Genomic DNA, 56,283 nt, shown 5'->3' with positions numbered 1-56,283 from the left:
GACCTTGCCGAGCGATGTGGGCCGGGTGCGCATCACGTCGACGACCGGGGCGGCACCGTCCGCCGCCGCGGCCGCACCGGCGCCCGCGCCGAGCGCGACCCCCGCGGTCGTGACGGCCAGCAACGCGCGCCGGGCGGTGGGGTTCTGGGAAGCCGAGAGTCGAGCCATCAGGGGTGCCACCTTCTGCTGAACGTTTCCCTTGCGGAAAGTAATCATAGAGACACGTACGGTAGTTGAGGTGTGATGTGCGCTCCAAGGGCGACCCGCCGTCTCGGCGGGAGCCGCGCGATGCCTCACACTGGACTCTCGTGAGTTCGCATCTCCCGAATCCTTCGATACCGACCCGAGTGGTCCTGCTGTCCGGTCCGTCCGGCTCGGGCAAGTCCCTCCTCGCCGCCCGCTCCGGCCTACCCGTGCTGCGGCTCGACGACTTCTACAAGGAGGGCGAGGACCCGACGCTGCCGCTGGTGGAGGGCAGCACGGACATCGACTGGGACCACCCGCTGTCGTGGGACGCGGACACCGCCGTCGCGGCGATCGAGGAGTTGTGCCGCACGAGTGGGACGACGGTCCCGACGTACGACATCTCCCTCAGCGCGCGGACCGGCGCGGAGGCCCTGCACATCGGGCGGACGCCGGTGTTCATCGCCGAGGGCATCTTCGCCGCCGAGATCGTCGGGCGCTGCCGTGAACTCGGGCTGCTGGCGGACGCGCTGTGTCTGACCCGTGGTCCCGTGAAGACCTTCCGTCGCCGCTTCCTGCGCGACCTCAAGGAAGGCCGCAAGTCGGTGCCGTTCCTGCTGCGGCGCGGCTGGCGGCTGATGCGGCTGGAGCGTTCGATCGTGGCCCGTCAGACGGAGTTGGGCGCCCACCCGTGCGACCGCGACGAGGCCCTGGGCCGACTGGCGTCGGCCGCCGCGGGCAGCGTCGCGAAGGCGCCGGCCTGAGCCCGTACATGAACACGGAGACGGCCCGCGGGCGGACGTGAGGCAGACATGAAAGCGGGACTGGACGGACCCCCCGGCCCTCCAGTCCCGCTTCCCCCGTGATCCCCCCACTCGTCACACCGGCGCTCCCCCGCGCCACCGTGACGTTCCCCGTTCCCCCCGTGCTCCCCCGTACCCCCCGCTTTCCCCCGTTACTTACTCCCCCCACAGACCTTCAGGCGACAAGCTCCCCGAAGGACTCCTCCTCGTCACGGCCGAAGCTGAGGACCTCGTCCTCGCGCAGCCGGCGGAGGGACCGCCAGATGCTGGACTTCACCGTGCCGACACTGATGTCGAGGATCTCCGCGATCTCCGGGTCGGTGCGGCCCTCGTAGTAACGAAGGACCAACATCGTCCGCTGGAGTTCGGGGAGCCGGGCGAGCGCCTGCCACAGGACGGCGCGCAGTTCGGTGCCGCGCATCGCGTCCGTGTCGCCGGCGGTCTCCGGCAGTTCCTCGGTCGGGTACTCGTTCAGCTTGCGGCGGCGCCACGCGCTGATGTGCAGATTGGTCATGGTGCGGCGGAGGTAGCCCCCGACCGCGGCCTTGTCACTGATCCGGTCCCAGGCCCGGTAGGTCGAGAACAGCGCGCTCTGCAGCAGGTCCTCGGCCTCGAAGCGGTCTCCGGTCAGGTGGTAGGCGGTTGCGTACAGGGAGGCACGACGCTCCTGGACGTAGGCGGTGAACTCCGCCTCCGACACAGACCGGCGTTCCCCCGTGCCCTCCCCGTACGCGGTCCCCGTTCCCCCGTGGGCGACCCCCGTTGCCCCCGTGGTGCTTCCCCCCACGTGTGCGTCAACCACCGACATGAACGTGGTGTGCTGACGCCCGGTGCCGCGAGCGCACCCCCGCCCGCTCACGGCACCGGACTTCTCCGTGCTCCGGACGACGTCGTGGAGCCGCGTGACAACTGCGCTAGTGCTGGTGCTGTGCAGCGTGTTCATCTCGCGCCCCCCGTCGTGGAGTTCCGGTCTTCGGCTGCTTGCTTGCCTGTGCCGAAAAGATTGCCGGTTCACCTTCATGGCTCTGTCCGCCGACTGTCACAGACCTGTCACAGGGGTCGGACCCCTGGGTGCGGCCCAGACGGGGCACAGGTCGATCACAGAGAAGAGTCGTACGGCTACGCGAACGGCACGATCGTGTGCGGGTGTCGGGTGGGAGCGCTCCAACGGTCGATTCGGCGCCATGCCATGGGCCAGAATGAGCCCGTGCCTTCCCTGTTGCTGATCGAGGACGACGACGCCATCCGCACGGCCCTGGAGCTCTCACTGACGCGCCAGGGGCACCGTGTCGCCACCGCCGCCACCGGCGAGGATGGTCTCAAGCTGCTGCGCGAACAGCGGCCGGATCTGATCGTTTTGGACGTGATGCTGCCCGGCATCGACGGCTTCGAGGTGTGTCGGCGGATCCGGCGCACCGACCAGCTGCCGATCATCCTGCTCACCGCGCGCAGCGACGACATCGACGTCGTGGTGGGCCTGGAGTCGGGCGCGGACGACTATGTGGTCAAGCCCGTGCAGGGGCGGGTGCTGGACGCCCGGATCCGCGCGGTGCTGCGGCGCGGTGAGCGCGAGGCCAACGACGCGGCGACCTTCGGTTCCCTCGTGATCGACCGTGCGGCGATGACGGTGACGAAGAACGGCGAGGACCTCCAGCTGACGCCCACCGAGCTGCGGCTGCTCCTGGAGCTGAGCCGTCGGCCCGGACAGGCCCTGTCCCGGCAGCAGTTGCTGCGCCTGGTGTGGGAGCACGACTACCTGGGCGACTCCCGCCTGGTGGACGCGTGTGTGCAGCGGCTGCGCGCCAAGGTCGAGGACGTACCGTCGTCGCCGACCCTGATCCGTACCGTGCGCGGCGTGGGCTACCGGTTGGACACGCCTCAGTGACGAAGGCTTCAGGGGGGATCCGCGGCTGGGCCGCGGCTCGCAGGACAGTGCAGTCCCGGATCCGTTTCACCAGTCTGCGGCTGCGTCTGGTGGTCGTCTTCGGTCTGGTGGCGCTCACGGCCGCCGTGTCGGCGTCCGGTATCGCCTACTGGCTCAACCGCGAGGCCGTGCAGACACGCGCGCAGGACGCGGCGCTCAACGACTTCGAGCGTGAGATGCAGAGCCATGTGAGCACCCTGCGCCCGAACCCGACGCAGGACCAACTGCGCGTCGCGGCGCGGAAGATGGCGGACGGCGGCGAGCGTTCCAGCGTGCTGCTGATCGCCGAGGGCGCGGACGGCGAGGCGGTCTCCGGGTCCTCGACCGACAACGCGCTCACCGGTTTCTCGCTGGAGGACGTGCCCGCGTCGCTGCAGAAGGCCGTCAACAAGCGGCAGAAGCTCACGTCGGGCAACAAGCACGCGTACCACGTGTACTGGCAGCGGGTCATCGACGGCGACACCCCCTATCTGGTGGGCGGCGCGAAGATGATCGGCGGCGGGCCGACCGGCTATATGCGCAAGTCCCTCGCGGAGGAGGCGAAGGACCTCAACTCCCTCGCCTGGTCCCTCGGTATCGCGACGGGCCTGTCGCTGATCGGCTCGGCGCTGCTCGCCCAGGCCGCCGCGACCACGGTCCTGAAGCCGGTGCAGCGCCTCGGGGTTGCCGCCCGGCGCCTCGGCGAGGGCAAGCTCGACACCCGACTGCGCGTCTCCGGCACGGACGAACTGGCCGACCTCTCCCGGACGTTCAACCTCGCGGCGGAGTCCCTGGAGAAGAAGGTCGACGACATGAGCGCCCGCGAGGAGGCCTCCCGCCGCTTCGTCGCCGACATGTCCCACGAACTCCGTACGCCGCTGACGGCGATCACCGCGGTCACGGAGGTGCTGGAGGAGGAACTGGACGCCGACACCGGCAGCCTCGACCCCATGATCGAACCGGCGGTACGGCTCGTCGTCAGCGAGACCCGGCGCCTCAACGACCTGGTCGAGAACCTGATGGAGGTCACCCGCTTCGACGCGGGCACCGCCCGGCTCGTCCTCGACGACGTGGACATCGCCGACCAGATCACCGCCTGCATCGACGCCCGCGCCTGGCTGGACGCGGTGGACCTGGACGCCGAGCGCGGCATCATCATCAACCTCGACCCGCGCCGCCTGGACGTGATCCTGGCGAACCTGATCGGCAACGCGCTCAAGCACGGCGGCTCCCCGGTGCGCGTCTCGGTGCGCACGGAGGGCGAGAACCTGTTCATCGAGGTGCAGGACCACGGCCCCGGCATCCCCGAGGACGTCCTCCCGCACGTCTTCGACCGCTTCTACAAGGCGAGCGCCTCCCGCCCCCGCTCCGAGGGCAGCGGCCTCGGCCTGTCCATCGCCCTGGAGAACGCCCACATCCACGGCGGCGAGATCACCGCCGCCAACTCCCCCAAGGGCGGCGCGGTCTTCACCCTCCGCCTGCCCCGCGACGCGGCCTCCCTGGTCGCGAAGGAACGGGACGAACGGGACGGCGAGCAGGGCGACGGCGGCCCGGCGGGCAGCGAAGGGGACGGCCAGTGACGATACGAGACGCCCGAGCCGTACGCGTCCTGGTCGCGACCGGGGCACTCACCGGCCTCCTCGCCGGCTGCGGCATCCGGGCCACCCAGGTGCCGACGGACTTCGGCCCGGCGCCCTCGATGGTGCCGTGCGAGCTGTCGGCGTCGGACCTGTCGACCCAGCCGACCCCCTCGGGCATGCCGGTCGAGGTCTTCCTGCTCTGCTCCGGGGCGCTCGTCCGCGTCAACCGCTCGGTGCAGGTCGCCGAGGGCACCGAGGAGTCCCAGCGACGGATCGCCGTCGCCCAGGGCCTGCTGGACGCCCTGGCCGACGACCCCAGCGAGGTCGAGGACGAGGCCGGCTACAGCACGGCCGTCCCGCCCGGCCTGACGGTGACGGGCCCCACCCCCGGCGACCCGGAGGACACGCTCCGCCTGTCCACGGCCCCCGACTCCCTCCCCAAGTACGCCCTGGCCCAGATCGTCTGCACCTTCGCCGACTCCGCCGCAGCCGGCGACAACGGCTCGGTGGTCCTCGGCAGCACGAGCGCCGAGTCGCTACGCCGCTACGAGTGCACCCAGGAGACCGAGTCGTCCCCGGGCGAGGGCAACCCACCTTCCGAGGAGATCAACGGCTCCTGAGGGACGCCCACTGTCCCGGCTTCACGCGCCGGGCGCCCCTCCGACAACAGCGCCCTGGCAGGGCCACTACAACGGGGGTCGGCGAGTGAGCCGAAGGGGCGCGCCTGTGTCGAGAGGGCGAACGCGCGCAGGCCCCGACGAAGGAGGGGCCGAGCACGATCGCCCTCTCGACACAGGCTTCTGCGCCCCGGAGGCGAACCGAGCCTCAAAAAGTTCCTGCAACCGATCGTGCCGGGGGCCGCGTCTTGGGGGGCGTGCAGCCTCAAGGTACGAACGGCGGTAGCGCCGGGGTCCGTGTCCGTGCGGCGGGGGGTGTCCTCCTCGTCGCGCATCTCGCGGTCGTTGCCTGGATCACGCTGCGTCCGCTGGACGTCACCTGGATGAGTCCCGCGAATCTGCGGCCGTTCGCGGGGATCAGAGCGGATCTCGCGCTCGGCTGGCCGGAGGCGGCCCACCGGATCGGTGAGGGGCTGGCGCTGCTCGCCCCGCTGGGTGTCCTGCTGCCGATGCTGCACGGCAGGCTCGCCGTGTCGCCGCTCGCCTCGCTGGCCCGGTCGGTCGCGGCCGGGGCGTTGCTGTCGCTGGCGATCGAGCTGTTGCAGACCGGGGTGCCCGGTCAGGTCGTCGACATCGACTCGATCCTGCTGAACACGGTCGGCGTGGGCCTCGCCCACGTCGCGGTCGTACCGGCGGTCAGGTCGGCGTTGCGGCGGAGGGCCGAGACCCGGGTGCGGGCGGCCCGGCCGCGCCCCGAGGAGTTGTCTCAGGGTCGGACCCCGACGATTCCCAGGGTGGGAATGGCCCCGTAGAGGGACGCTTCGTCCGCTTCGTCACCGTAGCGTCGAAGGTGTGGAAAAGAGAGCGGTGGCCGCTTCCGGCCCCGTCCCACCGTCGGCCCGCGGTCGACGTCCTACGCTGACGAAGGAGCCCCCATGAGCCGCCTTGCCCGCCCCACCGAAGGCCGGATGATCGGCGGAGTGTGCGCCGCGCTGGCACGGCGCTTCGGCACCTCCGCGACCACGATGCGCGTGATCTTCCTGGTGTCGTGTCTGCTTCCGGGCCCGCAGTTCCTGCTGTACATAGCCCTGTGGATCCTGTTCCCCTCCGAGGGCAAGGCCCGCACGGCCTGGTGACGCGGGCCGACCCGACCGTTGTCGGCCGGCACGCACGCCGACGGGGCGCACCCTTGGAAGGGTTGCGCCCCGTACGACTGTCGTGATGTGCCTCAGGCGGCGGGGCCGCCGCCGAGGGGCAGGCCGTTGACGCCGAGGCCCTTGGCGGGGAGGGTCTTGCCGACGGGGAGGCCGCCGAGCAGTCCGGCGACGGGGGCCGTGGGGCCCTCGGCGAGGACGTTGGTGGCGGCGGGCTGGGCGGCTTCGAGGCCGGCGCCGAGCGCGCTCTGGCCCTGGGCGAGGGCACCGGAGGCGACCGGCAGCACCTTCGTGACGTTCTCCACGGGCAGTGCCTGGGTGACGGTGCCCAGGGCCTGGGAGGCTTCGGGGGCACCCGGCGCGGCGTTCGCGGCGCCCGCGCCCGCGGCGGCGATGGCGGCACCGACGACGGCGACACCGAGGGTCTTGGCAGCAGACTGCTTCATGTTGAATGCGTCCTTGGAATGCGTGTGACGGGTGAGCGGTGCCGAAACGTAAACACCAAAGTCCCGCCGGAGGCAAACATCGAAAAGCGGCCGCGTCGCCGTCGGCGTGACCGCTTCCCGATGCCGCTTTTCACCCCTGTTCGTCGACAGAACCGCTGGTGGAAGCCGTCTGACGGAACAGCCATTCGGATTTCAACTCGGCGTATCCGGGCTTGATCACGTCATTGATCATGGCCAGTCGTTCATCGAAAGGAATGAATGCTGACTTCATAGCATTGACCGAGAACCACTGCATGTCGTCGAGCGTGTAACCGAACGCGTCGACAAGGTGCTCGAATTCGCGGCTCATGCTGGTGTGGGACATCAGCCGGTTGTCGGTGTTCACGGTGGCCCGGAAGTGCAGTCGCCGCAGCAGCCCGATGGGGTGCTCGGCGTACGAACGGGCGGCGCCAGTCTGGAGGTTGGAGCTGGGGCACAGTTCCAGCGGGATGCGCTTGTCGCGGACGTAGGAGGCGAGGCGGCCGAGCTTCACGGAGCCGTCCTCGTGGACCTGGATGTCGTCGATGATGCGGACGCCGTGGCCGAGCCGGTCGGCGCCGCACCATTGCAGGGCCTGCCAGATGGAGGGGAGTCCGAAGGCCTCACCGGCGTGGATGGTGAAGTGGTTGTTCTCCCGCTTGAGGTATTCGAAGGCGTCGAGGTGGCGGGTGGGCGGGTAGCCGGCCTCGGCGCCCGCGATGTCGAACCCGACGACGCCCAGGTCGCGGTAGCGGTTGGCGAGTTCGGCGATCTCCAGGGCGCGGGCCGCGTGCCGCATGGCGGTGAGCAGGGCGCCGACGCGGATGCGGTGGCCGTCGGCCCTGGCCCGCCGTTCGCCTTCCCGGAAGCCCTCGTTGACGGCCTCGACGACCTGTTCGAGGGTGAGTCCGCCGTCGAGGTGCTGTTCGGGGGCGTAGCGGACCTCGGCGTAGACGACGCCGTCGGCGGCGAGGTCCTCGGCGCACTCGGCGGCGACGCGGAAGAGCGCGTCGCGCGTCTGCATGACGGCGACGGTGTGGGAGAAGGTCTCCAGGTACCGCTCCAGCGAGCCGGAGTCGGCGGCCTCGCGGAACCAGACGCCGAGCCGGTCGGCGTCGGTCTCGGGGAGATGGGAGTACTCGCTGTCGCGGGCGAGTTCGACGATGGTTCCGGGGCGCAGGCCGCCGTCGAGGTGGTCGTGCAGCAGAACCTTGGGCGCCCGGCGGATCTGGTCCGAGTCCGGGGTGGTACCGGTCGGGTCGGTCTGGTTCGTCATTTTCGTACGATATCGCCTACGCGCGTAGAGCGCCTGTCGGGCGGTCCTGTCGATACCCAACGGTGACCCACAGGACGGGTGGCGTACACCATCTCTTCTGACACTGTTCTGTCATGGCGCAGCAAGCAATGCCGGTACGGACGCCCCGACTTGGGCGGACGATCGGCCCGGAGCCGGGCACGGTCAGCGGAGTGGTCCTGCTGCTCCCGGCCGGCGACGAGGCATCCACCCGCAGACCCTCCCCCATGATGGCCACGGCATCCGTGCGCGCCCTCGGCCGCCGGCTCGCCCGCGCGGGCCGTACGGAGGGGCTGGCCACGCATGTCGTGCACTACCGCTACCGGGGCTGGAACGGCGCGGAGGCGCGGCTCGCGCGGGACGCGGAATGGGCCGCGGACGAGGTCGTCCGGCGTTACGGGGACGTCCCGGTGTGTCTGGCCGGGCTCCACATGGGGGCGCGGGCCGCGCTGCACGCGGCCGGGCACGAGGCCGTCAACTCCGTGCTGGCCATCGCTCCCTGGCTGCCCGAGGAGGATGTGGCGGCGCCGCCCGAACCGGTGAAACAGCTGGCCGGGCGGCGGGTGCTGATCGTGCACGGGACGAACGACGAGCGGGTGGATCCCGAACTGTCGTTCCGGTTCGCGGCGCGGGCGAAGAAGACGAACCCCGACATCTGCCGGTTCGAGGTGCACGCGGACCGGCACGGGTTGACGCAGTACCGGGAGGAGGTGCATGCGTTGGCCGCTGATTTCGTGCTGGGGGTGTTGTTCGGGAGGGCGTTCGCCCGGCCGGTGGAGGACGCGCTCGCGGCGCCGCCGCCGTTGGGGTTGCGGATGCCGCTTGCTTCCGGGTTCGGGGTGGCTCGCCCGCAGAGGGGGGTCTGAGGTTCGTGGGGCGGGCGCGGGTCCGGTGGGGCTTCTCGCGCAGTTCCCCGCGCCCCTGAAGACGAGGGCCCTGCGGGCCGCGTCAGTCGTGGAGGAGGCGGCCTCTTCTCGACAGCAGGAACTTCTTGAAGGCTGCCACCGGGGGTGTGTCCGGGTGGCCGTCGAGCCAGGCCACGCCGATTTCGCGGGCCGCTCTCGGGGCCGTGACCGTCAGCTCGACGACTCCCGGACGGGGGACGGCCGGTGGGGGCAGGAGAGCCACGCCCAGGCCCGCCGCCACCAGGCCCCGTAGCGTCTCCGCCTCCTCGCCCTCGAAGGCGATGCGCGGCTTGAAGCCGGCCTCCTTGCAGAGGTCGTCGGTGATGCGGCGCATGCCGTAGCCGGGTTCGAGGGTGACGAAGGTTTCGTCGGCGGCCTCGGCGAGGCGGACGCGTTTGCGGGCGGCGAGGCGGTGGTCGGCGGGGACGACGAGGCGGAGCTTCTGCTCGTCGAGGCGGCGGGCCACCAGGTCGGGGGCGTCCGGGACGGGAGAGGTGAGGCAGAGGTCGAGTTCGCCCGCGCGGAGGCGTTCGAGCATGGCCTCTCCGTAGTTCTGGACGAGGCTGAAGCGGACGCGGGGGTGCTCGGCGCGGAAGGCCTGGAGGAGGCCGGGGACGGTCTCCGCGCCCATGGTGTGCAGAAAGCCGAAGGCGACCTTGCCGGTGGCGGGGTCGGCGTCGGCGCGGACCTCGTCGGCGGCGCGCTCGATCTCGGTGAGGGCGCGCTCGACGGAGGCGTGGAAGGTGCGGCCGGCGGGGGTGAGGGAGACCGTGCGCCCCCGGCGGGCGAACAGGTCGACGCCCAGGTCCTGTTCCAGGCGGACCATCGCCCGCGACAGCGTCGACTGCGGGACCTGCATCTCCTGCGCGGCCCGCGTGACGTGCTCGGTGCGGGCGACCCCGGCGAAGTAGGCGAGGCGGGGGGCGAGCCGCAGGACGATGTCCTCGATGTCGTCGGTGTATCCGGTGTGCCCGGTGTGCTCGATGTCTCCTGTGTCACCGGACGGTGACAGCCGCGGCTCTGACCTCTGCTGATGCATCACAGGAACGATTATGACGGTTCCATGCATTGGACGGATGAATGTCGGCGTCCGTAGTTTCGAGGCATGCCTACCGCGAGTACCGAGGCGTCCACCAGCGTGGGCGCCGGATCAGTCAGCACCCCCGTCGATTCCCGTGTGGCCCCGGGCGGGCCCGGCTACCGGCGGATGAGCCTCGCGCTGTTCCTCGCCGGTGTCGCGACCTTCGCCCTGCTCTACTCCACGCAGGCTCTGCTGCCGCTGATCTCGGACGGTTTCGGGACGACGGCGAGCGCGGCCAGTTGGACGGTGTCGGCGGCGACGGGTGCGCTGGCGCTGTTCGTCCTGCCGATGAGCGCGCTGTCGGAGCGGTTCGGGCGGCGTACGTTGATGACCGGGTCGCTGGCGGTCGCGGTGACCGTCGGGCTGCTGATCCCCTTCGCGCCCTCGCTGGGGGCGCTGGTGGTGCTGCGGGCCGTCCAGGGTGCCGCGCTGGCCGGGGTGCCGGCCTCGGCCACCGCCTACCTCGCCGAGGAGGTGCGGCCCAGGGCGCTCGTCACGGCGATCGGTCTCTTCGTCGCCGGCAACAGCGTGGGCGGCATGAGCGGGCGGGTCGTCACGGGGTGGGTCGCCCAGGAGTGGGGCTGGCGGGTCGCGCTGGGCGTGCTCGGGGTGATCGCGGTCGGGTGCGCGGTGGCCTTCCGGCTGCTGCTTCCCGCGCCGAAGCACTTCGTGGCCGGGTCGCTGCGGCCTCGGGTGCTGGGCCGTACGGTCCGGGCGCACCTCGCCAACCCGCTGCTGCGTCGGCTGTACGCGATCGGCGCGCTGTTCATGACGGTCTTCGGCGCCGTGTACACGGTGATCGGGTACCGGCTGGCCGACGCGCCCTTCTCCCTGCCGCAGGGGGTCATCGGGTCGATCTTCCTCGTGTACCTGGTGGGGACGGTGTCGGCGTCCACCGCCGGGAGGCTGGTGGGGCGGCTGGGGCGTCGGGGCGCGCTGTACCTGGCGGGCGGCACGACGACCGCCGGTCTGCTGGTGTCGCTCTCGGACTCGCTTCCGCTGGTCCTGCTCGGCCTCGTCCTCATCACCGCCGGGTTCTTCGCGGGACACGCCGCCGCGTCGTCGGCGGTGAGCCACACGGCGAAGGAGGGCCGGGCGCAGGCGTCGGCGCTGTACCAGTCGGCGTACTACGTGGGCTCCAGCGCGGGCAGCACGCTGGGGGCGGTGGCCTTCCACGCCGAGGGCTGGGGCGGCACGGTCGCCCTGGGGCTCCTGGCGGTGCTGGGCGTCGTGGGGATCACCGTGGCGGGGTCCCGCGCGGCCCGGCGGGCGCCGGTGCCGGTCCACTGAGGTTCTTCGCTTCGCGCTCCGCGCGGGGCGGGTGGGTCAGCGCGGGTCCGGTGGGCGTTCTCGCGCAGTTCCCCGCGGCCCTGAAAAGCAGGGGCTGCGCCCCCTGCTTTTCGCCCTGAAAGGGCCGCGGGCCCCGCGCGCCCGCAGACAGCCCACGACCCCCTGACCTGTGCCTTCATCTCTTCGCCAGGCCATTGTCAGTGGGCTGCGGTAGCTTCCGAGGTGGTGCGCAAGGGTGCGTGCGACGGAGTGAGCCACAGGGGTGGGTTGGCCATGAGTGACGGTACGGCGACGGCGGAACTGGACGTCCGGCTGGAGAAACACCGGGTCGAGCTGACCGGGTACTGCTATCGGATGCTGGGGTCGTCCTTCGAGGCCGAGGACGCCGTGCAGGACACGATGATCCGGGCCTGGCGGAGCTACGAGAAGTTCGAGGGCCGGTCCTCCCTGCGGTCCTGGCTCTACCGGATCGCCACGAACGTCTGTCTCGACATGCTGACCGCGGGGAACAAACGGGCACGGCCCATGGACCTGACCGACTCGACGCCCCTCGCCCAGGCCGCCCTCTCCCCCCGCCCCGACAACACCTGGCTGGAGCCCGTGCCGGACGCCCGGGTGCTGCCGACCACCGACGACCCGGCGGAGGCCGCCGTGGCCAAGGAGTCCGTGCGGCTGGCGTTCGTGGCGGCGCTGCAGAAACTGCCGTCCAAGCAGCGGGCGGTGCTCATCCTGCGTGAGGTGCTCGCATGGAAGGCCAGCGAGGTCGCCGAGCTGCTCGACACCTCCGTGGCCTCGGTGAACAGCGCCCTCCAGCGCGCCCGCGCGACGCTCGCCGAGGGCGACGGGCAGGTCGCGGCGGCCGATGTCTCCGACCCCCTCGACGACGAGCAGCAGAAGCTGCTGGAGCGCTATGTGGCCGCCTTCGAGGGGTACGACATGGCGGCGCTGACAGCTCTGCTGCACGAGGACGCGGTCATGACGATGCCGCCGTTCGACCTGTGGCTGACCGGCACCGGCGACATCACCGGGTTCATGACCACCCTCGGCGCGCCCTGCGCCGGATCGCACCTCGTGCCGGTCGCGGTCAACGGGCTGCCGGGCTTCGCCCAGTACAAACCGGACCCGGACAAGGGCGGCTTCAGCGCCTGGGCCGTGCAGGTGCTGGAGATCTCAGAGGGCCGGATCGCCGGATTCCACTGCTTCCTCGACACCGCCCGCTGGTTCCCCCTCTTCGACCTGCCCCTCCACCTCGAAGGCAAGCCCGACCAGGCCCAGTAGCGCGCGCAGCGCCGGATCCGGGTCCCGCAGCCGGATCCGGCCCCCGGCCCGGCGGGCGGTGAGCTGCATCCGGGCCAGGGCGTCGATGACGCCGAGGCCGGGCGGCCCGATCCCGGCGATGTCGCACACCACGACCCCGGCCCCGGTCCCCTCCAGTCGCGCGCGCACCTCGTCACAGAGCCGAGGCACCTCGTCCGGGGTCACGGGGCCTGGCAGTACGAGTACGGCGGGTGTCGTCGCGTCCACGATCGGTAGACCGCGCGAGGTCACGCAATTCATCGGTGCGTGAGGACACCCCCGTACCGGCGGACTACTTGGTGGGGAACACGCTCGTGTCCAGCGTGAGCGCGAAGGGCTCGGGGAGTTCGATCGGGTCGCCGAATTTGCCCGCCCGCAGCACTCGATAGACATCGCCCTTCGGCTCACCGTAGAGCGTCACCGTCGGACCGCCCGGAGCCCAGCTGTCGATGAGCAGGTACAGCGGTACTCCCGCTTGTGCGTAGCCCGCCGCTTTCTTGATCCGGTCGTTGCTCGCGTTGGATTTCGAGGTGATCTCTACGACCAGTTCGGCGGCGGCTGCGGGGATGTAGTTGCCGTCTCCCTCGTACAGGGCTCCCCTGGGCGCCACAGCGAGATCAGGAATGTAGAGACCGACCCGAGACGGTACAGCCGCTCCCAGCGTCTGGTAGATCCCCCAGTCTTCAGGGATCTCCCGATAGAGATGACGCTGCACGCGGTCGGCAATGTCGTTGTGGGCGTTGGAGGGCGGTGGTGCCACGGTGACGATCCCCTCGATGATCTCCACCTTGCAGCCCTCGGGGGCGTCCGTCTCCTGCCAGATCCGGACGAGGTCGTCCCACTCGTGGCCGCTGGCCGTCGTGTGGTCGACAGTGAGTGCGCTCATGGCGGTTCTCTCCCATCGGTGCGTCACCGACTACAGCATGCCGAACGGGACCGGCGCCGGTCCACCGATCCCGTTCACCCGAATGGGAAAGGCGCAGGTCAGGCGATACGTTCCAGCACCACCGGCGACGCCGCGAACTCCGTGCCCGGCGCCCCGATGTCGTACGAGCCCTCCACGGCCTCCAGGGCGTAGTCGAAGCGCTCGGGCGTGTCGGTGTGCAGGGTCAGCAGGGGCTGGCCCTCGGTGACCGTGTCGCCGGGCTTGGCGTGCAGCTCGACGCCCGCGGCGGCCTGGACCGTGTCCTCCTTGCGGGCGCGTCCGGCGCCGAGACGCCAGGCGGCGATGCCGATGTCGTAGGCGTCGAGGCGGGTCAGGACGCCGGAGGCGGTCGCCTTCACCACGTGCTGCTCGCGGGAGGTGGGGAGCGGGGCGTCCGGGTCGCCGCCCTGCGCGGCGATCATGCGGCGCCAGGCGTCCATCGCCGAGCCGTCGGCCAGCGCCTTCGCCGGGTCGGCGTCCTTCACCCCGGCCGCGTCGAGCATCTCGCGGGCCAGGGCGATCGTGAGTTCCACGACGTCGGCCGGGCCGCCGCCCGCAAGGACCTCGACCGACTCGCGGACTTCGAGGGCGTTGCCGGCGGTGAGGCCGAGGGGGGTCGACATGTCCGTGAGGAGGGCGACCGTCTTCACGCCGTGGTCGGTGCCGAGGCCCACCATCGTCGACGCGAGCTCACGGGCGTCCTCGATGGTCTTCATGAAGGCTCCCGTGCCCACCTTCACGTCCAGGACCAGGGAGCCGGTCCCCTCCGCGATCTTCTTCGACATGATGGAGGAGGCGATCAGGGGGATCGCCTCGACCGTTCCCGTCACGTCCCGCAGGGCGTAGAGCTTCTTGTCCGCCGGGGCCAGGCCGTCGCCCGCCGCGCAGATGACCGCTCCGACCTCGTCCAGGACGTTCAGCATCTCCTCGTTGGAGAGGAGGGCGCGCCAGCCGGGGATGGACTCCAGCTTGTCCAGGGTGCCGCCGGTGTGGCCGAGGCCCCGGCCGGAGAGCTGGGGTACGGCCGCGCCGCAGGCCGCCACCAGCGGTGCCAGGGGCAGCGTGATCTTGTCGCCGACTCCGCCGGTGGAGTGCTTGTCGGCGGTGGGGCGGGACAGGGACGAGAAGTCCATGCGCTCGCCGGAGGCGATCATCGCGGCCGTCCAGCGGGCGATCTCGCGGCGGTCCATGCCGTTGAGGAGGATGGCCATGTTGAGGGCGGCCATCTGGTAGTCGGCGACCTCGCCACGGGTGTAGGCGTCGATGACCCAGTCGATCTGCTCGTCGCTGAGCTCGCCGCGGTCCCGCTTGGTGCGGATGACTGAGATGGCGTCCATGGCCATGGCTGGCTGTCCTTCCGGAATCTGGGAAGTGCGCGGCCCCTCCGACCGTTCGTCAGGAGGGGCCGCACGGGAGTTACTTGGTGAGATGGCCCGGGCCGAAGGCCTGGGGCAGCATCTCCGAGAGGGGGACGATCCCCGCCGGGGTCTCCAGCAGGAGGCCGGGGCCACCGAACTCGTAGAGCAGTTGGCGGCAGCGACCGCAGGGCACGAGGATCTCGCCCTGGCCGTCGACGCAGGTGAAGTGCGTCAGCCGGCCGCCGCCGGTGCGCTGCAGCTCCGAGACCAGTCCGCACTCGGCGCACAGGCCGAGACCGTACGAGGCGTTCTCGACATTGCAGCCGGAGACCGTGCGGCCGTCGTCGACCCGGGCGGCCACCCCCACCGGGTAGCCCGAGTACGGGGCGTACGCGTGGGACATGGCGTCCCGCGCGACCGCGCGCAGCTCGTCCCAGTCGGCCTCGGCCGGTACGCCGGCGGTCACTTGCCCTGTCCCTTGCGGTACGGCAGTCCGTCCGCCTTCGGCATCCGAAGGCGTTGGGCGGAGAGTGCGAGGACGATCAGGGTGATGACGTACGGGGTGGCGGCGACGACCTGGTTCGGGACCTCGTTGGTGGTCGCGTACCAGGTGAAGACCAGGGCGCCGACGACGAAGGTGATCGCGGCGGCGACGTACTTCTTGCGCACGGCCTGCCAGATCGCGCCGATGACCAGCAGGAGGGCGCCGAGCAGGAGCAGGGCGTGGACGTTCTCGGAGCCGCCGCGCAGGTTGAGGCTGTCGGTGTAGCCGAAGAGGCCGGCGCCGAGGGCGAGGCCGCCCGGCATCCAGTTGCCGAAGATCATCGCGGCGAGACCGATGAAGCCGCGGCCGCTGGTCTGGCCCTCCAGGTAGAAGGGGTTGGCGACGATGGAGAGGAAGGCTCCGCCGAGGCCGGCCAGCCCGCCGGAGATGATCACGGCGAGGTACTTGTACTTGTAGACGTTGACGCCGAGGGACTCGGCGGCGATCGGGTTCTCACCGCAGGAGCGCAGCCGCAGACCGAAGGCGGAGCGCCACAGGATCCACCAGGTGGCGGGGACCAGGGCGACGGCGACGAGCGTCAGCCACGAGACGTTGGTGACCAGACCACCGAGCAGGCCGGCGAGGTCGGAGACGAAGAACCAGCCCTTGGAGTTGAGTTCGGTCAGCGCGTCCGACAGGCCCGGGATGGTGAAGTCACCGATGGACTCGACCGGCGGGGACTGCTTGGCCGAGCCGCCCTGGTGACCCTCGAAGGCGAGGGGGGCCAGGTAGCGCGTGGCGCCGAGGGCGAGGATGTTGATGGCCACACCGGAGACGATGTGGTTGACGTTGAAGGTGACGGTGACGAAGGCGTGCAGCAGACCGCCGAGCGCGCCGCCGGCGATACCGACCAGGACGCCGGTCCAGGGGCCGTACTGGAAGCCGGCCCAGGCACCGAACCAGGTGCCGAGGATCATCATGCCTTCGAGGCCGATGTTGACGACGCCCGCGCGCTCGGCCCACAGACCGCCGAGGCCGGCCAGGCCGATCGGGACGGCCAGTTCCAGCGCGGTGGACATCTGGCTGACGTTGGTGATGCCGTCGGCGCCGGTGATGATGCGGACGATCGAGGTGAGTGCCAGGACGCCGGCGATGACCAGCAGCAGCACGGGCAGCGACAGCTTGCGCCCGGTGGGGGCGGTCGGCTCCAGCGAGGGCTGGTTGAGGTCGGTCGCGGTGGTGCTCGTGGTCATCGGCCAGCCACCTCCTTCTTGACGTTGTTGTTGTCGGAGGCGTCCGCGCCGAGGACGTTCCCGGCGGCGAGCTCGGCGCCGACGCGGCGCTGCTGGCGGCGCAGGCCCCACTCGCGGACCGTCTCGTAGGAGACGACGACCGAGAGCACGATCAGGCCCTGCATGATGACCGCGATCTCCTTGTCGTAGCCGTGGAAGTCCAGTTCAGGCGAGGCCTTGTCGAGCCAGGCCCACAGCAGGGCGGCGAAGGCGATGCCGACGGGGCTGTTCCGGCCGAGGAGGGCGATGCCGATACCGAGGAAGCCGATGCCGGTGGGGAAGTTGAGACTGTAGGTGTGCGTGTCGCCGAGGAGGATCGGCAGGCCCGCGAGGCCCGCGACGCCGCCGGAGATCAGCATGGCGGTGAGGACCATGCGCTTGGGGTCCACACCGCTGGCGGCGGCGGCCGACTCCGAGGCGCCGGAGGCGCGCAGGTCGAAGCCGAAGCGGGTGCGGTTGATCACGATCCAGTAGCCGACGCCGAGGAGGACGGCGAGCAGGACCAGGCCGTAGATCTCGCCGGCCTTGCCCATGTCGATGCCGGGCACCCAGCCCGACTCGGCCATCTCGCCGGTGGTGTTGTTGTTGCCGACCTTGACGCCGAAGACGTTCGGCAGCCAGAGGTAGCCGATGACGGAGGTGGCGATCGCGTTCAGCATGATCGAGGCGACGACCTCGCTGACGCCCCGGGTGACCTTGAGGACACCGACGATGCCGGCCCAGAAGGCGCCGGTGAGGATCGCGGTGAGCATCAGCAGCGGGATCTGGATCGCGGCCGGCAGGTCGACGTGGGCGCCGACGATCGCGGTGATCATGGCGCCGAGGAGGTACTGGCCGTCGACACCGATGTTGAAGAGGTTCATCCGGAAGCCGATGGCCACCGCGAGGGCCGCGATGTAGTACAGCGAGGCCTGGTTGATGATCCGGACCTGGATGTCGGAGAACGAGGCCTGCTCGAACATGATCGAGAACGGCTCGACCGGGTTCTTGCCGGAGGCCAGCAGCACGATCGCGGTCAGCGCGAAGGCCACAGCGAGCGCGAGGACCGGGCCGGCGACGGCGAGGAGCACCCGCTCCTTGTCGAACTTCTTCATCAGTTGGCCTCGTCTTCCGGAGACTCGCCGGCCTCGGGGGCCTTGCGCAGATCGGGAGTCTCGGGGGTCTCTGCCCGCGTCTCGGGGGTCTCTTCGTGTTCGAGGTGGCCGGTGGCGGCGCCGGTCATGGCCGAGCCCAGTTCCTCGGGGGTGATGGTGGCCGGGTCGGCGTCGGCGACCAGCTTGCCGTTGTAGATCACCCGGAGGGTGTCGGACAGGCCGATCAGCTCGTCGAGGTCGGCGGAGATCAGCAGCACGGCCAAGCCCTCGCGGCGGGCCTCACGGATCTGGTCCCAGATCTGGGCCTGCGCGCCGACGTCCACACCACGGGTGGGGTGGGCGGCGATCAGGAAGCGCGGCTTGTGGCTCATCTCGCGGCCGACGATCAGCTTCTGCTGGTTGCCGCCGGAGAGGGAGGCGGCGGTGACGTCGATGCCGGGGGTGCGGACGTCGTACTCGGCGACGATCCGGCGGGTGTCCTCCTGGGCGGCCTTCGGGTCGAGCCAGACGCCCTTGGCGTTGGGCCGCTCGGTCACATGGCCGAGGATACGGTTCTCCCAGAGGGGGGCCTCCAGGAGCAGACCGTGCCGGTGGCGGTCCTCGGGGATGTAGCCGACGCCCTGCTCGCGGCGCTTGCGGGTGGCCCAGGTGGTGATGTCGTCCTCGGCCAGCGCGATCGTGCCGGAGTCGGCGGACTTCAGACCGATCAGCGCGTCGACCAGCTCGGTCTGGCCGTTGCCCTCGACGCCGGCCAGCCCGAGGACCTCGCCCGCGTGGATGGTGAAGCTGATGTCGTCGAGCAGGGCCTTGCCGCCGACGGCCTCCAGGCGGAGGTCCTTGACGGTGAGCACGGGGCGGTCGGTGACCGTGGACTCGGCCGTCTCGGGGGTGGGCAGTTCGCTGCCGACCATCAGCTCGGCGAGCTGGCGCGGGGTGGTCTCGGCGGGGACGGCTGTGCCGACGGTGGTGCCGCGCCGGATGACGGTGATCTCGTCGGCGACGGACAGCACCTCGCCCAGCTTGTGCGAGATGAAGATGACCGCGAGGCCCTGCGCCTTGAGTTCGCGCAGGTTGGCGAAGAGGGAGTCGACCTCCTGGGGCACCAGGACGGCGGTCGGCTCGTCCAGGATCAGGGTGCGGGCGCCCCGGTAGAGGACCTTGAGGATCTCCACGCGCTGGCGCTCGGCGACACCGAGCTCCTCGACCAGGACATCGGGGCGGACCCCGAAGCCGTACCGCTCGGAGATCTCCTTGATCTTGCGGCGGGCCTTGGCGCCGATGCCGTGCAGCTTCTCGCTGCCGAGGACCACGTTCTCCAGGACCGTGAGGTTGTCGGCCAGCATGAAGTGCTGGTGCACCATGCCGATGCCGCGCACGATGGCGTCGGCCGGGGAGGAGAACGAGACCTGCTCGCCGTCGACCGCGATGGTGCCCTCGTCCGGCTTCTGCATGCCGTAGAGGATCTTCATCAGGGTCGACTTGCCGGCGCCGTTCTCGCCGACGAGGGCGTGCACGGTGCCCTTGCGGACGGTGAGATGGATGTCGTGGTTGGCCACGACGCCGGGGAATCGCTTGGTGATCCCGGCGAGTTCGACGGCGGTCACCGAGTCGTTGACCGCCGCGTCGGCCGGAGGGCTGCTGGACGCGTTGATGGCGCACTCTCCTGGGAAAGGGGGGTCGTCTACGCGCGTAGCGCCCCTACGGCATCGAAAATGGGCGGCGACGCACCGGGACAACGGGGTACAGGGAGCGATACTCCCCGTGCCCCGTTGAGCGGACGTAACCCCGCGGTTACCGGCGACTTCGGGAGGGCCTCGGTGGTGTCCGAGACTCCCCCTCGGTCGCCCGGCTGCTCGTGGTACGGCTGGGTCGGTCGGTCTCGACCTCGATCAGCTGGTCCTGACCTTGATCTCGCCGCCGATGATCTTCTCCTTGGCCGTGGCGATGGCCTCCTGGAGCTCGGTGTCGCTCTTGAACTTCGGGTTGGAGTCGGCGAGGCCGACCTCGCCGGTCTTCAGATCGCCCCTGACGATACCGGTCGCGGGCTTGCCGTCCTCGACCGACTTCGCCAGGTTGTACACCGCCTTGGCGACGTCCTTCGTCGCCGAGGTCAGGATGGAGTCCTTGTACTTCGCGAGGGCTTCCTGGCTGTACTGGTCGGAGTCGACGCCGATCGCCCAGATCTTGTTCGCGGCGGCGGCCTCGATCACGCCCTGGCCGGACAGACCGGCCGCCGCGTAGACGACGTCGGCCTTCTTCTCGATCTGACCCTCGGCGGCGGTCTTGCCCTTGTCGGGGCTGGAGAAGCCGCCCTCCTCCGCCGTCTGGGTGAGGAACTGGGAGAGGACCTTGGCCTTGGGGTTGGTGTCCTTGACGCCCTGCTCGAAGCCCGCCTGGAACTTGTGGATCAGCGGGATGTCCACACCACCCACGAAGCCGACCGTGTTCGTCTTGGTGGCCTTCGCGGCCGCGACACCGGCGAGGTACGAGGCCTGCTCCTCGGAGAAGACCAGGTCCGCGACGTTGTCCAGCTGGACCGTGGAGTCGTCCACGATGCCGAAGGTGGTGTCCGGGTACTGCTCGGCGGCGGCCTTCACGGCCGTCGCGTAGGCGTAGCCGACGCCGACGACCGGGTTGTAGCCCTGCTTCGCCAGGGAGACCAGGCGCTGCTCCTTGTCGGCGTCCGTCTCGCCCTCGGTGGGCTCGATGTCCTGCGTCTTGTACCCGAACTCCTCCTTCGCCTGTTCCAGGCCCGCGTAGGCCGCGTCGTTGAAGGACTGGTCGCCCTTGCCGCCGACGTCGTACGCGATGGCGAGGCCCAGGTCGCCCTTGGAGTCGGCGGAGGACGCGGCGTCCGTCGAGGTACCGCCGCAGGCGGAGAGGGCGAGGGCGAGGGAGGCGGTCGCTGCGCCCGCGACCGCGAGGCGGGAAACCCGGCGCATGTGTGGTGCTCCTGTCGTACAGCGCCGGAGGGTACGGATCAGAGTACTGACCAGTAGTGCTTCACAGCATCGGCGCCTTATATGGCTTTCGCCGCAGAGTAACGCGCGTAGACCCTTCGGGTGAAGCCTGGTGGGCCGGGTTGTTATGGGGCCGTGTTGCAAGGGTGTCCGGGGTTTGGGGGGCGCGTGGCGGGGGGTGGTTTCGGTCAGGTCGCGGCTGCGGGTGCGTTGTGGCTGGTCGCGCAGTTCCTCGCGCCCCTCAGGTACCCGGGGGCACAAGTGAGCGGGGCGGGTGTACGTGTACACCCGCCCCGCCCGTCAGCACTTGCAGACGTGTGACCGTTACTCGGTCTTCACCTTGATCGTGCCGTCGATGATTTCCTTCTTGGCCTTGGCGACCGCGTCCGTGAGGCCGGCGATCTCGCCCATCTTCGGGTTGGAGTCGGCGAGGCCCACGCCGTCGACCTTCAGGTCGAAGGTCTGGACGCCCTTGAGGGGCTTGCCGTCCTCGACGGACTTGGCGAGGGCGTAGACCGCGCCGCCGACGTCCTTGAGGGCGGAGGTGAGGATGAACTCCTTGTACTTCGCGAGGGCTTCCTGGTTGTACTGGTCGGAGTCGACACCGATCGCCCACACCTTGGCCTGCGCGGCGGCCTCGATGACACCCTGGCCGGAGAGGCCGGCGGCCTGGTAGAGGACGTCTGCGTTCTTCTCGATCTGGCCCTCGGCGGCGGCCTTGCCCTTGTCGGGGCTGGAGAAGCCGCCCTCCTCGGCCGTCTGGGTCAGGTACTGCGAGACGACCTTGACCTTGCCGCCGCTGGTGTCCTCGACGCCCTGCTTGTAGCCGGCCTCGAACTTGTGGATGAGCGGGATGTCGACGCCGCCCACGAAGCCCACGGTGTTCGTCTTGGTGGCCTTGGCGGCCGCGACACCGGCGAGGTACGAGGCCTCCTGCTCGGCGAAGACGAGGGACGCGACGTTGTCGCCCTCGACGACCGAGTCCACGATGCCGAAGGTGGTGTCCGGGAACTGCTTGGACGCGGCCTCCATCGCGGGGCCGTAGGCGAAGCCGACACCGATGACCGGGTTGTAGCCCTGCTTGGCCAGGGACTCCAGACGCTGCTGCTTGTCGGCGTCCGTCTCTCCCTCGGTCGGCTCGATGTCCTCGGTCTGGTAACCGAACTCCTTCTGAGCCTTCTCCAGGCCCGCGTACGCGGCGTCGTTGAAGGACTGGTCGCCCTTGCCGCCGATGTCGTACGCGATCGCGAGGCCTTTTTCGCCCTTGGTGGTCTCGCTGTCGCCGTTGCCGCTCTCGCTGCTCGTGCCACCACAGGCCGTGGCGGCCAGCGCCAGCGACGCGACCCCCACCGCGACGCGGGTCAGTTTGGAAATCCGACGCATTTTGAAGTTCCCCATCTTCTCCAAAGCCCCGCAGCCGGGTGCTCAGTTCGGCGCACATTAACGCGCGTAGACACTCCTGGGAACGGGGTTTCGACTGGCCGTTATCCATTCGTGCCGGTGGCCGTTACGCCCTCGTGAACCAGGGGATCGAAAGGGACGAGTCGGGCACCGCGCCTTCGCCGACCCTCGCGATCCGTGCACATGGGGTGACTCCAGCGTGAAGGTGCGCGGTCCGTACGGGGGTCGTCCGGACACGCGCACCAGGCTGCCGCGAGGGTGGGCGGGGCGCAAGCCGAGGGGGCGGGAGGGGTTACCGGGCGGCCGCGTCGAGGACGCGCATGCGCGCGTCGAGGAGGGCTGCGGCGGTGAAGAGCTCCACGCCGACGGTGATGGCGTGCTCGTCGGCGTCGAAGTCGCCCTGGTGGAGGTCGCGGACGGTGAGGTCGCCCGGACGGCGCACGCCCAGGCGGGCCATGGCGCCGGGGACGTGCTCCAGGTACCAGGAGAAGTCCTCGCCGCCGAGGCTCTGCTCGGTGTCCTCGACGGACTTCACGCCGCGCCGGGCCACCATCGAGTCGTGCAGCAGCTCGGTGACGACGGGGTCGTTGACGACCGGCGGGACGCCCCGGATGTAGTTGATCTCGGGCTTGGCGCGGTGCATGACCGCGACCTCCTGGACCGCCTCGTGGATCAGGTCGGGGGCCTGCCGCCAGGCGTTGATGTCGAGGCAGCGGACGGTGCCGGAGAGCTCGGCGTGCTGCGGGATGACGTTCGGCGCGTGGCCCGACTCGATGCGGCCCCAGGTCACGACGAGCCCGGCGCGGGCGTCGAAGCGTCGGGCGACCAGCGCGGGCACGTCGGTGACGACCCGGGCGGCGGCGGTGACGAGGTCGGTGGTGAGGTGCGGGCGCGCGGTGTGGCCGCCCGGACCGTCCAGGGAGAGCTCCAGCCGGTCGCAGGCCGAGGTGATGGGGCCGTGGCGCAGCCCGATGCGGCCCGCGTCGACGCGGGGGTCGCAGTGGACGGCGATGATCCGGCCGACGCCTTCGAGCGAGCCGGTCCTGATCACGTCCGCGGCGCCGCCGGGCAGCACCTCCTCGGCGGGCTGGAAGATCAGCCGGACGGGGCGGGGCAGTTCTCCCCTGCGGTGCAGGTCGGCGAGGACGAGGCCGGCGCCGAGGACGACGGTGGTGTGCACGTCGTGGCCGCAGGCGTGGGCGCGGTCCGGGACGGTGGAGCGGTAGTCGCAGTCCACCTTGGTGTCCGGGATGGGGAGGGCGTCGATGTCGGCGCGCAGCGCGAGCGCGGAGTGGTCGGCGCCGCTCCAGTCGCCGATGTCACAGATGAGTCCGGTTCCGCTGTCCAGTACGCGCGGCCTGAGCCCTGCCTTCTCCAGGCGGGCCTTGATGGCGGCGGTGGTGCGGAACTCCTGGTTGCCGAGCTCCGGGTGCATGTGCAAGTCGCGGCGGAACGCGACGAGTTCGGCACGCAGGGCTTCCGGCAACGTGCCGGGGAGCGACGCTTCGGCTTCCCCTGGCAGATCGGCCTCGGACTCTCGGGACATCAGTTGGTTCACCCTCTGAAGGGTAGGGCGATCGGGCGACCTTCTAACCCTCGATCAACAAAAAATCAGCCCGTAAGGGGAAGTTTTCCGGCCGCACAACGCATACGTATTGGCAGGGATGGGTATACCCGCCCGCCTTTCGGTGCGGGTGACCCTCGGAGACGGGAGCGCCGGGTTTGCCCGCGAATCCCATCGTCTAAACGTTCGGGGGTGCCCGAACGATTCCCACACTCCACCCTTACCACGTATCCGCCGTCCCACGGTGGCGGAACCGTCACCACCGCGCGACCGGTCGGCTACGTCGTGTGTTCGACGGAACGGCCGGAACACTGCTGCGACGGGGCGGGACGGGTGCGGTGGCCTGCGGTTGTGGGCTCGCGCGGGGGCGCGGGCGGCGGGCGGATCGACCGGGTGGTTCCCGCGTGCCGAAGGTGACGGGGATCACGGGCGGAGCGCGACGGGGCCGCGCCGGTCCCTCAGGCCGACGCCACCGACGACAGGCGGTGGACGTCGCGGGCCGTGCCCGTCACGCCGGACAGGAAGCCCTGGGCGCGGGGGGAGGCGTTCTCGGTGAGCCAGCTGGGGTCGATGTCGCAGACGGCGACGCGCACGTCCGTCCCGGCCAGCGCCAGGGGCAGGGTGTGGACGACCGTCGAGGGGAAGCTCAGGATCGTCCGGCCGATGGGGCCGCGGCGGGCGATGAGTTCCAGCGGGAGGTCGGGCCGGACGATCTCCAGGCCCGTCTCGGCGGCGAGGGTGTGGAGTTTCTCGGCGCTCTCGCGGCGGTGGGCGAAGTACCGGGTGGCGCCGTGGGCCTTCGCGAGGGAGCGGACGGCTTCGAGGTAGCGGTCGCCGTCCACCACTCCGGTCTCCACGAGGGAGGTGCCCACGAGGTCGGCGCCCTTGGTGATGCGGGGCGGGCCGAAGCGGGAGCGGGTCCAGGAGAAGTCGTTGGCGGTGACGGTGACGCCCTCGGGGGTCTCGTCGATCGGCATGGAGGAGAAGACCTCGACGCGCCGGCCGGCGGTCGGGGTGAGTCGCCTGCGGGCCTTGGCGGAGACCGGGGCGAAGATCAGGTCGCGGGGGCCGGGGCGGCCGCCCTTGCGGTGCCAGCGCACGAGGCGTTCGCCCCGGGCCAGCTGGGAGACGAACTCCATGGTCGCGGTGCCGTCGTCGACGACGACCACGTCCGGTGCCCGGGTGATGGTCAGCAGGAGCTGTACGTACCGGGAGAAGGGGTCGCCCAGGACGATGCGGCGCGCGGCGCGCAGCAGCGGGGCGAGGCCGCCGACGGTGCGGAAGGGGGCGGCGGTGCCGCCGCGCGCCTCCTCCCAGCGCACGTCGTGGCCCTCGTCCCGGGCCAGCTCCGCCATCCGGCGCAGCTGGCCCCGGGTCATGGGGTCGTTCGGCGACAGGATCACCAGGGTGAGCCCCGCGCCACCGGAACCGAAGGGCCCCGCATCGGGGTCCTCGGGGGTGCCGAGGGCGTGGGTGTGCGCCCACTCGAGCACGTTCAGGAGCTGTACCGGGCTCTCGACGAAGGCGAGAGTGTGGGGGCCGGCGGTTCCGGTGCGGGGGCTCATCGACGTATGTCCGTCGCTTCCGTGAGTACGGATCTACTGAGGGCCGGGGCCGTGGGTCAGACGCCGACCGGCTCGCCCGCCGCCACGGCGATCTCCGCCTCGGCGACGACCCCGGTGACACGGCGCAGCTTCTTCATGGGGCCGAGCTCGGAGTCGTAGACCTTCTTGACGCCGTCGCCGAGGGAGGCCTCGATGGTGCGGATGTCGCGGACCAGGCGGGTGAGGCCCTGGGGCTCGACGGAGGCGGCCTGGTCGGAGCCCCACATGGCGCGGTCGAGGGTGATGTGGCGCTCGACGAAGGTGGCGCCGAGGGCGACCGCGGCGAGCGTGGTCTGCAGGCCCGTCTCGTGGCCGGAGTAGCCGATCGGGACGTTCGGGTACTCGGCCTGGAGGGTGTTGATGACGCGGAGGTTGAGCTCCTCGGCCTTGGCCGGGTACGTCGAGGTGGCGTGGCAGAGCAGGATGTTGTCGCTGCCGAGGACCTCGACCGCGTGGCGGATCTGCTTCGGGGTCGACATGCCGGTGGAGAGGATGACCGTGCGGCCGGTGGCGCGCAGGGCGCGCAGCAGCTCGTCGTCGGTCAGGGAGGCGGAGGCCACCTTGTGGGCGGGGACGTCGAACTTCTCCAGGAAGGCGACGGCCTCGGTGTCCCACGGGGAGGCGAACCAGTCGATGCCCTTCTCCTTGGAGTACTCGTCGATCTGGCGGTACTCGTCCTCACCGAACTCCACACGGTGGCGGTAGTCGATGTAGGTCATGCGGCCCCAGGGGGTGTCGCGCTCGATGTCCCACTGGTCGCGGGGGGTGCAGATCTCGGGGGTGCGCTTCTGGAACTTGACGGCGTCGCAGCCGGCCTCGGCGGCGGCGTCGATCAGCTTGAAGGCGTTCTCCAGCTCACCGTTGTGGTTGATGCCGATCTCGCCGACGACGTAGACGGGGTGACCCGGGCCGGCGGTCTTCGAACCGAACGTGCGCAGACGGGAGTTGGTGCTCATGGTGGGACCAGTTCCTTACTTGTCGAGGGGGTCGAGAGAGTCGAGAGAGGGACCGAGGATCCAGCCGGCGATCTCCCGGATCGCGCCTTCACCGCCGGGGACGGTGGTGACCGCGCGTGCGGCGCCGCGTACGACGTCGTGGGCGCTGCCGACCGCCACGGGCCAGCCCACGAGGGCGAAGCACGGGAGGTCGTTGACGTCGTTGCCGACGTAGAGCACGCGCTCCGGCGCGATGCCCTGCTCCTCGCACCACTGCTTCAGTGCGAGGTCTTTCCGGTCGATGCCGTGGAGGACCGGGATCTGCAGCTTCCGGGCCCGTGCGGCGACGACCGGGTTCTGTTCCGTGGACAGGATGAGCATCTTCAGGCCGCTCCTGCGGAGGGCCGCGATGCCGAGTCCGTCGCCGCGGTGCACGGAGACGAACTCCCGTCCGTCGGAGTCGATCAGCACCCGGTCGTCGGTCTGGGTGCCGTCGAAGTCGAGGACTACGGCGTCGATGTCGTCGTAGGTGGGGAGGGCGCCGGGGCGGTTCGCGTCGAAGAGCGGCGCGAGGGCCTGGGCGCGGGCGAGGTCGTGCGGGTCGTCGATCTCCAGGACCCGGGCGGGGTCGGTGCGGACGAGCTCCGTACGGCCGAAGAAGCGGTGCTGGTGCTTGCGCAGTCCGGCCGCGTCCATGGCGTAGGCGGCGCCGGTCTCCAGCAGGTCCTGGGGACGGTCCTGGCGCCGGGGGCGGAAGGACTTGTCGTGGTTGACGCCGTAGCCGCCCGCGGTGTCGGTGGGTTCGGGCGTCTCGCCGTCCACAGCGCCCGGGTGGGCGGCCTCGGCGGTCGCGGGCTCGTCGGCGGTGTCCCGCCAGATGAAGCCGTGGAAGGGGGCGACGGTGAGGGAGGTGTCGGCGCCGTGCTCGACGACCGCCCGGGCCACGCCGTCGATGTCCTCGCGGAGGATGAACGGGCTGGTGCACTGGACGAGGAGGACGACGTCGACCGGGGCGCCGTGCCGGGACTCGTGGGCGTCCAGGGCGTGCAGGACGGCGGCCTCGGAGGTGGCGGTGTCGCCGGCGATGGCGGCGGGACGCAGGACCACCTCGGCGCCGGACTCACGGGCGGCGGCGGCGATGGCGTGGTCGTCGGTGGAGACGACGACGTCCGTCACCAGCTGGGCGGCGAGGCACTCGCGGACCGCGCGGGCCACCAGCGGGACGCCGCCGACGGGGGCGAGGTTCTTCGCGGGGACGCCCTTGGAGCCGCCCCGCGCGGGGATCACGGCGAGGACGCGGCGGGCGGAGGTCGCCGTTCCCGCTTCCGGGTTGGACATGGGGTGAACTCCTTGCGGTGCGTGCGAAGGCGTCGGGCGGCGGCTCACAGCTCCCCCATCCGGCGGATGACGGGCGCCACGCGCTGCACTCCGTGGCGGTAGGCGCCGCGTGCGGCCCGGCGCACGATCTGCCGTACGGGTCCGGCCTGCCGGTCGGCGGCGGGTGCCCCGGGCAGCGGTGTTCCGTCGGGGCCGAGGTGGTGGCGGGCGAGGATGCCGGGGAGGTAGCCGGGCGCGGTGACGGGCGTGTAGTACGGCGCGAGGGGCGGCAGTTCGGGCGCCGCGACCAGCTTCGCGATGCGGGTGCGGGCCGCGTCGAAGGCGGAGGCGTACGAGCCCTGCCCGGACGTCGTCCGGGAGGTGCCGCCGGCGGCGACGCCCTGCCGGGCCACCCACTCCGGGTCCGGCGTCGGCTCGTACCCGGCGTCCAGCTGGTCCCAGGAGGCGAGGCAGCCGGAGCCCACGAAGTGGTGGTTGCCGAGGGTCTCGCGGATCCCGAGGTCGGTGAGGACGACGGTGGGGATCCGGCGGTGCAGCGACTCCAGGGCGGCCGTGGAGCTGACGGTGACCAGCAGGTCGGTGGTGTCGAGGACCTCGCCCATGTTCCCGTACGAGAGGCGGAAGTTGGCGGGCAGACCGCCGGGGAGCTTCTCCGCCAGCTTCTGGTAGGGCAGTTCCTCGATGTGCGTGGTGTGCTCGCCCGGCTTGGAGCGCAGCTTCAGCAGCACCTGGCGGTCCGGGTGCAGCCTCGCGTGCTGGACGAGGCGGTTCAGCAGGTACGTACGGTCCTTGCGGTTGTCCGGGACGGACGGCTGGACGGCGAAGACGACCGTGTAGGGGTCCTGGGTGCCGGTGTACGGGCTGCCGCCCAGGAACGGCAGGGCGACCTCGGTGACCGAGGAGGCGTCCGCGCCCACGCCCTCGTACACGGCCCGGAAACGGTCCGCGTCCTGGCGGGAGTTGGCGAGGACGAGGTCCGCGCCGTGCCGCAGCAGCAGACCGTCGGCGAGCTTCTCGTAGACGACACCGACGTAACCGGTGACGACCACGGGCCGCTTCGTGCGCCCCGCCCAGGCCCGGCGCAGGCCGTGCAGCATCGCCTGGACACCCCCGCCGACGAGGGAGAGCACGACGACGTCGTACGCGTCCTCGTCCGTGTCCTCCTTGGTGGCCTCCTTCATGGTGCGCAGGAATTCGAGGCCGGTCACCTCGCGCAGGGAGTCGGGGCGGACGCCGACCTCCTGGAGCTGGCGGGCGGTGGGGGTGGCTCGGCCGCGCAGGAGGAAGCCGTCCAGGCGGATGTCCGCGTTCTCCGGAGCGAGACGGGTCGCGGTGAGCGCGCCCCATTTCCACCGGGTGTCGGAATCCGCGAGTACGGCGACTCGCAGGCCGTTCGTAGCACTTGCTGGCACATCGAAGACGCTAGGAAGCGATTCCGTTGAACGGCCCAACCCGAATACAACAAAGGGTTAACAGCACATCGCCGAACGGCGAATCGGGGCGCGAATGGCACCGGAAAGCATCTGGTTCACGGTTCCGCCACGCGTCGTTCACCTGACATCAAGCAGGTGGTCAAGACGAATGCCGGAGGGCCGCCTAACGTCACGGGGGTGGTCAAGCTCTCCGTCATCGTGCCGTTCTACAACGTGCAGCAATACGCGCCCGACACCCTGAAGAGCCTCGGAGCCAACGCTCGTGAGGACTTCGAATTCATTCTCGTCGACGACTGCTCCCGCGACGAGACACCGGACATTCTCGCGCGCGCGGAGCGCGAGCTGCCGGGGGCGGTGTACGTCAGACACGAGAAGAACGGAGGACTGGCGACCGCGCGCAACACGGGCATCGACAAGGCCCGCGGCGAGTACCTCACGTTCCTCGACGGGGACGACTGGCTCGCCCCCGGCTACTACCCTCAACTGCTCGGTGCCATCGAGGATTTGGGCTGCGACTTCGTGCGCACGGACCATGTCCAGTGCACCGCGCGGGCCCGCTCGATCCACCGGGTGCCCAACGGACGGCGGGGCGTGGTGATGAACCCGCGCGACGCGATCCTGCCCGCGGACCGCTCGACCTCCGTCGACTACGCGTTCGCCTGGGCGGGCATCTACCACCGCCGGCTGGTCGACAAGGGTGTGCTGCACTTCACCCACGGGCTGCGCACGGCCGAGGACCGCCCGTGGATCTGGAAGCTCCACCGGGAGGCCGACTCGTTCGCCACGGTGGGGCTGCTCGGCGTCTTCTACCGGCGCGGCGTGGCCTCTTCGCTGACCCAGATCGGCGACGTACGACAGCTCGATTTCATTCGCGCATTCGACCAGGTCATCGCGGAGACCGCGCAGGACCGGGACGCGGACCTGCTCCTTCCCAAGGCCGTGCGCACTTATTGCGCGATTATCTCCCACCATTTGGGATCCATCGAAAGGTTCGAGCCGGCGGTGGCACGGAAACTCAAGTCGATGAGCGCGGTCGCGCTGCGGAGAATGCCGCAGGACGTGCTCGACGACGCCCTCGACTCCATGGACGTCCAGCGCGCCACCCGGCTGCGCCGGCTGCGCCGCCGTCCCGCCGCCTCGGGGGTCGCCGCATGACCACGCAGATCTTCATGGCGTCCACGCTGTACGGCGCGGCCACGCTGGCCGCCGCCCTGGACTCCGAGTGCTTCCGCCCCGCCTCCCGGCGCATCCTGCTGGTCTCCAACAACGCGGCGACCCCGGAGACGGCCCCCGGCCCGGACGAGATGCCCGGCTTCGAGCGGCTGCGCTCCCGCTTCGACGAGGTGATCTCCTGGAACGAGACCATCTCCCCGTTCCACCCCGGCGGTTGGTCCCCCCGCATGGACGACGTCCCGCTGTGGGAGCGCCACCTGCGGCTGCTGTGGAACCTGGGCGACGACGACGTCGAACTGGCCGTGGAGTCCATCCAGGTCCACCCGGCGCTCGGCGTCGCCCAGATCTTCACCGGCGCGCCCGTGACCGTGTACGCCGACGGCCTGATGAGCTACGGCCCCACCCGCAACAAGATCGACCCGCTGGTGGGGACGAGGATCGACCGGCTCCTCCACCTGGACCTGGTGCCGGACCTCAAGCCGCTGCTGCTCACCGAGTTCGGCGTCGAGGCGGAGATCGTGCCGACGGACGCCTTCGTGAAGGTGCTCGCCGAACTCGTCGACACGGGTGACGAGTTGCCCGCGATCGAGGAGCCCGCGCTGTTGCTCGGCCAGTACCTCTCCGCGCTCGGCATCCTCACCGCCGAGGAGGAGGAGGCCCTCCACGTACGGATGCTGAAAGGTGCCGTCGCGCTCGGGCACACCAAGGTCGTGTTCAAGCCGCACCCCAGCGCCCCGGCCCGCTGGTCGCGCGGTCTGGAGAAGGAGGCGGAGCGGCTCGGCGCCGACCTGACGGTGCTGGACACGCCGGTCCTCGCCGAGGTGCTCTACCAGCGGATGCGTCCGGCCCTGGTCGTCGGCTGCTTCTCGACGGCCCTGCTCACCGCCTCCGCGCTGTACGGCCTCCCGGTCGCCCGCGTCGGCACGGGCACGCTGCTGGACCGGCTCGCCCCGTACGAGAACAGCAACCGGGTGCCCGTCACGATCGTGGACGCGCTGCTGCCGGAGCTGGGTGACGCGGCGGCGGTCGCCTCGCAGCGGCCGAGCCCGGCGGTGTCCGACCTCAACAGCCTGGTCCGGGCGGTGGGGTTCGCGATGCAGTCGAAGATCTATCCGTCGCTGCGGGCGGAGACCGAGGCGTATCTGACGCGGCATCTGAGCACGCACACGCTGCGGTACTTCAAGCGGCGGCGGCTGACCTCGCTGGGGTTGCCCGGTGGGATTCCGGTGCAGCTCGCGTTCATCCCGCGTAACGCGACCGTGCGACGAGTCGCTCGGCGGGCCCGGTCGCTCAAGCGGGCGACGCTGGGATGAGCTCTGGGGTGAGTTCTCCGACCAAGGCCGATGATCCTCTCGAGTCTCAAGTGCGGGTGGATGGGGGCTCGTCGCGCCCCGCGGCGGAGCCGCACATCGATGCAGCCCCGCGCCCCTTGGGGGGCGCGGCAGCGGGCGCCCGTCGATCGGCGCCCCGGCTCTACGCTCTCGACGGCCTGCGCCTGATAGCCGCCCTGTCCGTCGCCGCCTATCACTACGGTGGGCGGGACGGGGAGATCGCGAAGGCCTGGGGGGCGTCGCCCTCCGTGCAGTTCCCCACCGCCCACAGCTGGCTCGCCTACGGCTGGGCCGGTGTGCAGGCCTTCTTCGTGATCAGCGGGTTCGTGATCTGTGCCAGCGGCTGGGGCCGTTCGGTACAGGCGTTCTTCGCCTCCCGGGCGTCCCGGCTGCTGCCGGCGTACTGGGCGGCGGTGATCCTGGTGGCGGCGGTGTTCGCGCTGCCGGGGCTCTCGTACGCGCGGGTGTCGGTCAGTGAGTTCCTGGTGAACCTCACGATGCTGCAGATGCCGCTCGGCGCGGACCGCGTCCTCGGCGTCTGCTGGACGCTATGGGCGGAGGTCCGCTTCTACGTCCTGTTCGCGTTGTGCGTGGTGCTGCCCGGGGTGACCCGCAAACGGGTGATCTGGTTCTGCGGCGGCTGGACCCTGGCCTCGGTCATCGCACAGGGCTCGGGCGAACCGCTGCTGGACATGGTCCTGATGCCGGAGTACGCGTCCCTGTTCATCGGGGGCATGGGCCTGTATCTGGTGCACCGCGACCGCCGGGACACCGCCGCCTGGCTGATCGTGGTCTTCAGTCTGCTGCTGAGCCAGTACCAGACGGTCGAGGCGATGTGGCACGCCCCGAACCCCGACTACTTCTCCTACCGCTCCCAGCTCGGCATCGCCCTCGCCGTCGCCGTCGGCTTCGTGGCCGTGGGTGCCGTGGCGCTGGGGCTGCTGAACCGCGTCAACTGGCCCTGGCTGACCACCGCGGGGGCCCTGACGTACCCCTTCTACCTCGTGCACGAGCACCTGGGCTGGCCGGTGGTCCAGACACTGCACCAGAGGCTGGGCGTTCCGTCGCTCCTGACCGTCGTGCTCACCGTGGCGCTGATGCTGGGGCTCGCCTGGCTGCTGCACCGGTGGGTCGAACGTCCGTTGCAGCCGCTGCTGCGGGCGTCGCTCGGTGGACGCCGCCGCTGAACGGTCCCGGAACCTGGAATTGGCCCACTGTTCATTCGACGCGAGGATTCGAAAACCCCTCCGGGGAGAGGCTCCGCAGCATCCTTGACCGGGCCAAAGGCATCTCATAGGTTCCAGGCCCGTTCGCCTGTTCGCCTCGTCGACGCAAGAAGGTCTTCTGTCCTCATGGCCTCTGAAATGACCTCTGAACACGGCACGATCCGACTCCCCCGGGAACTCGACGACGTTCCCGGCTGGTTCCCGGTGCTCGACCAACTGCTCTTCGACTGGTTCCTGAATTGACAGGAGGTCGCGGGCGAGAGGGGCGACCTCCTGGAGGTCGGCGTCTACATGGGCAAGAGCGCCATCTTCCTCGGCCGCCACCTCCAGGAGGGCGAGGCCTACACGGTCTGCGACCTCTTCGAGAGCGACGCCCCGGACGACGCCAACGCGGCGGAGGCCACCAAGTCGTACCGCAGCACGCTCACCCGTCGGGCCTTCGAGGCGAACTACCTCTCCTTCCACGACGAGCTGCCCCGTGTCCTCCAGGGCCCCAGCTCGATCGTCCCGGGGGAGGTGAAACCGCGCTCCTGCCGTTTCGTGCACATCGACGCCTCGCACCTGTACGAGCACGTCGAGGCCGACATCACCGCCGCCCGGGACATACTCCTCCCCGGCGGGCTGGTCGTCCTCGACGACTTCCGCTCGGAGCACACGCCGGGCGTCTCCATCGCCGCGTGGGAGGCCGTCCTCAACCGGGGCCTCAACCCCGTCTGCCTCAGCACGCAGAAGCTCTACGGCACCTGGGACGATCCCGAGCCCCTCCAGGAGGCGCTGCTCGCCATGATCGCGGACCGGGACGACTGCCACCTCAGCAAGCAGGAGGCCGCCGGGCACCGCATTCTGCGCCTCAAGTCCAAGGGCATGAAGGCCCCGGAGTTCCCGAAGTCCCGCCACTGGACCGAGCCCCCGCCGCCGGCTCCCGCCCCGGCGGCTCCCGCGCCCCAGCCCCCGGCCCGCCGCCGCCCGCCGCGCAGCACGGCCCGCAGGCTGGCGGTGGACCTGCTGCCGCCGGTGGTGACGAGGGCGATCAGGAAGGCGAGGGCGGGGCGCCGGCCGGTGGGGTGAAGGGCGGGGCGGTGAGGGCGGGCTGGTGAGAACGGGGCGGTGACGGTGGGGCTCTGTGGGTGCCGCAGTCGTCGTCGGTTGAACGGATGACGCCGCACTTCATTCAGCGGAGTCCCAGCCCGTCCGACGCGGCGCAGCGTCGACCCCGGCCGCACCGTCGCGGCCCTGACCTTGCTGGTCAGCAGCGCCTCCGTAGTCGTCGTCCCCGCGTCGTCGGTCTCGGCCACCGATGCCGACTGCGACGGCATCGCCGTCGTCGGCGTCTTCCGAACCGTCGAGTCAGGAGCCTCGTTCACCTTCCACGGCCGCGGCGTCGAGCCGCAGAACAAGTCGGCGCTCGACCGCTGCAGCCGGGCGGAGTTCAAGTCCGGGCGCCGGCCCGGCGACCGGCTGTGGGTCGACCGCAGCCACCGCTCGTTCCCCGACTTCAAGAGCGGCGTCACCAAGTGCGGCAAGTGGTACGTGGACTGAGCTGGACCGGGCGAAGCCTCACGGGGCCTCACCCTCAGCTCTCCCCACTCCCCCGCAAGGTCACAGCTATCCCGGCCACTACCGCCGCGAGCCCATCCTCGAAGCCCCGGTCCTGATCCCGGAACATCTCCCACCCCGCTTCCACAGCCAACGGGTACGCCGCCAACCGTTCGGCCCGCGCGGCCAGGTCGTACCCCTCCCCACCCGTCGCCGGATCCGGCCCCATCGACTGCTCCTCGATGACGTACCCGATCGTGTAGCTGTACGCCGTGAACCAGGCCCGCGCTGCCCCGGCCGACGTGAACCCCGCGGCCGTCAGCAGCCGCAGGTTCCCCTCCATGGGCGCTGCGTACGACAGATCCGTGAAGTGCGTCCCGCTGTAGACCTTCGCGCCGTCGCGGTACCGCAGCAGATGTTCGCGCAGCCCCCGCATCCGCGCCCGCAACGTCTCCTGCCAGTCGGCGGCGCCCCGGTCGCCTTCTGGCGGCGGCCCGGCCCAGTCCGCCGCCATGCGCCGCATCATCTCGGTCGCCATCTCGTCCAGCAGGTCCTGCTTGTTCTTGAAGTGCCAGTAGAGCGCGGGCGCCTGGACGTCCAGCTCCTTGGCGATCAGCCGGAGGCTCAGCCCCTCCAGACCGACCTCGTTCAGCAACCGCAGGGCCGTCTCGGCGACCTGTGCCTTGTCCAGCTTCGGGGATTTCCTGGGAACCACGTTGACAGCTTAACGACGTTAAGCGCATGCTGCTGCCCAAGAGAAACTTAACGCCGTTAAGGAGAGTGCGCCCATGAGCGACCCCATGCACACCACACCGGCCACCCGCACCACCCCCACCTCGGACGTCCTGATCGTCGGCGCCGGCCCCGCCGGGCTCGCCCTGGCCGTCGATCTGGCCCGGCGTGGCGTCCGCGCCCTGGTCGTGGAGCGTTCCTCCGCGCTGTTCCCCGGCTCGCGCGGCAAGGGGATGCAGCCGCGCACGCTGGAAGTGATGGACGACCTGGGCGTACTGGACGCGGTCCGCGCCGCGGGCGGCCCCGCACCCGTCGGCATGGTCTGGAGCGAGGGCAGCCGACAGAGCGAGCACCGGATGTTCGACGTGTCGGAGCCGAGCGAGGCCGAGCCGTACCAGGGCCCCTGGCTGATCCCCCAGTGGCGGACGCAGGAGGTCCTGCTGGGCCGGCTGCGAGAACTGGGCGGCGATGTCACCTTCGATCGCGAACTGACCGGCCTGGCCCAGGACGCGGACGGCGTGACGGCCACCTTCACCACGGGCCCGCAGGTCCGCGCCCGCTACGCCGTGGCCGCCGACGGAGGCCGCTCCACCGTGCGGCGCCTCCTAGGCATCGGCATGACCGGCGAAGCCGTCGACCCGAGCCCCACCCTGGTGGCCGACATCCGCGTCCCGGCGCTCGACCGGGACAACTGGCACCTGTTCCCGCCGACCGACGAGCACGGCTTCATGGCGGTCTGCCCCCTCCCCGGCACCGACGACTTCCAGTTGGCCGCCAACTTCACCGACCCCGACACGATCGTCGACCTCTCACCGGACGGCATCCGCAAGGTCGTCGCCACCCGCTCCCACCTCACCCCCGAGGACGTCACGGAGGTCCGCTGGGCCTCGGACTTCCGGCCCCGGACCGCGCTCGCGCACCGCTTCCGCCAAGGGCGCGTGTTCCTCGCCGGGGACGCGGCGCACGTCCACTCCCCCGCCGGGGGCCAGGGCCTCAACACCAGCGTCCAGGACGCGTACAACCTGGGCTGGAAGCTGGGCACGGTACTGCGCGGCGACGCGGACGAGGCACTGCTGGACACCTACGAGGAGGAACGGCGCCCGGTGGCCGCAGCCATGCTGGGCCTCTCCACTCGGGTCCACCGGGGCGAGGAACGCCGCGGCCGGGCCACCCAACAACTGGGCCTCGGCTACCGGGACTCCTCCCTCTCCGTCGACACCCGCGACACCCTCCCCTCGGACGCGCTCCGTGCCGGCGACCGCGCCCCCGACGGCCGACGTGGCGGCGTACGCCTCTTCGACGCCTTCCGCGGTCCGCACTGGACCCTGCTCACGGTCGACACCGAAGCGCCGACGGACCGGTCGGACACGTCGGACAAGCCCGACCGAAGTGGCCCGCCGACCCTGACCCGGCTGAAGAACACCCGCCCGGCGCACATCCCGGCCTACGCCGCATACGGCACCGGTGTCTTCCTCGTCCGTCCCGACGGCCATGTCGGCTGGGCCGGCGAGACCGCGACCGGGCTCACCGAGTACGCGGCGGGGGTGGGCCTCCTCTGAAAGGCCTCCGCCGAAGGCGATCCCCTACGCGCTGCTCGCCAGCGACAGCTTGACCGCGAAACCCAGGAACAGGGCCCCCGCCGCCGAGGTCGCCCCCGCCGACAGCCGCTTGCGGCGGCGGAACGTGGCGGCCAGCCTGGTGCCGCTGAATATCAGCGCGCTCAGATAGAGGAAGCTCGCGAGCTGGGCGAAGGCACCGAGGACCACGAAGGAGAGCGCCGGATAGGCGTATCCCGGATCCACGAACTGCACGAAGAAGGCGACGAAGAACAGAATCGCCTTCGGGTTCAGCAGACTGATCACCAGGGCCCGCCGGAACGGCCGTTCGCCCTCCGCGACCTCGTCGCCCGGCCCCTCGACGACCCGCTCGCGACGGCTCCGCCACATCCCCCACGCGGCCCGCAGCATCCCGATCGCCAGCCACGACAGATAGCCGGCGCCCGCGTACTTCACGATCCCGAACAGCACGGCGTTGGCCTGCAGCAGCGAGGCCACCCCCGCCGCCGACAACGTCATCAGCACGGTGTCCCCGACCCACACGCCCGCGGCGGCCCGGTACCCGGTCCGTATCCCGCGCCGGGCGGCCACGGACAGCACGTAGAGGGAGTTGGGCCCGGGCAGCAGCACGATCAGGACGAGGCCCGCCAGGTAGGTGGGGAGGTCGATGACACCGAACATGAAAGGGAGTGTCGCACGTGGGTCCGACACCCGGTCAGAAGGCGTCGACGGGGGTGTAGGTGCCCCACACCTCGCGCAGGGCGTTGCACACCTCGCCGACGGTGGCGCGGGCCTTGAGGGCTTCGCGCATGGGGTAGAGGACGTTGTCGGTGCCTTCGGCGGCCTTCTTCAGGGCGGCGAGGGCGGTGTCCACCGCCCCCTGGTCGCGTCGCGCGCGCAGCCGGGCCAGGCGTTCGGCCTGCTGGGCCTCGATGGCGGGGTCCACCCGCAGCGGCTCGTACGGCTCCTCCTCATCCAGCTGGAACCGGTTGACGCCGACCACGACCCGCTCCCCGGCATCGGTCTCCTGCGCGATGCGATACGCGTTGCGCTCGATCTCGCCCTTCTGGAACCCCTGCTCGATCGCCGCCACCGCACCCCCCAGCTCCTCCACCTTCGCCATCAGCCCGAGGACGGCGGCCTCCACGTCGTCGGTCATCTTCTCGATCACGTAGGAACCGGCGAACGGGTCGACCGTCGCCGTCACATCCGTCTCGTACGCCAGCACCTGCTGCGTCCGCAGCGCCAGGCGGGCGCTCTTGTCGGTCGGCAGGGCGATCGCCTCGTCGAAGGAGTTGGTGTGCAGCGACTGGGTCCCGCCCAGCACCGCCGCCAGGCCCTGCACCGCCACCCGCACCAGGTTCACCTCCGGCTGCTGCGCCGTCAGCTGCACCCCCGCCGTCTGCGTGTGGAAACGCAGCATCAGCGACTTGGGGTCCCTCGCACCGAACTCCTCGCGCATCACCCGCGCCCAGATCCGCCGCGCCGCCCGGAACTTGGCCACTTCCTCCAGGAGCGTGGTCCGCGCGACGAAGAAGAACGACAGCCGCGGCGCGAAATCGTCCACGTCCATCCCCGCCGCCACCGCCGTACGCACGTACTCGATCCCGTCCGCCAGCGTGAACGCGATCTCCTGCGCCGGCGAGGCTCCCGCCTCCGCCATGTGATAGCCGGAGATCGAAATCGTGTTCCACCTCGGGATCTCCGCCCCGCAGTACCGGAAAATGTCCGCGATCAGCCGCAACGACGGCTTCGGCGGGAAGATGTACGTCCCCCGCGCGATGTACTCCTTCAGCACATCGTTCTGGACCGTGCCCGTCAGCCGGTCCGCCGCCACCCCCTGCTCCTCACCCACCAGCTGATACATCAGCAGCAGCAGAGCGGCCGGCGCGTTGATCGTCATCGACGTGGACACCCTGTCCAGCGGAATGCCGTCGAACAGCACCCGCATGTCCTCGACCGAGTCGATCGCCACCCCCACCTTGCCCACCTCACCATGAGCGATCGGAGCGTCCGAGTCATGCCCCATCTGGGTGGGCAGGTCGAACGCCACCGACAACCCCGTCGTCCCGGCCGCGATCAACCGCTGGTAACGGGCATTGGACTCCACCGCGGTACCGAACCCCGCGTACTGCCGCATCGTCCACGGACGCCCCGTGTACATCGACCGGTACACACCCCGCGTGAACGGATACCCGCCCGGCTCCCCCAGCCGCTCCGCCGGATCCCAGCCCTCCAACACCTCCGGCCCGTACACCGGCTCGATGGGCAACCCGGACTCCGACTCGCGCGCCATGATGTGTGCCTCCGTCTCGCTCGTCGCTCGGATGCTCGCCCGCTGCTCTTGTCCCTCATCGGTACAACGGCTTCGCGACGGCTGGAGCGGCGTGCCGTTGGTCCGGTGGAGTGCCCCTGGCTGGGACCTTGCTCACAACCATGCCCCTTTGTTCGCGACGGGTCACGTCCGGGCAACCTGTCCGGGAGAGCGACCGAACGCGGCGATCATGAGACGACGGGGACCCCGATGCGTATCAAGGACATGCGGAGATCGGTGGCCGCGTTCGCGGCACTCGCCATGGCCGGCGCCTGCACGGCCCAGGGGATCGAGGTGCACGGCGGCCAGCGCCAGCCCGTGCGCGTCGACGGGAGCGTCCCGCCCGACGGCACCCCGAAGCAGGACGACGGCGACGGGGGCGACGGCGGGGACGAGGCCGCGGGCGGAAGTGGGAACGACGGGAAAGGGGCGCCCGAGAAGGCCCCGACGACCGCTCCGCCCTCCCCCAGGCGCACGCCCACACCCACCCCCGCACCCCCTCCCCCGGTGCTCTGGTCGCAGGGCGACGAGGGCCTGGACGTACGCGAGTTGCAGGCGCGGCTGCGGCAGATCGCGTGGCTCTTCGCGGGGCCCACGGGGACGTACGACGATCTGACGGTCCAGGCGGTCAAGGGCTTCCAGGGCAAGCGGGGACTGCCGCGGACCGGGAAGACGGACAGCGTGACCTGGGCGCGGCTGCTGAACATGACGCGGGAGCCCGGCAAGTGGGACCTGTACACCTACGGAGGGCAGCCGGCCGCGTCACCCGATCCGCGCTGTTTGACGGGCCGCGTGCTGTGCATCAGCAAGACGAGCCGCACGCTGCGCTGGATGGTGGACGGCCGAACGCTCACGACGGTCGAGGTGCGGTTCGGCTCGGAGTACACACCGACCCGCGAGGGCGTCTTCAGCGTCTACTTCAAGTCCCGCGACCACTGGTCGACCCTGTACGACACCCCGATGCCGTACGCGATGTTCTTCAGCGGCGGCCAGGCCGTCCACTACTCCGCCGACTTCGCGGCGCGCGGGTACTACGGGGCCTCGCACGGCTGCGTCAACGTCCGGGACGAGGCAGCGATCGCACTGCTGTTCGGGCAGGTCAGGAACGGCGACAAGGTCGTCGTGTACTGGTGACGGACGAGCGACGCCGAGCACATGCGTGACGTGCGTCACATGAGGCATAGCGGGAGCGCGTCCGGCGCGTCAGGGGGAGTACGGGGTCACGGGGGACCACGGGGGAAGCACGGGGGTTATGGGGCGCGGGCGGGACCGGGGGAACGTGTCCCGCCCGCGCCAGGGTGCACGAGCCGTAGGTACGGGGGGAACCCCGGCTCCGTGCGACGGCCGATGACCAGTCGGCTCACTCATTACTGCGCCGGGGCGGCCAAAAGTGTTACCCGTTCCGCGAAAGAATTCGTAACGGAAGAGAAAGCGCAGGTCAGGAGGGGGTGACGCGGACGGCGACGTCGATCCGCGCCGCTGCGGCGAGCTGACTCCGGTGGCCGTTGCCCCCGTTGCCCTTGCTCCCCTTGCCGCCCTTGCTGTCCTTGCTGCCGTGACCCTTGTCGCCCTTGTGGCCGTGACCGTTGCCGCCCTTGCCGTGGCCCTTGCCGTGCCCGGGGCGGTTCTTGCCGTCGCCGGCACCGTTTCCGTGGCGGCCCTTGCCGTGGTGGGAGTCGTCGTCCTCGTCGGAGTCGCCGCCGGAACGCGCCTTGTCGCCGCCGACCGTGCCGCTGGAGTCGCCGGAGTCCGACGTACCGGACCCGGCCCCGGTACCCCGGCCGTTCCCGGTGCCCCCGCCCGGCCGTTTCTTGGTGCCGGGGTTGTCGGAGCCGCCGGCCAGGAGGTCCTCGCAGTACCGCTTCAGCTGCCCCTTGCCCTTGCCGCCCGCCGCGTCCTCCAGGCCGCGCCGGCGGTCGGCCCCCAGGTCCTTGCCGTCGCGGACGTCACGGCAGGCGGAGAGGACCTTGTTCCACCACTCCTGGGTGGGGGTGTCGTTCTGCCCGGTGTCACCGGTCCGGCCGTCCTCGTCGGCGCCGTCGGTGCCCTCACCGGAGGGGACGTCGCCCTCCGAGGAGCCGTCCGGGGTCACATCGGGGCGGGAGTCGCCCCACGCCCCGCGCCGGTCGTCGCCCCCCTGCGGGTCCGGCGACGGCGACAGCAGCGGCCGGTCCGGCGACCGGTCTGCGGAGACGGTGGCGGAGGGTTCCGGTTCGTCGTCGTGGAAGCCGGTCAGCGCGCCGCCGCCGACCGCCGCCGTGACCCCGCCGAGCATCCCGGCGGCCACGGCCGCGACCAGCCCGAACCGTACGGGCCGGCCCCAGCGCGCCCGGCGTCGGCCCGACCCCGCGACCGGGCGCCCGGGGCGCCCGAGGTGGACGACTCCCGCGTCGGCGGCGGGCGCGGCGGTGTGCGTACGGCTGCCGCGGCCGGCCTCCGCGACATGCCCGTCGTCAGGTGCCGGGGCGGAGGTGGCGGCGGCCGAGTCGGCCGTGCGGGCCGTTCGCGCGCTGCGGAAGGCGGCCAACGCGGCTTCCTCGCCCGGGAGTTCGGACGTCCCCGAGGAGACGGGAGCGACCTCGGCGGTCAGCGCGTCGAGCGCCTCGGCGAGCCGGGCGGCACGGTCACGGGTGTCGGCGTCGACGGCTTCGAGCGGCTCCCCACGCAGCAGCCGCTCCGCTGCGTCGCGGTTGAGCCACCTGTACTGCTCGTCGGCCATCACACATCCTTCTGCGTCCGCGAACGCGTATGCGTCACACCGGCGGACGAAGCCGCGCGTGCGCGCGGTTCTCTCGGCGGGGGTACGGCGTCCAGCGGATCGCCGGACTCCGGGTCGGCCTCGGCGGCCGTCTCCGGATTCTCCCCGATCAGTTCGGCGAGCCGCTTCAGCCCCCGGTGCGCGGCCGTCCGTACGGCTCCCGCGCGCTTGCCCAGGGTCTGGGCGGCGGTCTTCGCGTCGAGGCCCACCACGACCCGCAGGACCACCGCCTCCGCCTGGTCCTGGGGCAGTTGCGCGATGAGCGAGAGGGTGCGGCCGGTGGCCATGGCCTCCATCGCCTCGCCGGCCGTGTCGGACTCGGCGGCCCGGCCGGTCAACTCGGTCTCGTCGCCGCCTATCGCGGGCCTGCGCCCCCGCATCCGTATGTGGTCGAGGGCCCGGTTGCGGGCGATCCGCGCGGCCCAGCCACGGAACCGGTCGGCGTCACCGCTGAACCGCTCCAGGTCACGGGCTATCTGGAGCCAGGACTCGGAGGTCACGTCCTCCGCGTCCGGATCGCCGACCAGCGTCCGCACGTACCCGAGCAGCCGTGGGTGCACCGAGCGGTACACAGTCCGGAACGCGGTCTCGTCCCCGTCCTGTGCCGCAAGCACCGCGGCGGTCAGCTCCGCGTCGTCCCCCAGCACCCGCGCGCGCCCCTCTTTGCGCCTCCACCGGCGCCGCTCTCGCGGACCGGGTTCTCGCTGTCGTGGTCCTCAATGAATCGTGCGGTGCCGGGCCGTCGATGGTTGTGGTGGTCTCCCGCCATCCACGATCCGGCGCGAATGGCACGTTACGGCCTGAAACCGTTGGCCGTCCATGTCCGTAGAACATGCAACTAACTCGTGATCCGGCGAGGTGTGACAGAAAACGCGGACGCGGCGCTGTAGGGAGTACGGGTCGCCGCGCGGCCCGTGCCGCGCGACGGTCGGGGCCTCTCCTGTGGGGGGTGGCGGCCCCGACCGTTGCCATCGGCGGAGTCGGCCGGGTGTCTTGCGAGTACGGGGGTCTCGCGAGCACGCCGGCCTTACTTCGCGCCGGGGGCCTTCTGCCCCGACTCCGGAGCGAGCTGCGGGGCGTTCTGCGCGCCGCCCTCGCCTGCGACCTCGCTTCCGGCCCTCGGGTCCGGTCGATCGCCGCCGGGCACCCGCGGCCGGCCCGGCTCGTCCGGCACCTTCGCCTCCGGCACCTTCGCCTCGGTCGGGCCGTTCTGGCCGTTCGGTTCGTTCTGACCGTTCGGCTCGTTCTGGCCGTTCGGTTCGGCGGGCGACTGGCGTCGGCTGTCGCCGGTGGGCTTCGCGTCGTTCGGTCGGTCGGCCCGTCGGCCGGACTCGTCGGGGTTCCGGGACACGCCGTCCTGCTCGGCCGGGGCGGAGGTGTCCGGCGTCGCGGGGTCGGTGCGCGGCACGTCCGCGGGGCCGGGCCGGGTGGAGGCACCGGCGCCGGGGCCGGCGGGCCCCTCGCTTCCGTACTCCCCGGACTCCCGGTCGGCGCCCTTGTCGCCGTGTGCGGCCGAGCCGATCGCCGCGAAGGCGACTCCGCCGAGGGTGAGGCTGGCCAGCAGGACGGCCAGGGTGGTGCGGATGGAGAGCTGGACGCGGCGCCGCGCGTTCGGCCGCCAGTCGTCGCGCCGCCGGGTGCGAGCCGTACGGCCCCCGCTCTCCCGCGCTGCCCGGAAGGCCGCCACGGCCCGCGCCTCCCCCGTACTGTCGGCCGACGCGCCACCGCGCACGGCGGCGGCGAGGAGCGAATCGACGGAGGGCACCGCGGAGATCGAGGTCTCCGTGGACGCCGGGGGCGAAGTCTCCGTGGATGCGGGGGGCGGGGCGAAGGCAGGGGAGGCGGCGGCGTTCCGTTCTCCGTTGTCAGGCCGGTCGCTCATGTCCGGCTCCGTCCTGCCCGACGGCATCTCGCGCCCTTCCCTCTCGCCGTACGGCCCGGCGTCGCTGTCGGTCATCTCGACTCCCCCAGCGTCCGGGGGCCGTCATCCGTCACACCCTCGCTCCGGAGGAGCTGGGCGAGACGCTTCAGGCCCCGGTGGGTGGCGGTACGGACCGCGCCGGGGCGCTTGCCGAGGACACGGGCGGCGGCGGGGCCGTCGAGGCCGACAACCACACGCAGCAGCACGGCCTCGGCCTGGTCGCGGGGCAACCGGGCGACGAGCGCCAGGGCCTGCTCGGTGGAGAGGCTCTCCAGCGCCTGATCCTGGGTGCTGTGCGCGCCCGGCAGTTCCAGCAGGTCGTTCTCCAGCGCGGTCGCCCGGGGTCTGACCCGCTGGCGCCGCAGATGGTCCAGGGCCCGGTGCCGGGCGATCGTCGCGCTCCAGCCCCGAAAGCCCGCCCCGTCGCCCTTGAACCGCCCGAGGTCCCGCGCGATCTCCAGCCAGGCGTCCGAGGCGACGTCCTCCGCGTCGTCCCCGACGATGCCGCGCAGATACCCCAGCAGCCCGGGCTGCACGAGCCGGTAGGCCACCGCGAACGCGGCCTCGTCCCCGGCCTGGGCCCGCGCGACGGCCGCGCCCAGTTCCCCGTCGTACGCCTGCACGCGCCGAGGTTCCCCTCCCTGGCCTCAAACTGTCCGCGACAGTGCCACGTCAGTGCCGGGATCGCCTTCCCGGGGGCCGTCCCGGACGCCGCCAAGCCCCCACGCTCCTCTGCGCCGCGCCTCGCGGAAGTGTCACAGCGGCCGGGCACACCGCCCGGAAGCGGGACCACCGGCCCCTCTCCGCCCCCTCCGTGACATGAGCCACACCCGCATCCCCGGTGCCGGGGTTCGCGGCGTCCTGTGCACTGAATAGAGGGGTCACCCCTGTGACGGGTGGCGTCTTCGTACCGTTCATCCAGGGGTGGGGCATTTGATTCACCGTAGGAGCCGTGCGTCGGAGCCGCTGGGGCCGAAGCGGAGGGTCTGGCTGGCGCTGGGGGCCGTCGTGGCCGGTGGCGCGGGCCTGGTGTCGTACGCCGTGGTCGGCCCGGGCGCCGGCACGGCCGCCGCCGCCGACGTGCCCACCGCCCGCCCCTCGACCGTCACCCGCCCCCCGATCGTCAGCCGAGCCGCGTGGGGCGCGGACGAGTCGGCCGTGACGGGGACGGCCGAGTACCTCGACCGCATCAGCGCGGTGTTCGTCCACGACACGGGCGGCACCAACGCCTACAACTGCGCCGAGTCCCCCGCCCTGATCCGCGCGCTCATGGCGGACGACATCGGGACGGCCGGCCGGGGCGACCTCGGCCACAACTTCGTCGTCGACAAGTGCGGCCGTATCTACGAAGGCCGGGCGGGCGGCGCGGACCTGTCGGTGCGCGGCGCGCACACGCCCGGGTTCGACGGGGAGTCGACGGGCGTCGCGGTCCTCGGTGACTTCGACGGCGGCGGGCCGAGCCGGGCGGCCGTGGAGTCCGTGGCGCGGCTCGCGGCGTGGAAGCTGGGCCAGTACGCGGGCGACCCGACGGGCAGGGTGACGCTGACGGCGTCCGAGGACACCGGCGTGTACACGCGCGGCGAGTCGGCGGAGCTGGACGTGATCTCCGGCGGCAGCGACGCGGCGTCCCTCACGTCCCCGGGCGCCGGCCTCTACGCCGAACTGCCCGAGATACGCCGCTACGCCGCCTCCCCGGCCCGGGGTTCCGCGATACCGACCGCCGACTACACGGGCGACGGCGTGAGCGATCTGGTGACGCCGACCCCCCGGACCGGCAGCGGCTGGATCACCCTGGTGCCGGGCGGCGCGAACGGCCCCGTCGCGACCGCCAGGCTCCGGCTGAACCAGGCGAGCGCGGGCGTGCCCGGTGCCGCCGAGTCCGGCGACCAGTGGGGCGCGGCGACCGCGTGGGGCGACGTCGACGGCGACGGGTGCGCGGATCTCGTGGTCGGCGCGCCCGGTGAGGACGACACCACCGGGCACGCCGACCGGGGCGCGGTGACGATCCTCTACGGGCCGTCCTTCACCGCGGGCGCCGACACGATGGCCCTCGGCGACGACTTCGAGCCGGCCGGCGCGCGGTTCGGCGCGACCGTGGTGGCCGGGGACTTCAACGCCGACGGCAGGGCGGACGTGTTCACCGCGGCCACCGGTACGGGTGGCAACTGGGCGGCCCGCTTCGGCGACGGCCACGAGGTCGCCGGGGACCTCACCACGGCGACCGGTTCCCTGGCCTACGCGGACGCCGCGTCCGGCGACTTCGACCGGGACGGGTACGCCGACGTGGCCCTCAACTACCGTGACGTGTCCGGCATCGGCAGGATCGTCTGGTTCAGGGGCTCCCGTTCGCTGGGGCTGACGAAGGCGGCGACCCTGACCGTGAAGGGCGGCCGCGCCGTCGCGGCGGGCGACGTCGACGGCGACGGTTACGACGACCTCGTGGTCGGACAGCCGTACGCCTCCGAGTCCGGCGGCAACGCGGGCGGTCAGGTGACCGTGGTCCCCGGCACGTCCACCGGCCTCGGCGCGACGGGGACGCGGACGGTGCACCAGGCCACGGCGGGTGTGGAGGGTGCCTCCGAGACCTCGGACGGCTTCGGCTCCTCGGTGTCCGTCGGCGATGTCGACGCCGACGGGTACGCCGACGTGCTCACCGGCGCGCCGAACGAGGACATCACCCGGGCCGGGAAGAACCGGGGCAACGCGGGGTCGGTGTGGCTGCTGAAGGGTGCGGGTGCCGGGGTGAGCGGGGCGGGGTCGCTGGCGTTCTCGCAGGACGCGCCGGATGTGGGGGGAGCCACCGAGGCGGAGGACAAGTTCGGGTCGGCGGTGTCGGGGGCGGATGTCACCGGGGACGGGTACGGCGATGTGGTGGTCGGGGTGGAGGGGGAGGACGAGGGGAACGGGACGGTTCTGTTCGTGCCGTCCGTGGGGGGTGTGCCGGTGGCTTCGCGGTCCGTGTACTACGGGGTGACGCAGTTGGGGGCGTCGGTGGGTGGGCGTCTGGGGCAGCTCCTGACTCCGTAGCCCGGGGTTTCCTCGCCCCCGCCGCCCCTACCCGTCCCCTCCTCAAGGGGCTGCGCCCCTTTGACCCCCAAGCGTCCGTCCGGTGGGGGCTGGTCGCGCAGTTCCCCGCGCCCCTTGAGGGCCTACGGCCACTCAGGGGCAAAAGCACGGGGCGCAGCCCCTGCTTTTTCAGGGGCGCGGGGAACTGCGCGAGAAGCCCCACGCACCCGCGGACGAACAACCGGCCTCACCCGGAGGGCATCGCGTCGTGGCACAGCAGGCGCAGCGAACCGTCGCCCGTGAAGCAGCGGCGGGCCTCGTCGAAGGGGTCCCAGTAGCGGTTGTCCCAGGTGCGGACCCAGTAGCCGCCGCCCGACTCGACCCATTCGCCGTCGGCCCAGCGCACGAGGACCTCGCCGCCGTACGCCCCGAAACCCCGCAGCGCGCCCTCCACGGCGGCGTACGGCGGTCCCTCCCGGCGGATCTCCTCGATCATCCGGTCCACCCGCCACAGGCTCTGCGTCGAGTAGTCGAGGCGCACCCGCGCCCCTTCCCGCATCATCGCCACCGCGTCGGCGGCCCATCGGAGGGGCTTCGCCGCACTACCGGGCCGGTTCTCACGACTCCCCGGTGCGGCGGGGGCACCGGCCGAACTGAATGTCTGCTGTGCGCTCACACTCGGGAAAGCGCCCGTCCGGCGCGAGACGTTTCGCGATTTCGGCCTGTCCCCGACACCGGTGCAGGACCACCACACCCGGCCCCAGGACACCCACAGGACCCACCAGGAAAACGAGGTTTACCGCCGCGCCCCACGCGCGCGCCGCGACACGACCGCCCGCAGCACCCGCCGCCCCTCCGTGGCCACACCGAGCGCCTGCCGCAGCCCGGCCGCGCCGTGCTGGGCGAGCAGTTCCAACACCACGATCTGGCGACGCAGTTCGGCGGCGACGAGATGGGAGGCACCCTCGGTACGGCCCTCCCGGCACGCCGCCACGGAGTCGTCGCCCCCGGTGTCCAGCGGGTCGAGCAGTTGATGGATCCGCAGAGCGGAGACGGAGCACACCTCCGCCCACTCGCGCAGCCCGTCACCGTTGCGCTGCTCGGGAACCGCGTCGAGCATCCGGCGGGCGAGCAGGGCGACTTCCTCGTCCCCGCTTCCGTCGGAGTCGGGTTCGGGCCCGCCCGCCGGCGACAGTTCGCCGCGTATCTTCGCGACGCGTTCTCCCCACTCCTCCCCGTCGTCCACCAGTCCCGCCCACAGGGGGCGCAGCACCTCGTCGTCGCCTCCGAGAAGCGGTACGCAGCGGTCCAAACAAGCCAACCCACCGGCCGCCAGACCGCGTTCGTCGGCCTGGGCCATCAGCTCCACCAGGCTCATCGCGCCTCCCCTAGATCCCGCTCGACCGTGCCCCGGTTATACGGAGCCCGCACTTCCCCTTACTGCGTGCGACGACGCGGGAGTGTCACATGGGGACGACCCCGAGCCGGTCGAGCAACCGGAACAGAATGTTTTCAGCCAAGGGGTCCGCCGGTCCAGGTTCTGAGGTCAACACCTCGACCAGGGACCGCTCGACGACGGCCCGCCCCGCCTCCGCGGCCCAGGCGACGGCGCGTTCGGCGGCGTCGCGCGGTTCGAGGAAGTAGTCCTCGACGGTGAGCCCCTCCCCGTCCCCCAGATAGGCGGCCATGGCACGCCGCGCGAGACACGTCGTCCACGCCCCGCTCTCCGGCCCGGCGGCCTCGACGACCACGCAGTCGCTGTCCATGACATAGCCGAACAGCGCGGGCGCACCGGTCTCCCGGGCGAGCGTGTGCATGTTCCCGACATCGCCGGCGCCCCCCGAGGCCCCGGATTCCCCGGCCGCCTCGGCACCCGGCGCGCCCGTCGGGCACGCCCAGATCTGCCAGCCGTCGTCCGCCGTCACGCACAACGTCATGGTCTCGGCCCCGGCCAGCGCGTCCAGCTCCGCGAGCGGCCGCTCGCTTCTGCCCACGACGTAGTACCCCCAGTACCCCATACCGGGAATAGACCACAGCGGTACGGCGGTTCGCCCCCGGAATCGGGCAATCCGCACGCTTGCCCCTGGCAGAAGGTCCGTCAGAGGGCGGCCACGGGCTCCGGCTCACGCGGCCCGCTCCGCGCCTTGTCGTCCTGCATCCGGGTGAGGGCGAGGACGAAGAGGGCCGCGAACACGGCGGACACGATCTCGAGGGAGTCCGCGAACAGCATCTGCTGGGCGGCGGTCCGGTACTCCTCGACCGCCTCCGCCCGGAAGTACGCCCGGTCGCCCACTTCCCCCGCGATGAGGCTGAGCAGCCACAGCGTCCACCAGGTGTTGACGAGCGCGTGCGACCTCGGCTTCCGCCACGGGCCGCTCGCCTCCCAGCAGTCGACGGCGATCCGGCGCGGGAACCACAGGTTCACCACCGGCACGAACCAGCCGGCGATCGCCCAGCCCCGCTTCTTCCGGTGCCCGAAGGGGTCGAACACCTCGGCGTTGACCCGCACCCGGTGGAACCAGACCAGAAAGACGACGGCCGTGGCGAGATAGGTGAACGTCTGGAGGGTGGCGGCCAGCGCTATCAGTACGTCCGCCCAGTCGGAATCACGCTCCAGGGCCACGCTCCAGTCGTCAGCCACCATCCGGTTCATCACGTCGAGGAGCGCGAGATCCGCCCACACCGCGACCAGGTCGGCCACGACGACCGCCCCGAGCAGGATCGTCACCACCCGTCCCAGCACCACCGGCGACTGCAACAGGGGCGGCGGCCCCAGGGGCACACCGACAACCGGAGGCGGAGCCTTCGGGAGGCCCGCACCCACATCCGGATGCTGGTCCTCGGCCTCGCAGGCCCGGCACAGTTCTCCCCCGGGCGCCGCGTCGAACTGCCGACAGCGCGTGCACGTCATCCAGATCCCCCGACGGTCATGGCAGCGCGGATTCCTCCCCAGAACCTCACGCGCAGCATCAAGAACAGGCGGACCCTACGGCTCCCCGCCCCGCCAGTCCACCCGGTTCCGCCCCGGGGCTCAGCTCACTTTCCCCGCCAGCTCCCGGAACTGCGGCCAGGTCAGGGCCGGCTTCCCCGGGTCCCACAGCTTCTGCGAGAGCGCCCGCAGCGGCATCCGGACGCCCGCCGCGACCTGCGCCTCGGTCTGCCGGTTCGCGAGGTCGCACCAGACGGCGAAGGAACCGCCGAGGATCTGGTCGTCGTACTGGGCGGGCACGGCGGTGGTGCCGCGCAACACCCGTGGGGTCCAGGACTCGTAGATGCGCTGCCCGGTCGGGTACACGAACTGGTTGGGCTCGCCGAGGACGTAGTACAGGTACTCGTCGTTGTAGTTGATCACCTGTCGCCCGGCGCTCAGATATTCGATCGGCGGCCGGGCCCCGATCTCCTTGCCCGTCCAGTACGCGACCTGGATCGCCTTGTCCGCCTGGACCGAGCCGCCCCGGAAGAACCCGTCGTTCCAGGCCCATACGGTCCGGTCGTGTCCGCGCATCACCTTGGCGCGGTCGTTCAGCCAGCCGGTGGCGAGGTCGGCGACGGTCGCGCCGGGGCCGTACTTCTGGCGCGCGGCGGCGGCCAGCTGCGGATACGAGGCCTCGGGGTTCGAGGCCATCAGTGCCCGGTACTCGTCGGCGCCGAGGTGCCAGTACGCGCCGTCGAACAGGTCGGCGTACTCGTCGAGCAGTTCGTCCACGACCTCGGCGGACCGTGGATTGGAGATGTCGACGGCCCCGCTCGCGGCCACCCCCTGCGCGTTCTTCAGCTGGAGCCCCGGGTTGGCCGCGATCACGGCCCCGAGATGCCCCGGCGAGTCGATCTCGGGCACGACCTCGATGTGGCGGCTCTGAGCGAGGTCCAGGATCTTGCGCACCTGGGCCTTGGTGAGGTGCTGCCGGGAGACCACCTCGGGGTGGCTGGTGGACTCGATCCGGAAGCCCTGGTCGTCGGAGAAGTGCAGGCCGAGCTGGTTGTACTTCAGGTCGCCCAGCTCACGGATGCGGTCCTCGATCCAGCCCGCCGTGAAGTGCTTGCGCGCGATGTCGAGCATGAACCCGCGCTGCGGCTTGGCCGGCTCGTCCCGGACGACGCCCTCCGGCGCCGTACCGCCGCCGCGCACCTCCTGCTTCAGGGTGCGCGTGCCGTAGAAGACGCCCGCCTCGGCGGGCGCGGCGATCCGCACCCGGCCGTCCTTCACGGTCAGCGTGTACGCCTCCGACCTCGGCGCGGCCGCTCCGGTGAGCGCCAGCTCCACGTCCCCGGCCCGGGGCCGCTCCTCCCCCGCGTACGCCAGTCCGAGTTCCCCGGCGGTCAGCCGCCCCTCGTCGGCCAGCGCCGCGTTCCGTACGACGACCCGGCCCCCGTCGGCGGGCTTCCAGCCGGGGCCGCGGGCGGGCTCGTGCTGCCGTACGGCAGGGATGGTCTGCGGCTTCTTCGACAGGGGATAGCTGCGCGACGGCGACGGGGGCGCGGAGGGTGTGCTCTGGGCGGCGCTCACGGACGACCGCTCCGGCGACGGCCCCGATCCGCTGGGCGTCCGCCTCTCGTCGCCCGGCCACACGGTCACTGCCACCGCGACCGCGCCGCCCGCCAGAACCGCTCCCGTGCCCAGGAGCAACCCTTTCGACGTGATCGCCGTCTTGCTGCGGGGTGCCCTGCGCCGGCCTCGGTTCACGACACGCCCCCGGTCCCCGTCCCGGTCCAGGTCCTTGTCCCGCTCACCGTCCACGACATCTCACACACCTCTCGCCACGCGCTGTCCCCGGTCTCACTCCCGACTCTCCGCCGAGCCCCCTTCTCGAACCTACGACGTCCGACCACCCGAACCGTCCACCACAGGTTCCGAAACTCTCCCGTCCGGGTGAATTTCGGGCATCGAACGGACAGCCCATGAACCGCCTCGATAACGTGGTGGCACCTTTCGCACAGCCTGCCCAGCCGACCCCTACGCACCGCCGAGGACCCACGCTGCCTCCGCACCGTCTCCCCCACCTCCCCGGCCAGGTCGCCATACCGGAGCAGGCCCCCACTCCCGGCCCCTCGGCCCTGGAGCGGTTCAACCACGCCCCCGCCGAGGCCGCCCGGCAGACCCTCCTCGCCTGCCTGCGCAGCCTCCGCTGGGCGCACCGCCTCACCGACCACCGGCCCTATCCCGACGTCGACGCCCTCCTCGCCGCGTCCGACGAGGCCGCGTACGACCTCACGGCGGCGGACCTGGCCGAGGCGCTGGCCGGGGAGACGCTGCCCGTCCTGCCCGACGACACCTACGGCGTCGCCCACACCGCCCTCAACGCCGCGCACGCCGCGTACGAGGCCCGCTTCGGCCATGTCTTCGTCATCGCCCTGGACGCCGCCCACCCCGACGAACTCCTCGACCGCACCCTGGAGGGCATCCGCTCCCGCCTCTCGAACGACCCGGAGGAGGAGCGCGTGGTGGTGGCCGAGGAACTACGCCGCCTCGCCAGATCCCGCCTGACCACCCACCTGACCCGCACAGCCCCTCCCAGCGACGCGGGCAGCCAGGCACTCTTTTCAGGGCGCGAGGAGCCGGGGGCTCACTTTCAGGGGCGCGGGGAACTGCGCATGTTTTAGGGGCGCGAGGAGCCGGGGGCTCACTTTCAGGGGCGCGGGGAACTGCGCATCTTTTAGGGGCGCGGGGAACTGCGCGACCAGCCCCCACCGAACCCGCACCCGGCATCCCCCCAGCACCCCCAGCCCGGATGCCGCCCGCTACTAACCCTTACGTGCACCTTTGTATGCCAGTTTGATCACACCAACCCTCCCGGCTTAAGCCAAGCGCAACGACGTCGCTACCATGGCCGGGGCCGGTGGACCGTACCCGGCCGGGTCAGACCGACAAGCAAGCCGGCCGGCCCCAATCCCCGCTCCCGGAGGGTTCTTCCGTGCCGGCTGGAACGCTGTACCGCGGCCGGGAAGGAATGTGGTCCTGGGTGGCTCATCGAGTCACCGGCGTCCTCATCTTCTTCTTCCTGTTCGTACACGTGCTGGACACCGCTCTCGTCCGTGTCTCCCCCGACGCCTACGACAAGGTCGTGGCCACGTACAAGACGCCGATCGTCGCGCTGCTGGAGTACGGCCTCGTGGCCGCCATCCTCTTCCACGCGCTCAACGGTCTTCGGGTCATCGCCGTCGACTTCTGGTCCAACGGCCCCCGACACCAGAAGACGATGCTCTGGTCCGTCGTCGGCATCTGGCTCGTCCTGATGATCGGGGCCCTGTACCCCGTCCTCGGCCACGCCGCTCGTGAAGTCTTCGGGAGCTGAGACAGATGTCCGCCACTGAAACCACCGCATCCGGCATCGGCCCCGTCGAGGGCACCGGGGAACTGTCGGGCTACAGCCCCGACAACCCGGCCCCCCTCATCGAGCCGCCCCGTAAGCGCACCAAGAAGAGCCCGAAGTCGACCCGCGGCAACTTCGAGATGGCCGCGTGGCTCTTCATGCGCCTGTCCGGCATCGTCCTGGTCGTCCTGGTCATCGGCCACCTGCTGATCCAGCTCGTCCTCGACGGCGGCGTCTCCAAGATCGGCTTCGCGTTCGTCGCGGGCCGCTGGGCGTCCCCGTTCTGGCAGACCTGGGACCTGCTGATGCTGTGGCTCGCGATGCTGCACGGCGCCAACGGCCTGCGCACGGTCATCAACGACTACGCGGAGCGCCCGAACACGCGGCTGTGGCTCAAGGGCCTGCTCTACACCGCCACGGTGTTCACCATCCTGCTGGGCACGCTGGTGATCTTCACCTTCGACCCGAACATCCGCTAGGCACGGGGCTGAGGCAACCGATCATGAAGATCCACAAGTACGACACCGTCATCGTCGGCGCCGGCGGCGCCGGTATGCGCGCGGCCATCGAGTCCACGCAGCGCAGCCGCACCGCCGTGCTGACCAAGCTCTACCCCACCCGCTCCCACACGGGCGCCGCGCAGGGCGGCATGGCCGCCGCGCTCGCCAACGTGGAGGAGGACAACTGGGAGTGGCACACCTTCGACACGGTCAAGGGCGGTGACTACCTGGTCGACCAGGACGCCGCCGAGATCCTGGCGAAGGAGGCCATCGACTCCGTCCTCGACCTGGAGAAGATGGGCCTGCCGTTCAACCGGACGCCCAACGGGACGATCGACCAGCGCCGCTTCGGCGGTCACAGCCGGAACCACGGCGAGGCCCCGGTCCGCCGCTCCTGCTACGCGGCCGACCGCACCGGCCACATGATCCTCCAGACGCTCTACCAGAACTGCGTCAAGCACGGCGTGGAGTTCTTCAACGAGTTCTACGTCCTGGACCAGCTGATCACCGAGGTCGACGGCGTCAAGAAGTCGGCCGGTGTCGTGGCGTACGAACTCGCCACCGGTGAGATCCACGTTTTCCAGGCGAAGGCCGTGATCTACGCGTCCGGCGGCTGCGGCAAGTTCTTCAAGGTGACGTCCAACGCGCACACGCTGACCGGTGACGGTCAGGCCGCCGTGTACCGCCGCGGGCTGCCGCTGGAGGACATGGAGTTCTTCCAGTTCCACCCGACCGGCATCTGGCGCATGGGCATCCTGCTGACGGAGGGCGCCCGCGGTGAGGGCGGCATCCTCCGCAACAAGGACGGCGAGCGCTTCATGGAGAAGTACGCGCCGGTCATGAAGGACCTCGCGTCCCGTGACGTCGTGTCCCGCTCCATCTACACGGAAATTCGTGAGGGCCGCGGCTGCGGTCCCGAGGGCGACCACGTCTACCTCGACCTCACGCACCTCCCGCCGGAGCAGCTCGACGCCAAGCTCCCCGACATCACCGAGTTCGCGCGCACCTACCTCGGTATCGAGCCCTACACGGACCCGATCCCGATCCAGCCGACCGCGCACTACGCCATGGGCGGCATCCCGACGAACGTCGAGGGTGAGGTCCTCAGCGACAACACCACCGTCGTCCCCGGTCTGTACGCCGCCGGTGAGGTCGCCTGTGTCTCCGTGCACGGCGCCAACCGGCTCGGCACCAACTCGCTGCTCGACATCAACGTGTTCGGCAAGCGGGCGGGCATCGCCGCCGCCGCCTACTCCCAGAAGGCCGACTTCGTCGAGCTGCCGGAGAACCCGGAGTCGCTGGTCGTCGAGCAGATCGAGCGGCTGCGCAACTCCACGGGCAACGAGCGGGTGGCGGAGCTGCGGCGCGAGCTGCAGGAGACCATGGACGCCAACGTCATGGTGTTCCGCACCGAGCAGACGATCAAGACGGCCGTCGAGAAGATCGCCGAGCTGCGCGCGCGCTACAAGAACGTGGCGATCCAGGACAAGGGCCGCCGGTTCAACACCGACCTCCTGGAGGCCGTCGAGCTGGGCAACCTGCTCGACCTGGCCGAGGTCATGGCCGTGTCGGCGCTCGCCCGCAAGGAGTCCCGCGGCGGTCACTACCGCGAGGACTACCCCAACCGCGACGACGTCAACTTCATGCGTCACACCATGGCGTACCGCGAGGTCGGCGACGACGGCTCCGAGACCGTCCGCCTCGACTACAAGCCGGTCGTCCAGACCCGCTACCAGCCGATGGAGCGTAAGTACTGATGGCAACCCCGACCCTGGACAAGGCGGACGCGGCAGGCAGCCCCGAGCCCGGTTTCGCCGACTCCCCGTACATCACGGTCACCTTCCGTGTCCGTCGCTTCAACTCCGAGGTCTCGGCCGAGGCCAGCTGGCAGGACTTCCAGCTGGAGATCGACCCCAAGGAGCGCGTCCTCGACGGTCTGCACAAGATCAAGTGGGACGTGGACGGCACGCTGACGTTCCGCCGTTCCTGCGCGCACGGCATCTGCGGTTCGGACGCCATGCGGATCAACGGCAAGAACCGTCTGGCCTGCAAGACGCTGATCAAGGACATCAACCCCGAGAAGCCCATCACGGTCGAGCCCATCAAGGGCCTCACGGTCCTCAAGGACCTGGTCGTGGACATGGAGCCGTTCTTCCAGGCGTACCGGGACGTGATGCCCTTCCTGATCACGAAGGACACCAACGAGCCGACGCGTGAGCGGTTCCAGACCGCCGAGGACCGCGAGCGCTTCGACGACACCACGAAGTGCATCCTCTGCGCCGCGTGCACGTCCTCGTGCCCGGTGTTCTGGAACGACGGCCAGTACTTCGGCCCGGCCGCGATCGTCAACGCCCACCGCTTCATCTTCGACTCGCGTGACGAGGCCGGCGAGCAGCGGCTGGAGATCCTCAACGACCGTGACGGCGTGTGGCGTTGCCGTACGACGTTCAACTGCACGGACGCCTGCCCGCGCGGTATCGAGGTCACCAAGGCGATCCAGGAGGTGAAGCGGGCGCTCATCACGCGCCGCTTCTGATCCGTCGCCGATCTCCGTGACGGAAGGCCCGCAGGTTCGCCTGCGGGCCTTCCCCGTTCCCGGCGGAGCCGAATGCGAGGCCCACGCACGAGGGCCCCGTCCCCGCGCGGAGCCTTGTGGAAAGCTCCGCGGCGGACGAGGCCCTTCGGTCGATCACCTCGGCGGTGACCCCGAGCGCGATCAGCCGCGCAGGACGCGACCCTGCGCGTCGGTGCGGTCGTTGCTCGTGAGGAACAGGATGCCGTCGATCAGGGACCAGAAGCCCAGACCACCGCAGGTGAGGAGCTGGGCGACGCCCACGCCGACGGAACCGACGTAGAACCGACCGATGCCGAGCGTGCCGAGGAAGAGCTGCAGAATGCCGGCGACGATCTTCGACTTGTCGGAGTACGGGCGACCCTGCGGGTCGTGGCCGAAGGGAGCGT

At 71.0% G+C, this 56,283-nt stretch carries 54 protein-coding genes (2 of these 54 running past the window's edge); 22 read left to right on the top strand and 32 right to left on the bottom strand.

From position 1 onward, the window contains the following. Positions 1-168, bottom strand: partial view of a hypothetical protein gene (locus PUR53_RS08160; RefSeq protein ID WP_329898728.1) — the 5' end (the start) only. The gene continues 243 nt to the left of window position 1, outside the view; the window shows 168 of its 411 coding nt (coding positions 1-168); the start codon lies at positions 166-168; its stop codon lies off the left edge, out of view. A gap of 140 nt (positions 169-308) precedes the next feature. On the opposite strand from PUR53_RS08160, the gene PUR53_RS08155 reads away from it, so the two are divergent. After that, complete coding sequence (locus PUR53_RS08155) at positions 309-947, top strand: uridine kinase family protein (RefSeq protein ID WP_329898727.1); 639 nt, start codon at positions 309-311, stop codon at positions 945-947. Between the two features lie 214 nt (positions 948-1,161). On the opposite strand, the gene PUR53_RS08150 is transcribed toward PUR53_RS08155, so the two are convergent. Further along, entirely contained in the window at positions 1,162-1,929 is a 768-nt protein-coding gene (locus tag PUR53_RS08150) for a SigE family RNA polymerase sigma factor (protein ID WP_329898726.1), read from the bottom strand. Between the two features lie 264 nt (positions 1,930-2,193). Between PUR53_RS08150 and afsQ1 the strand changes: the two genes are divergently transcribed. From afsQ1 to PUR53_RS08125, 5 genes are all read left to right on the top strand, one after another. Next, entirely contained in the window at positions 2,194-2,871 is a 678-nt protein-coding gene (afsQ1, locus tag PUR53_RS08145) for a two-component system response regulator AfsQ1 (RefSeq protein WP_013001223.1), read from the top strand. A 47-nt stretch (positions 2,872-2,918) separates the two neighbouring features. Continuing rightward, entirely contained in the window at positions 2,919-4,469 is a 1,551-nt protein-coding gene (locus tag PUR53_RS08140) for a HAMP domain-containing sensor histidine kinase (RefSeq protein WP_329907852.1), read from the top strand. Beyond that, positions 4,466-5,089 carry a hypothetical protein gene (locus tag PUR53_RS08135; RefSeq protein WP_329907851.1) on the top strand — a complete coding sequence of 208 codons (624 nt, stop codon included), beginning with the start codon at positions 4,466-4,468 and terminating at the stop codon, positions 5,087-5,089. Before PUR53_RS08140 ends, PUR53_RS08135 begins: the two co-directional genes overlap by 4 nt. A 254-nt stretch (positions 5,090-5,343) precedes the next feature. Further along, positions 5,344-5,898 carry a VanZ family protein gene (locus PUR53_RS08130; protein ID WP_329898723.1) on the top strand — a complete coding sequence of 185 codons (555 nt, stop codon included), beginning with the start codon at positions 5,344-5,346 and terminating at the stop codon, positions 5,896-5,898. 123 nt (positions 5,899-6,021) lie between these two features. Then, complete coding sequence (locus PUR53_RS08125; RefSeq protein WP_037694490.1) at positions 6,022-6,222, top strand: PspC domain-containing protein; 201 nt, start codon at positions 6,022-6,024, stop codon at positions 6,220-6,222. A 92-nt stretch (positions 6,223-6,314) separates the two neighbouring features. On the opposite strand, the gene PUR53_RS08120 is transcribed toward PUR53_RS08125, so the two are convergent. Both PUR53_RS08120 and PUR53_RS08115 read right to left on the bottom strand, forming a co-directional pair. Next, positions 6,315-6,686, bottom strand: a complete 372-nt coding sequence (locus PUR53_RS08120) for an ATP-binding protein (RefSeq protein ID WP_329898721.1) — start codon at positions 6,684-6,686, stop codon at positions 6,315-6,317. Positions 6,687-6,816: 130 nt separating this feature from the next. After that, positions 6,817-7,980 carry an adenosine deaminase gene (locus tag PUR53_RS08115; RefSeq protein ID WP_329898720.1) on the bottom strand — a complete coding sequence of 388 codons (1,164 nt, stop codon included), beginning with the start codon at positions 7,978-7,980 and terminating at the stop codon, positions 6,817-6,819. Between the two features lie 113 nt (positions 7,981-8,093). Here PUR53_RS08115 and PUR53_RS08110 point away from each other — a divergent pair, with 113 nt between their 5' ends. Further along, positions 8,094-8,864 (top strand): prolyl oligopeptidase family serine peptidase, encoded by a 771-nt coding sequence (locus PUR53_RS08110; RefSeq protein WP_329907850.1) that lies wholly within the window; start codon positions 8,094-8,096, stop codon positions 8,862-8,864. Between the two features lie 82 nt (positions 8,865-8,946). Here the strand turns inward: PUR53_RS08110 and PUR53_RS08105 are convergent, their stop codons facing one another. Further along, the gene (locus PUR53_RS08105) at positions 8,947-9,945 is read right to left on the bottom strand and encodes a LysR family transcriptional regulator (RefSeq protein WP_329898718.1); all 999 of its coding nucleotides are present in this window, start codon (positions 9,943-9,945) and stop codon (positions 8,947-8,949) included. Positions 9,946-10,008: 63 nt separating this feature from the next. Here PUR53_RS08105 and PUR53_RS08100 point away from each other — a divergent pair, with 63 nt between their 5' ends. Continuing rightward, positions 10,009-11,274 carry an MFS transporter gene (locus PUR53_RS08100; RefSeq protein WP_329907848.1) on the top strand — a complete coding sequence of 422 codons (1,266 nt, stop codon included), beginning with the start codon at positions 10,009-10,011 and terminating at the stop codon, positions 11,272-11,274. 273 nt (positions 11,275-11,547) lie between these two features. Next, the gene (locus PUR53_RS08095) at positions 11,548-12,552 is read left to right on the top strand and encodes a sigma-70 family RNA polymerase sigma factor (protein WP_329907847.1); all 1,005 of its coding nucleotides are present in this window, start codon (positions 11,548-11,550) and stop codon (positions 12,550-12,552) included. Here the strand turns inward: PUR53_RS08095 and PUR53_RS08090 are convergent. The 14 genes from PUR53_RS08090 to PUR53_RS08025 all read right to left on the bottom strand — a co-directional run bounded on the left by PUR53_RS08090 (position 12,445) and on the right by PUR53_RS08025 (position 28,937). Next, positions 12,445-12,831, bottom strand: coding sequence for an STAS domain-containing protein (locus PUR53_RS08090; RefSeq protein ID WP_329898715.1), 387 nt, complete (start codon positions 12,829-12,831; stop codon positions 12,445-12,447). The genes PUR53_RS08095 and PUR53_RS08090 overlap by 108 nt on opposite strands. A 31-nt stretch (positions 12,832-12,862) precedes the next feature. Next, positions 12,863-13,456: a Uma2 family endonuclease gene (locus PUR53_RS08085; protein ID WP_329898714.1), complete on the bottom strand. Its 594-nt coding sequence runs from the start codon at positions 13,454-13,456 to the stop codon at positions 12,863-12,865. 98 nt (positions 13,457-13,554) lie between these two features. Beyond that, on the bottom strand, positions 13,555-14,838 hold the full coding sequence (locus tag PUR53_RS08080) for a thymidine phosphorylase (protein WP_329898713.1): 1,284 nt from the start codon (positions 14,836-14,838) through the stop codon (positions 13,555-13,557). A gap of 73 nt (positions 14,839-14,911) precedes the next feature. Beyond that, positions 14,912-15,319 (bottom strand): cytidine deaminase, encoded by a 408-nt coding sequence (locus tag PUR53_RS08075; protein WP_329898712.1) that lies wholly within the window; start codon positions 15,317-15,319, stop codon positions 14,912-14,914. Continuing rightward, the gene (locus PUR53_RS08070; protein WP_329898711.1) at positions 15,316-16,590 is read right to left on the bottom strand and encodes an ABC transporter permease; all 1,275 of its coding nucleotides are present in this window, start codon (positions 16,588-16,590) and stop codon (positions 15,316-15,318) included. Before PUR53_RS08070 ends, PUR53_RS08075 begins: the two co-directional genes overlap by 4 nt. Continuing rightward, the gene (locus tag PUR53_RS08065) at positions 16,587-17,723 is read right to left on the bottom strand and encodes an ABC transporter permease (protein ID WP_329898710.1); all 1,137 of its coding nucleotides are present in this window, start codon (positions 17,721-17,723) and stop codon (positions 16,587-16,589) included. Before PUR53_RS08065 ends, PUR53_RS08070 begins: the two co-directional genes overlap by 4 nt. Continuing rightward, complete coding sequence (locus PUR53_RS08060; protein ID WP_329898709.1) at positions 17,723-19,327, bottom strand: ABC transporter ATP-binding protein; 1,605 nt, start codon at positions 19,325-19,327, stop codon at positions 17,723-17,725. The genes PUR53_RS08065 and PUR53_RS08060 overlap by 1 nt, the downstream gene beginning before the upstream one ends. 285 nt (positions 19,328-19,612) lie before the next feature. Beyond that, positions 19,613-20,665: a BMP family lipoprotein gene (locus tag PUR53_RS08055; protein ID WP_329898708.1), complete on the bottom strand. Its 1,053-nt coding sequence runs from the start codon at positions 20,663-20,665 to the stop codon at positions 19,613-19,615. Between the two features lie 342 nt (positions 20,666-21,007). Further along, the gene (locus PUR53_RS08050) at positions 21,008-22,066 is read right to left on the bottom strand and encodes a BMP family lipoprotein (protein WP_329898707.1); all 1,059 of its coding nucleotides are present in this window, start codon (positions 22,064-22,066) and stop codon (positions 21,008-21,010) included. Positions 22,067-22,376: 310 nt separating this feature from the next. Next, a complete protein-coding gene (locus PUR53_RS08045) occupies positions 22,377-23,630 on the bottom strand; it encodes an amidohydrolase (protein ID WP_329898706.1) in 1,254 nt (417 codons plus the stop codon). 476 nt (positions 23,631-24,106) lie between these two features. Further along, positions 24,107-25,213 (bottom strand): hypothetical protein, encoded by a 1,107-nt coding sequence (locus tag PUR53_RS08040; RefSeq protein ID WP_329898705.1) that lies wholly within the window; start codon positions 25,211-25,213, stop codon positions 24,107-24,109. Positions 25,214-25,269: 56 nt separating this feature from the next. Then, positions 25,270-26,208: an N-acetylneuraminate synthase family protein gene (locus PUR53_RS08035; RefSeq protein WP_033527067.1), complete on the bottom strand. Its 939-nt coding sequence runs from the start codon at positions 26,206-26,208 to the stop codon at positions 25,270-25,272. A 15-nt stretch (positions 26,209-26,223) separates the two neighbouring features. Continuing rightward, positions 26,224-27,525 carry an N-acylneuraminate cytidylyltransferase gene (locus PUR53_RS08030; protein WP_329907845.1) on the bottom strand — a complete coding sequence of 434 codons (1,302 nt, stop codon included), beginning with the start codon at positions 27,523-27,525 and terminating at the stop codon, positions 26,224-26,226. 44 nt (positions 27,526-27,569) lie between these two features. Beyond that, positions 27,570-28,937 carry a DUF6716 putative glycosyltransferase gene (locus PUR53_RS08025; RefSeq protein WP_329907844.1) on the bottom strand — a complete coding sequence of 456 codons (1,368 nt, stop codon included), beginning with the start codon at positions 28,935-28,937 and terminating at the stop codon, positions 27,570-27,572. 198 nt (positions 28,938-29,135) lie between these two features. On the opposite strand from PUR53_RS08025, the gene PUR53_RS08020 reads away from it, so the two are divergent. From PUR53_RS08020 to PUR53_RS08000, 5 genes are all read left to right on the top strand, one after another. After that, positions 29,136-30,113 carry a glycosyltransferase family 2 protein gene (locus PUR53_RS08020; RefSeq protein ID WP_329898701.1) on the top strand — a complete coding sequence of 326 codons (978 nt, stop codon included), beginning with the start codon at positions 29,136-29,138 and terminating at the stop codon, positions 30,111-30,113. Further along, a complete protein-coding gene (locus PUR53_RS08015) occupies positions 30,110-31,444 on the top strand; it encodes an alpha-2,8-polysialyltransferase family protein (RefSeq protein ID WP_329907843.1) in 1,335 nt (444 codons plus the stop codon). Before PUR53_RS08020 ends, PUR53_RS08015 begins: the two co-directional genes overlap by 4 nt. A gap of 116 nt (positions 31,445-31,560) precedes the next feature. Continuing rightward, entirely contained in the window at positions 31,561-32,649 is a 1,089-nt protein-coding gene (locus PUR53_RS08010) for an acyltransferase family protein (RefSeq protein ID WP_329898699.1), read from the top strand. Between the two features lie 312 nt (positions 32,650-32,961). Next, positions 32,962-33,756 (top strand): class I SAM-dependent methyltransferase, encoded by a 795-nt coding sequence (locus tag PUR53_RS08005; RefSeq protein WP_329907864.1) that lies wholly within the window; start codon positions 32,962-32,964, stop codon positions 33,754-33,756. Between the two features lie 171 nt (positions 33,757-33,927). Beyond that, positions 33,928-34,227 (top strand): hypothetical protein, encoded by a 300-nt coding sequence (locus PUR53_RS08000; RefSeq protein ID WP_329898697.1) that lies wholly within the window; start codon positions 33,928-33,930, stop codon positions 34,225-34,227. Between the two features lie 34 nt (positions 34,228-34,261). Here PUR53_RS08000 and PUR53_RS07995 read toward each other — a convergent pair whose 3' ends face one another. Further along, entirely contained in the window at positions 34,262-34,939 is a 678-nt protein-coding gene (locus PUR53_RS07995; protein WP_329898696.1) for a TetR/AcrR family transcriptional regulator C-terminal domain-containing protein, read from the bottom strand. 73 nt (positions 34,940-35,012) lie between these two features. Here PUR53_RS07995 and PUR53_RS07990 point away from each other — a divergent pair, with 73 nt between their 5' ends. Continuing rightward, positions 35,013-36,515, top strand: coding sequence for an FAD-dependent oxidoreductase (locus PUR53_RS07990; RefSeq protein ID WP_329907841.1), 1,503 nt, complete (start codon positions 35,013-35,015; stop codon positions 36,513-36,515). 24 nt (positions 36,516-36,539) lie between these two features. On the opposite strand, the gene leuE is transcribed toward PUR53_RS07990, so the two are convergent. Both leuE and PUR53_RS07980 read right to left on the bottom strand, forming a co-directional pair. Beyond that, positions 36,540-37,193, bottom strand: coding sequence for a leucine efflux protein LeuE (gene leuE, locus PUR53_RS07985; protein ID WP_329898694.1), 654 nt, complete (start codon positions 37,191-37,193; stop codon positions 36,540-36,542). Between the two features lie 34 nt (positions 37,194-37,227). Beyond that, positions 37,228-38,808, bottom strand: coding sequence for an acyl-CoA mutase large subunit family protein (locus tag PUR53_RS07980; protein ID WP_329907840.1), 1,581 nt, complete (start codon positions 38,806-38,808; stop codon positions 37,228-37,230). Between the two features lie 228 nt (positions 38,809-39,036). Between PUR53_RS07980 and PUR53_RS07975 the strand changes: the two genes are divergently transcribed. Further along, entirely contained in the window at positions 39,037-39,960 is a 924-nt protein-coding gene (locus PUR53_RS07975; RefSeq protein ID WP_329907838.1) for a L,D-transpeptidase family protein, read from the top strand. A 304-nt stretch (positions 39,961-40,264) separates the two neighbouring features. Here PUR53_RS07975 and PUR53_RS07970 read toward each other — a convergent pair whose 3' ends face one another. The 4 genes from PUR53_RS07970 to PUR53_RS07955 all read right to left on the bottom strand — a co-directional run bounded on the left by PUR53_RS07970 (position 40,265) and on the right by PUR53_RS07955 (position 44,128). Beyond that, positions 40,265-41,545, bottom strand: a complete 1,281-nt coding sequence (locus tag PUR53_RS07970; protein WP_329898691.1) for a hypothetical protein — start codon at positions 41,543-41,545, stop codon at positions 40,265-40,267. After that, positions 41,545-42,231: an RNA polymerase sigma factor gene (locus PUR53_RS07965; RefSeq protein WP_329898690.1), complete on the bottom strand. Its 687-nt coding sequence runs from the start codon at positions 42,229-42,231 to the stop codon at positions 41,545-41,547. Before PUR53_RS07965 ends, PUR53_RS07970 begins: the two co-directional genes overlap by 1 nt. A 380-nt stretch (positions 42,232-42,611) precedes the next feature. Then, positions 42,612-43,541, bottom strand: a complete 930-nt coding sequence (locus tag PUR53_RS07960) for a hypothetical protein (RefSeq protein WP_329907837.1) — start codon at positions 43,539-43,541, stop codon at positions 42,612-42,614. After that, entirely contained in the window at positions 43,538-44,128 is a 591-nt protein-coding gene (locus PUR53_RS07955) for an RNA polymerase sigma factor (protein WP_329898688.1), read from the bottom strand. The genes PUR53_RS07960 and PUR53_RS07955 overlap by 4 nt, the downstream gene beginning before the upstream one ends. A gap of 310 nt (positions 44,129-44,438) precedes the next feature. Here PUR53_RS07955 and PUR53_RS07950 point away from each other — a divergent pair, with 310 nt between their 5' ends. Then, positions 44,439-46,532 carry an FG-GAP-like repeat-containing protein gene (locus PUR53_RS07950; protein WP_329907836.1) on the top strand — a complete coding sequence of 698 codons (2,094 nt, stop codon included), beginning with the start codon at positions 44,439-44,441 and terminating at the stop codon, positions 46,530-46,532. Between the two features lie 226 nt (positions 46,533-46,758). Here the strand turns inward: PUR53_RS07950 and PUR53_RS07945 are convergent, their stop codons facing one another. The 5 genes from PUR53_RS07945 to PUR53_RS07925 form a co-directional block, all read right to left on the bottom strand. After that, positions 46,759-47,187: a hypothetical protein gene (locus tag PUR53_RS07945; RefSeq protein WP_329898686.1), complete on the bottom strand. Its 429-nt coding sequence runs from the start codon at positions 47,185-47,187 to the stop codon at positions 46,759-46,761. Positions 47,188-47,307: 120 nt separating this feature from the next. Beyond that, positions 47,308-47,889, bottom strand: coding sequence for a hypothetical protein (locus tag PUR53_RS07940; protein WP_329898685.1), 582 nt, complete (start codon positions 47,887-47,889; stop codon positions 47,308-47,310). Between the two features lie 85 nt (positions 47,890-47,974). Then, on the bottom strand, positions 47,975-48,529 hold the full coding sequence (locus PUR53_RS07935) for a hypothetical protein (protein ID WP_329898684.1): 555 nt from the start codon (positions 48,527-48,529) through the stop codon (positions 47,975-47,977). A gap of 80 nt (positions 48,530-48,609) precedes the next feature. Beyond that, entirely contained in the window at positions 48,610-49,422 is an 813-nt protein-coding gene (locus PUR53_RS07930; RefSeq protein WP_329898683.1) for a DUF4328 domain-containing protein, read from the bottom strand. A gap of 120 nt (positions 49,423-49,542) precedes the next feature. Further along, the gene (locus PUR53_RS07925; protein WP_329907863.1) at positions 49,543-51,138 is read right to left on the bottom strand and encodes a beta-N-acetylhexosaminidase; all 1,596 of its coding nucleotides are present in this window, start codon (positions 51,136-51,138) and stop codon (positions 49,543-49,545) included. A 272-nt stretch (positions 51,139-51,410) separates the two neighbouring features. Between PUR53_RS07925 and PUR53_RS07920 the strand changes: the two genes are divergently transcribed. The 5 genes from PUR53_RS07920 to PUR53_RS07900 all read left to right on the top strand — a co-directional run bounded on the left by PUR53_RS07920 (position 51,411) and on the right by PUR53_RS07900 (position 55,858). Next, on the top strand, positions 51,411-52,112 hold the full coding sequence (locus PUR53_RS07920) for a 2-oxo-4-hydroxy-4-carboxy-5-ureidoimidazoline decarboxylase (RefSeq protein ID WP_329898682.1): 702 nt from the start codon (positions 51,411-51,413) through the stop codon (positions 52,110-52,112). A 311-nt stretch (positions 52,113-52,423) separates the two neighbouring features. After that, complete coding sequence (gene sdhC / locus PUR53_RS07915) at positions 52,424-52,804, top strand: succinate dehydrogenase, cytochrome b556 subunit (protein WP_078936941.1); 381 nt, start codon at positions 52,424-52,426, stop codon at positions 52,802-52,804. Positions 52,805-52,809: 5 nt separating this feature from the next. Then, entirely contained in the window at positions 52,810-53,301 is a 492-nt protein-coding gene (locus PUR53_RS07910; protein WP_033525297.1) for a succinate dehydrogenase hydrophobic membrane anchor subunit, read from the top strand. A 23-nt stretch (positions 53,302-53,324) separates the two neighbouring features. Further along, the gene (sdhA, locus tag PUR53_RS07905; RefSeq protein WP_329898681.1) at positions 53,325-55,079 is read left to right on the top strand and encodes a succinate dehydrogenase flavoprotein subunit; all 1,755 of its coding nucleotides are present in this window, start codon (positions 53,325-53,327) and stop codon (positions 55,077-55,079) included. After that, complete coding sequence (locus PUR53_RS07900) at positions 55,079-55,858, top strand: succinate dehydrogenase iron-sulfur subunit (RefSeq protein ID WP_045562915.1); 780 nt, start codon at positions 55,079-55,081, stop codon at positions 55,856-55,858. Before sdhA ends, PUR53_RS07900 begins: the two co-directional genes overlap by 1 nt. 180 nt (positions 55,859-56,038) lie before the next feature. Here PUR53_RS07900 and PUR53_RS07895 read toward each other — a convergent pair whose 3' ends face one another. Beyond that, positions 56,039-56,283, bottom strand: the 3' portion of a protein-coding gene (locus tag PUR53_RS07895; protein ID WP_005481016.1) for a TM2 domain-containing protein. 19 nt of this gene lie beyond the right edge of the window; the window shows 245 of its 264 coding nt (coding positions 20-264); the start codon falls outside the window, past its right edge; it ends in the stop codon at positions 56,039-56,041.

This window comes from Streptomyces sp. SP18BB07 (assembly GCF_036322545.1).
Lineage (GTDB): Bacteria > Actinomycetota > Actinomycetes > Streptomycetales > Streptomycetaceae > Streptomyces > Streptomyces deccanensis.
Note: the sequence above shows the minus strand (reverse complement) of the source record. Positions and strands in the feature narration are given on the sequence as shown.

What these genes read in the sequence shown, in the direction of transcription:
- PUR53_RS08150 (WP_329898726.1), bottom strand. Translation starts at nt 1,929, where the DNA reads ATGAACACGCTGCACAGCACCAGCACTAGCGCAGTTGTCACGCGGCTC.
- PUR53_RS08125 (WP_037694490.1), top strand. Translation starts at nt 6,022, where the DNA reads ATGAGCCGCCTTGCCCGCCCCACCGAAGGCCGGATGATCGGCGGAGTG.
- PUR53_RS08120 (WP_329898721.1), bottom strand. Translation starts at nt 6,686, where the DNA reads ATGAAGCAGTCTGCTGCCAAGACCCTCGGTGTCGCCGTCGTCGGTGCC.
- PUR53_RS08115 (WP_329898720.1), bottom strand. Translation starts at nt 7,980, where the DNA reads ATGACGAACCAGACCGACCCGACCGGTACCACCCCGGACTCGGACCAG.
- PUR53_RS08110 (WP_329907850.1), top strand. Translation starts at nt 8,094, where the DNA reads ATGGCGCAGCAAGCAATGCCGGTACGGACGCCCCGACTTGGGCGGACG.
- PUR53_RS08100 (WP_329907848.1), top strand. Translation starts at nt 10,009, where the DNA reads ATGCCTACCGCGAGTACCGAGGCGTCCACCAGCGTGGGCGCCGGATCA.
- PUR53_RS08095 (WP_329907847.1), top strand. Translation starts at nt 11,548, where the DNA reads ATGAGTGACGGTACGGCGACGGCGGAACTGGACGTCCGGCTGGAGAAA.
- PUR53_RS08090 (WP_329898715.1), bottom strand. Translation starts at nt 12,831, where the DNA reads ATGAATTGCGTGACCTCGCGCGGTCTACCGATCGTGGACGCGACGACA.
- PUR53_RS08085 (WP_329898714.1), bottom strand. Translation starts at nt 13,456, where the DNA reads ATGAGCGCACTCACTGTCGACCACACGACGGCCAGCGGCCACGAGTGG.
- PUR53_RS08080 (WP_329898713.1), bottom strand. Translation starts at nt 14,838, where the DNA reads ATGGCCATGGACGCCATCTCAGTCATCCGCACCAAGCGGGACCGCGGC.
- PUR53_RS08070 (WP_329898711.1), bottom strand. Translation starts at nt 16,590, where the DNA reads ATGACCACGAGCACCACCGCGACCGACCTCAACCAGCCCTCGCTGGAG.
- PUR53_RS08065 (WP_329898710.1), bottom strand. Translation starts at nt 17,723, where the DNA reads ATGAAGAAGTTCGACAAGGAGCGGGTGCTCCTCGCCGTCGCCGGCCCG.
- PUR53_RS08055 (WP_329898708.1), bottom strand. Translation starts at nt 20,665, where the DNA reads ATGCGCCGGGTTTCCCGCCTCGCGGTCGCGGGCGCAGCGACCGCCTCC.
- PUR53_RS08050 (WP_329898707.1), bottom strand. Translation starts at nt 22,066, where the DNA reads ATGCGTCGGATTTCCAAACTGACCCGCGTCGCGGTGGGGGTCGCGTCG.
- PUR53_RS08045 (WP_329898706.1), bottom strand. Translation starts at nt 23,630, where the DNA reads ATGTCCCGAGAGTCCGAGGCCGATCTGCCAGGGGAAGCCGAAGCGTCG.
- PUR53_RS08040 (WP_329898705.1), bottom strand. Translation starts at nt 25,213, where the DNA reads ATGAGCCCCCGCACCGGAACCGCCGGCCCCCACACTCTCGCCTTCGTC.
- PUR53_RS08035 (WP_033527067.1), bottom strand. Translation starts at nt 26,208, where the DNA reads ATGAGCACCAACTCCCGTCTGCGCACGTTCGGTTCGAAGACCGCCGGC.
- PUR53_RS08030 (WP_329907845.1), bottom strand. Translation starts at nt 27,525, where the DNA reads ATGTCCAACCCGGAAGCGGGAACGGCGACCTCCGCCCGCCGCGTCCTC.
- PUR53_RS08015 (WP_329907843.1), top strand. Translation starts at nt 30,110, where the DNA reads ATGACCACGCAGATCTTCATGGCGTCCACGCTGTACGGCGCGGCCACG.
- PUR53_RS07990 (WP_329907841.1), top strand. Translation starts at nt 35,013, where the DNA reads ATGAGCGACCCCATGCACACCACACCGGCCACCCGCACCACCCCCACC.
- leuE (WP_329898694.1), bottom strand. Translation starts at nt 37,193, where the DNA reads ATGTTCGGTGTCATCGACCTCCCCACCTACCTGGCGGGCCTCGTCCTG.
- PUR53_RS07980 (WP_329907840.1), bottom strand. Translation starts at nt 38,808, where the DNA reads ATGGCGCGCGAGTCGGAGTCCGGGTTGCCCATCGAGCCGGTGTACGGG.
- PUR53_RS07975 (WP_329907838.1), top strand. Translation starts at nt 39,037, where the DNA reads ATGCGTATCAAGGACATGCGGAGATCGGTGGCCGCGTTCGCGGCACTC.
- PUR53_RS07970 (WP_329898691.1), bottom strand. Translation starts at nt 41,545, where the DNA reads ATGGCCGACGAGCAGTACAGGTGGCTCAACCGCGACGCAGCGGAGCGG.
- PUR53_RS07960 (WP_329907837.1), bottom strand. Translation starts at nt 43,541, where the DNA reads ATGACCGACAGCGACGCCGGGCCGTACGGCGAGAGGGAAGGGCGCGAG.
- PUR53_RS07940 (WP_329898685.1), bottom strand. Translation starts at nt 47,889, where the DNA reads ATGAGCCTGGTGGAGCTGATGGCCCAGGCCGACGAACGCGGTCTGGCG.
- PUR53_RS07935 (WP_329898684.1), bottom strand. Translation starts at nt 48,529, where the DNA reads ATGGGGTACTGGGGGTACTACGTCGTGGGCAGAAGCGAGCGGCCGCTC.
- PUR53_RS07930 (WP_329898683.1), bottom strand. Translation starts at nt 49,422, where the DNA reads ATGACGTGCACGCGCTGTCGGCAGTTCGACGCGGCGCCCGGGGGAGAA.
- PUR53_RS07920 (WP_329898682.1), top strand. Translation starts at nt 51,411, where the DNA reads ATGAACCGCCTCGATAACGTGGTGGCACCTTTCGCACAGCCTGCCCAG.
- PUR53_RS07910 (WP_033525297.1), top strand. Translation starts at nt 52,810, where the DNA reads ATGTCCGCCACTGAAACCACCGCATCCGGCATCGGCCCCGTCGAGGGC.
- sdhA (WP_329898681.1), top strand. Translation starts at nt 53,325, where the DNA reads ATGAAGATCCACAAGTACGACACCGTCATCGTCGGCGCCGGCGGCGCC.
- PUR53_RS07900 (WP_045562915.1), top strand. Translation starts at nt 55,079, where the DNA reads ATGGCAACCCCGACCCTGGACAAGGCGGACGCGGCAGGCAGCCCCGAG.